Origin of the sequence: Burkholderia sp. BCC0044 (assembly GCF_902832955.1) — a bacterium.
GTDB lineage: Bacteria > Pseudomonadota > Gammaproteobacteria > Burkholderiales > Burkholderiaceae > Burkholderia.
In genome coordinates this window covers 168750-225755 of the sequence record NZ_CADFDO010000003.1, presented here as the reverse complement: position 1 = coordinate 225755, position 57006 = coordinate 168750, and the positions used below count along the sequence as shown (strand labels likewise).

Sequence of the window (57006 nt, the reverse complement as noted above, 5' to 3'; positions counted from 1 at the left end):
GGTTGCTTGCGCCAGTTCACCGAGGTTCCATCGGTTGCCGAGCAACAGCCGACGCGTATGCAGCGCATCGTGCACGTGATCCGCAACGGCTTCGCCGAGATAACGCAGCGTGCGGCCTTCGATATCGACGAAGCCGTGCCGGTAGTCGTGTGCGAGCGCGGTCCACAGTCGCGCCGCACCCGTCGACTGACGCGCGCCGCTGATCAGGCACAAGCCCGCGTCGAGCGCCCATCGATACAGCGTCGTCGCGAGGCCTTTGCGTTGAGCGGACCCGCGCAGTCGCGTATGCGGCGCGCGCAGGTAGCGATCCGCGCGGCGCGGCAGTTCGGGAAGCCGGTTGAACACCGTGTAGCCGGCGAGCTGCCGGGCCGACGGATCCTCGACGTAAAGGAAGTATTCGCCGTCCGCCTCGCGATGGCGGACGATCAGGCCCGAGCCGCCGAGCGCGACGGCCGGCAGCCCGTACAGGCGATGGCCCGGCTGGTGCAGACGCGCATGGAGCGTGTCGAGTTCATCGTCGATGTCGTGCTGGGAATGCTGTACGTCGATACGCATGGCAAAAGGCGCCCGTCTCGGGCGCATCGAGAAAGGGGGTCATCGCAACGGGGGAATGGAACGGGAAGCGGCCCCCGGGCTCGGCGAAGCGAGCCGGGGCCGCGAATCAGCTGGGGATGTGCTGGAAACCGGCGGCGATCGCGGCGAGGCCCGCGATGCAGAGTGCGAACAGGATCAGGACTTTGTGAATCACACCTCTCTCCTCATGAATACGCGGCGCCGAACGGGCGGCCGCGGAGACGGTGACGGCGGGCGGGGCCCGCGCAGCCGTCGTGCGGGACGACGGTCGGAGGTCCGGGCGGCGGGCGCACGCGGACGGTCAGCACCATACGCGACGGCCACGAGGTAGGCAATCGGACTGACGGAGAAAAGCGATGAAAAGTGGAGTATCGCGGTGTTTCGCGACAATTGGCCGCAAGCGGGTCTTGGGGGCGCGCCATGGTTCGCCGCGAAGATCCGGGATCGATCGCGTAGCGTGGCAGCAGCCCGCGTTCATGTCGGGAAATCGCATACACTTCACCGCGAACGAACCCCACAAGGATCTGACCATGGCAGCGGGCCCGTCCACGGATCGCTGAGCCGCAGCAACCTGCTTCACCCGGTTGTTGCGGCGATCTCCTCTCGTCGATGACTCAGCAGGCAGATTGCCGCCGGATTTCCCTTTTCCGAGCGGATGCTTCGTCATGCCTGATCAAACCCGAACCACGCCCGCATGGGCTTACTCGCTGCCGTCGGCCTTGCTGCTGATGGCCCCTTTCGATCTCCTCGCGTCGCTGGCGATGGACGTGTATCTGCCGGTGGTTCCGGAGATGCCGTCGGCGTTGCACACGTCGCCCGCCATGGTGCAACTGACGCTGAGCGTCTACATGGTCGTCCTCGGCCTGGGGCAGTTGGTGTTCGGCCCGCTGTCGGACCGGTTCGGACGCCGGCCGGTGCTCCTGGGCGGTGCGCTACTTTTCTCGGCGGCTTCCCTGGCGCTCGCGATGACGGGCAGCGGCGGCGTGTTCGTTGCGTTGCGCCTGCTGCAGGCGCTAGGCGCGTCCGCGGCGCTCGTGGCGACCTTTGCGACGGTGCGCGATGTCTATGCCGACCGTCCGGAAGGCAGCACCCTCTACAGCCAGTTCGGAGCGATCCTGGCGTTCGTCCCGGCGCTCGGGCCGATGCTCGGCGCGGGCATTGCGCACGGTTTCGGATGGCGCGCGATTTTCGTGACCCTCGGCGGCGCCGGGTGTGTGGCGTTCGGCCGCGCGTGGATGCACTGGTACGAAACGCGGCCGCGAGCCGCCGGCAGGCCGCGGCAATCGATCGTGTCGATCCTGCGCAGTGCGTCTTTCCTCGTCTATTCGCTCGGTTTCGGCACGGCCATGGGCGCTTTTTTCGTGTTTTTCTCGATTGCGCCGCGTGTGCTGGTCGGACAGGCCGGTTATTCCCGCACCGAATTCAGCGCAGCGTTTGCCACCGTCGCTATCGTGATGATCGTTGCCGCGCGTTTTGCGCGATGGTTCGTGTCGAACTGGGGGATACCGGGCTGTTTTGTCCGCGGCGCCTGCGTCATGATGGTCGGCGCAATCGCGCTGGCGGCATGCACGGTCTTGATGGCGCCGTCGTTCGTCGCGTTCGTGATGCCGATGTGGATCGTCGCGGTCGGCATCGTCCTGATGTCGTCAGTGACTGCAAACGGCGCGCTTCGGAATTTCGACGACGCGGCGGGGACGGCTGTAGCGCTCTATTACTGCGTTCAGAGCTTGATCGTCGGCGGCGCCGGCACGTTCGTGACGCTGGTGCTGCCCGGCGATACGCCGTGGCCGCTGGCGGCGTTTTGCTTCGTCATGCCGATGGCATGCGTCGCCGCACTCGCCGTATTGACGCGCACGCGCGAATGAACCGAGGGGTGTGCGTTCCCGGGCCGGTCGATGCATCGGCGGTCCGGCCGGGAATCGCCGCGTTAGACCGCCTGCCGCCCACCAAACGCCTGCCTGATCCGCGCGAACAACCCGTGCTGCGCGATCCATTCCGCATACGCGCGATAGTCGGGGTCGCGCATCAGATGACGCTCTTCCGTCTTCGCGCGCGTGTAGTAGATCAGGTTGACCGCGACGAGCCCCGCGCAGTGCATGAGCCCGAGCTGCCAGCCGAGCGGCTCGACGAACGGCACCGAGACCATCCAGTACGACAGGTTCTTCGTGATGTAGGCCGGATGCTTCGTGAAGCGATACGGGCCCGACGTGATGATCCCGCGATTGGTGAGGTTCGAGAACCGCAGCCCGAACGAGATCGTGCACAGCGCGTAGGTCAGCAGCAGCAGAATGATCACCGCGCCCCAGATCACGCGCAGCGTCGGCGCCGCCAGCAGCCAGTTGTCCCAGAACATCGAGCCTTCGTAGCGGATGTAGTTGTTCGAGATCAGCGACCAGAACGGCTGGTAGCAGATCAGCGCGGCCACCCAGCCGAGCGTCGTCGGCTCGACGGTGCGCACGTGGCTGTCGAGGATGCGGAACGTGCACAGGTAGCCGACGGTGCCGAACATCAGGTCCATCGTGAACGACAGGTCGTACATGAACACGAAGGTCGCGATCGTCATCGGCGCGTGCATCGCGTTCGCGAGCGACGCGCTCAGGTGATCGGCGTCCTTCGACAGGTAGACGGTCATCAGCGGCAGGAAGAACGCCTTCACGCCCCAGCCGGCCAGCATCTCGCGCACCGGCTTCCAGCTCGCGGGCCGCTCGCGGCGGAACAGGAAGCGGCCCCACAGCAGGTATGCGTCGTCGGTCTCGCGCTGGTGGCGGTCCATCCACGCGAAGTAGAACGGCGCGGCGACGATCACGTACGGCGCGAGCGAGCGCAGCAGCGACCAGAACGGCAGGTAGAACGCGCCGTGGTATTCGGGCAGCAGCCAGTAGATCGCGCCGATGCCCGCGTAGATTGACGTCAGCGCGCCGAGCCGCGTCGCGACGCGCGCGATGCCCAGGGGCCGGACGGCCTGCCGCGACAGCCCCGCGCTCGGGCGCAGGTAGACGCGCGAGATGAAGAGTTCGTGCAGCGCGATCGTGCCGATGATCGCGAGGCTCGCGATGACCGCGCGCGCGGCCGCGTCGAGGGTCGGGTGGTCGCGCGTGATCCACAGCGCGAAGAGTCCGGCCGTGATGCCGAGCAGGCCGGCGCGGAACGGCGTGGCGGAACGGGGTGGACGGTCCGGGGCAGCGACGATGCCGTCGAGCGTGGAGTTCATGATCGGATCCTCGTAGGGATGAGGGCCGGCGCCCCCGCTTGGCGGGTGACGCCGGCCGTCGGCCGGGCTGTGTATGGATGCGCGCCCGGCCATTGGCCTGTCGTTCTGATACGTGATGCGTTACCGCTTACTTCTTGGTGCCGGCGCCCAACAGACCGCCGAGCAGGTTCGTCACCGGCGACAGCAGGTTGCCGGTGCCGCCCGCGGCGGCGCCGCCCGTGCTGCCGGTCAGGCCGGTCACCACGGAGCCGCTGCCGCCCGGCGTCGTCACGGTGCCCGCTGCGCCGCCGGGGCTGACCGTGCCGGTCGCGCCCGCCGAGCCGGCCGGCGTGCCCAGCGCACCGGTGAGCGTGCCGACCGGGCCGCTCGTCAACACTCCGCCGAGCGTGCCGGACAGGTTGCCGCCCGGCGTCGTGACGGTGCCGGTGAGGCTCGCGCCGAGCGGCGTCAGCGAGTTGACGAGGTTGGTGACCGGCGCGAGCAGGGCGCCGAGGCCTGCGCCACCCGTGCCGCTGGTGCCGCCGGTCCCGCTCGTTCCGCCCGTGCCGCTGGTGCCGCCCGTGCCGCTCGAACCGATGCCGCCGAGTGCGCCCGTTACCGCCCCGAGCAGGCCGGTGATCGGCGCGAGCGGGCCGCCGCTGGTGCCGCTCGTTCCGCTGGTACCGCTGGTACCGCTGGTGCCGCCGGTACCGCTCGAACCGACGCCGCCAAGGCCGCCGGTCAGCGAGCCGAGCAGGCCCGTGATCGGCGCGAGCGGATTGGTGCCGCTGCTGGAGCTGCCGCTGCCGCTGTACAGGAGACCGCCCGCCGAGGTCACCGTGTTGCCGAGCTGGCCGACGCTGCTGCCGAGAGCGTCGCCGACCGGGTTGCCGGTCGCGCCGCCGATCTTCGAGCCGGCGAGGCCGAGGCCGCCGCCGAGCGTGCCCAGCAGGCCGCTGAGCGGCGCGCCGAGCAGCGTTACGTTGCCGAGCGTCTGCGTGACGCCCGGCGTCGTGACGCCGCCGGTCAGCGTGTTCGTGATCGGGTTGATCACCTTGCCGAGCTGCGTTTCGAGCTGCTGGACCGGCGAGCTGTTCAGCGCCGTGTTCAGCGCCGACGCGGTCGAATTGACCGCGGTGCCGACCGTGTTGACGAGACTGCCGACCAGGGTCGTCGCCGGCGCGAGCGGCGACAGCGGGCCGGTGCCGAGGCTCGTCACGGCATTGCCGAGGTTGTTGACCGCGCCGCCGGCGCCGGTCAGCAGGCCGGTGGTCGACGTGATCGTCGGCCCGAGCGGGTTCGGCGACACGCCGATCGAACCCAGGCCGGCCGCGATGCCGTTGCCGAGCGACTGCACGCCGTTGCCGAGGCTGCCGACCGCGTTGCCGACGCTGGTGGCCGTCGTCGGGTTCGTGCCGGGGATCTGCACGCCGCCGATCTGACCGCCGCCGTTCACGATCGTCGTGCCGAGCGCGGTCACGAGGTTGCCGGATTTCTGGAGGACATTGCCGAGGGGGGTGACGCCGGTGCCGGAGGTGCCGGACGTGCCCGACGTACCGGAGGTCCCCGAGGTACCGGACGTGCCGGAAGTACCCGAGGTGCCGGAAGTGCCCGAGGTGCCGGAAGTGCCCGACGTGCCGGAAGTACCCGAGGTGCCGGAAGTACCCGACGTGCCGGAAGTGCCCGAGGTGCCGGAAGTGCCGGAAGTGCCGGAAGTGCCGGAAGTACCCGAGGTACCGGAAGTGCCCGACGTACCGGAGGTACCCGACGTACCGGAAGTGCCCGACGTACCGGAAGTGCCCGACGTGCCGGAAGTACCCGAGGTGCCGGAAGTGCCCGACGTACCCGACGTGCCGGAGGTACCCGAAGTGCCGGAAGTACCCGACGTACCGGAAGTACCCGACGTACCGGAAGTACCCGAGGTACCGGAAGTGCCCGACGTACCGGAAGTACCCGACGTACCGGAAGTACCCGACGTACCGGAAGTACCCGACGTACCGGAAGTACCCGACGTACCGGAAGTACCCGACGTACCGGAAGTGCCCGACGTACCGGAAGTGCCCGACGTACCGGAAGTGCCCGACGTACCGGAAGTACCCGAGGTGCCGGAGGTACCCGACGTACCGGAGGTGCCCGAGGTACCGGAAGTGCCCGAAGTACCGGAGGAAGTGCCCGAACTACCGGAAGTGCCCGAACTACCGGAGCTCCCCGAGCTACCCGACGTCCCCGAACTACCGCTCGTCCCGGACGTGCTCGGCTTGATGGTCGGCGGGGTCGTCGGTCCATCGACCGAGCCGCAGCCGTACAGCGCGAGCAGTGACGAGACGGCCATCGTTACCGTCGTCTTCTTGAAGAGAGTGTGCATGTTGGCCTCGACATTGGAAGTGTGTCCAGGCCTTCACTGCAAATTCCGCGCCATGACAGGTTTCACGAAACGCTATCGCGATTTGTTGCGGAAATCGGGAATATCGGTGCGATTTAAACGGAGGAATGGCGGTTTCGCGCGACAGGCACGCGCGGTGCGTCGACGCCGTGGCTGCGATGTTCCCGCAAGGCGCCGTAACGCGCGACGGGATGTTACGTAGCGTTCGACGGCCCGTCACGCGAACGGCCGCGAACCGAGGGCCGCATCTTTGACGAAACGCGCCGTCCCGCTGAACATGGCGCGAAATCCCCGGCCGCCGACAGGCGCAGCGGCGGCCACGACTTCCAACCACCAGGACACCGACATGAGCGAACAGGACAGGGAAGACGGCAAGGCGCGGCGCATCGACGTGATGGGCGAGGCGTTCGTCGAGCGCGCGATGCGCGACCTCGACGGATTTTCGCGTCCGCTGCAGAACTGGCTGAACGAACATGCGTGGGGCAGCACGTGGCAGCGGGGCGGGATCGACCTGAAGACGCGCAGCCTGTGCACGTGCGCGATGCTGGCGGCGCTCGGCCGCAGCACGGAACTGAAGGGGCACATCCGCGGCGCGCTCAACAACGGCGCGAGCCTCGTCGAGATCCGCGAGGTATTGCTGCACAGCGCGCTGTACGCGGGCGCGCCGGCCGCGGTCGAGGCGTTTCGCAGCGCGCGCGAGGTGCTGTCGGATCTCGGGTTGTCGATACCCGACGACGAAGCCTGATTCCGTCGCGGCGTCGGCTGCCCGCCGCGGAGTCGGGTTTCGCTTCCCGTTGCGGTGATCTACGCGATGCGTACCGGCTGCGCGGCAACGTCGGCCGGCGCGGCGGCGACTTCGAGCAGCCAGTCGGCCGTCGCGTCGGGAATCGTGACCGGCAGCATGTGTCCGCCCTCGACGACCTTCAGCCGCACGCGCGCCGATTTCTTCGCGAGCGCGTCGCCGTGCTCGCGCCAGTTCAGGATCGGATCGGCGCGGCCGTACAGCACGTCGACCGGCAGCGCGAGTTCCGGATAGCGACGCTCCATCGCGGGCAGGTCGACGGGCGCCGACAGCAGATCCGTCGCCGTCGCGTAGAACACGTGCGGGCGCATCCCGAGCAGGCCGCCGCCCTTGACCGGGAAGTCGCGCGGCACGTCCTCCGGCGCGAACACCTGGCGCACGGCGTTGCGGCCCGTGAGGATCGTCAGCGGGATCGCGAAGGTCCACGACACGAAACGGCGCACGAGCGGCGACGGCAGCATCAGCGGCTTGAACGGCGCGGGCGGTTCGGTCTGCTCGTGCGACAGCGGCGCGATCAGCGCGAGCCGGCTCACGCGGTCCGCATGGTTGAGGCCGACCGCAAGCGCGATCGCGCCACCGAGCGAATGGCCGACCAGCACGGGCTTGTCGAGCTTCAGCGCATCGATGAACGCGGCGACCGTGCGGGCCTGCGCGAACACGTTCGCCTGCGAGGCCGCGCCGCGCAGCGAGCGGCCGGCGCCCGGGCGGTCGATCAGGATCACGCGATGCTGCTGCGCGAGCCGCGTGAGCGGCAGGTACGCGAAATTGCGCCATTGCCCCGCGAGCCCGTGGACGAACACGATCGGCGGGCCGTTGCCGTATTCGACGTAGTGGATACGATCGCCGTCGATGTCGACGAAGCGGCCTTCGGGCGGAAACGCGCGCGTCACGCGACGGGCCACGTACCCGGAAAACAGCGCGAGCGCGGCGAGCACCGCGACGACGCCGAGCAGCACGTTCTGGATCAGATGGAGCGTAGGAGTCATGTCGGCCTCAGCGGGTTTCGAGTGCGGGTTCGGCGGCCGGCGCGGTGGCGGCCGGGCTGGTCTTGGCGCGGTGTTCGAAATGCATCGCGGAATCGGCGAGCGCGCTGAACTTCAGCGACGCGAGATCGAGCACGTAGTTCTGGTGGAATTTCCACGGCTTGCGGTGCCCCTGCTTCGGCAGGATGCCGGCCGCGCGCTGGATGTAGCCCGAGCTCAGGTTGACGGCCGGCACGTCGCCGAGATCGCCTGCGCCGAGCCGCGGCACGCAGGTGTCGTACCCGTTCGCGCGCATGTGGTTGAGCAGCCGGCACACGTAGCGCGCGATCAGCTCGGCCTTCAGCGTCCACGACGCATTCGTGTAGCCGAACGACGACGCGAGGTTCGGCACGTCGCTGTACATCATCCCCTTGTACGACACCGTCTCCGGCAAATCGACCGCGCGGCCGTCGACCGTCACGCGCGCGCCGCCGAGCATCTTCACCTTCAGCCCGGTCGCGGTGACGATCACGTCCGCGTCGAGCTGCTGGCCGCTCTTCAGCTGGAGGCCGGTCGGCGTGAAGCGCTCGATCTCGTCGGTGACGATCGATGCGCGGCCCGCGCGAATCGCCTTGAACAGGTCGCCGTTCGGCACGAGGCACAGGCGCTGGTCCCACGGCATGTAGCGCGGCGTCAGGTGCTTCGCGACGTCGAAGTCGGGGCCGAGCTGCTTGCTCGCCGCACGGATGATGAATTTCTTCGTCTGGTCGGGCTTGCGGCGCGACACGTTGTACAGGTACATCGTCAGCAGCACGTTCTTCACGCGCACGAGCCGGTGCGCGAGCCGCGACGGCAGCACGCGGCGCAGCGCGTTCGCGATCTTGTCGCGCGCGGGCAGCGACACGATGTAGGTCGGCGAGCGCTGCAGCATCGTCACGTGCTGCGCGTCGGCCGCCATCGACGGCACCAGCGTGACGGCCGTCGCGCCGCTGCCGATCACGACCACGCGCCGGTTCGCGTACGACAGATCCTTCGGCCAGTGCTGCGGATGCACGAGCTTGCCCTCGAACGTGTCCATGCCGGCCCAGTCGGGCAGGTAGCCGCCATCGTAGTCGTAGTAGCCGCTGCACATGAACAGGAAGCGGCAGGTGTAGGCGAGCGTGTCGGTCGCGCCGTCCCGCGTGCGCTCGATGCGCACCGTCCAGCGCGCGCGGTTCGAATCCCAGTCGGCCGCGACGACCTTCTGGCCGTAGCGGATCGTCTTGTCGATGCCGTAGGTGCGCGCGGTGTCGCGGATGTAGTCGAGGATCGTCTGGCCGTCGGAGATCGCCTTGTCGCTGTGCCATGGCCGGAAGCTGTAGCCGAGCGTGAACATGTCGGAATCCGAACGAACACCCGGATAGCGGAACAGGTCCCAGGTGCCGCCGATCGCGTCGCGCGCCTCGACGATCGCCACGCTCGCATGCGGGCAGCGCTGCTTCAGGTGATACGCGGCGCCGATGCCGGACAGGCCGGCGCCGACGATCAGCACGTCGAGGTCGCGAAGGTCGCGATCGTCGCGGTTATCGCCACTGTCGCGGCGGGCGTCGGAGGCGGGCGGCGCGTCGCGCCGGTCGGTCGTCGTCGAGATCATGCGGGGTCCTGGGTCGGCGTGGTCGGGCGCGCGGCCGGAGCGGGCGCGCGTTCGAGATTGCGGGCGCGGGCGCGGCGCACGTGGCGCAGCATCAGCCACTGGTAACCGGCGCCGAGCAGTCGCGCGATCCGGTCGAGCCGGCGCGCGTCGGCGCCGACCAGCACGCGGCGCGCATTGCGCTCGACGCCCGCGAGGATCTGCCGCGCGGCCTCGTCGGCCGTCGTCGCGTTGATCAGGCGGTTGGCCTGACGGCGATGGGTCGCTTCGTCCTGCCCCGTCAGCGCGTGGATACTGGTGTCGACGCGGCCCGCGTCGACGATGCTCGTCGCGACGCCGCCCGGATGCACGCAGGTCGCGCTCACCGGCGCGCCGTCGAGTTCGAGTTCCATCCGCAGTGCCTCGGTGAAGCCGCGCACCGCGAACTTGGTCGCGTTGTACGCGCTTTGCGTCGGCATCGCGACGAGCCCGAACAGGCTCGACGTGTTCACCACGTGGCCGTCGCCCGACGCGCGCAGATGCGGCAGGAACGCCTGTGTGCCGTGCACGACGCCCCAGAAGTTGATGCCGACGATCCATTCGAGATCGGCGAGACGCGCGGTTTCGGCGCTGGCGGCCAGCGACACGCCCGCATTGTTGAAGATCAGGTTGATCTTGCCGTGCTCGGCGCGCACGAAATCGGCCCACGCGAACACCGCGTCGCGATCGGCGACGTCGAGCCGACGCGTGCTCACGCGCACGCCGTGCTGTGCACAGGCGGCTGCCGTGCCGGCGAGCCCGACGTCGTTGACGTCGGCGAGCGCGACCTCGCAGCCGCGCCGCGCAAGCTCGACCGCGAGGCTGCGGCCCATGCCCGAACCGGCGCCCGTGATCGCGGCGACCTTGCCGGAAAACCCCTTCATTCGTCGTCCTCCCGTTCCGCTTGCGCTGCACCGGCGGCGCATCTATTGTGGTGTTGTTCGTCACCACTTTAGTTTTCGGGTGTCCTGATGTCAAATAGCGGAATGGAGAAAGCACTCGAAACGGAAAAAAGGGGCCGGTCGTATGGCGGCGTGGCGCCCGAGGTACGGGCCGCCGAACGGCGCGACGCGTTGATTCGTGCGGCGACGCGCGTGTTCGGCACGGTGGGTTTTCGCAAGGCGACCGTGCGGTCGATCTGCCAGGAAGCGAAGCTCAACGATCGCTATTTCTATGCGGCGTTCGACAGCACCGAGGATCTGCTGCGCTGCACCTACCTGCATCACGCGCAGCAGTTGCATGACGCGGTCGCGCAGGCGGTCGCCGCGCGCGGCGGCGATCTGCGGGAGCGTGTCGACGCGGGGCTCGCCGCGTTCTTCGCGTTTCTGCGCGACCCGTGCGCGGCGCGCGTGCTGCTGCTCGAGGTGATGGGCGTGAGCGCGGATACCGACATGACGTATCAGCGCATGCTGATCGACTTCGGCAAGCTGATCATGGCGATCGGCGCGCCGGGCGAGGCCGTGACGCCTGCCGAGCGCACCGAGCAGCGGCTGATCGGGCTCGCGCTGGTGGGCGCAATGACGAACGTCGGCGCGGCGTGGCTGCTGACCGAATATCGCGATCCGGAGGCGCAGATGATCGCGAGTTGCAGGAAGGTGCTGCTGGGGACGTTGGGAACGGGCAGATAGCGGGCGTCGGAAACTGCGGCTCGGGCATGAATCCGTCGAAACAACTCACGCGTAACTTTGCGGACTTGTCACGGCGATGGCCGTGCCGTCAATGTCATGTCGAAAATGCTGCTTGGCGGCGTCGTGCGAAAGAGCGCGCGATAGGTGAATCCGACAGCGTCATCGACGGCCGAGCCATGCGCGTGAGAGTCGGATTTACTTCAAAAAATATTAAGCAACGGAAATAAATCAAAGGTTGTCTCGCTGCACGTATCTGCCGATTCCGCGGAATTCTAGTCAAAGTAGATAGACTGGTATACATTTGCCGGGCGCTGTGTGGATTCGACGGTTGACAGACATATCAGTGACATCTTCGTAAGCCAATCGCTGGAGCTAGACCTCGCTAATACGAGGTGGATGCGTTTCGCGATTGGGATTTCGCGCGTCGGTTGATGGCGATGCCGTCGCCGAAATGCGGGAATCGAACGATTGGCGAGCCAACGAACATTCAGCCGTGAACGGAATGCAATTACGTGCCATTCGGCCTTTGACCTTCTTCAACGCATCTGATTGCGCTGTAGCGCCCCGACTTCACCTATGAACGTCATCCGACTGCTAGTCCTGCTGACACTGCTTGCCGTTGCATCGCTCAGTCATGCTCAAGTCGCCTGCCCCCCGGGCTGGATTCCCTACAGCGCAAGTGACTGCGGTCCGGATAACCGACAGCAAGGGACTAACGGGGTTCAGCCTCAACGCCAAATTCGCTGGGCCTCGCGTTGGGGTGCGGTTGTATCCAGTCAAGGTGCGTTCGGCATCGTATCCGACATGCCCGATAAAGACAGCGCGATTTCTGCAGCGCAGCGGGAATGCCAGGCCCGCGGAGGTGTGAACTGTTCCGTCAACAACGTGTACGCGAATACATGTGTCGCGGTCATGGCCAACGGGCAGATCATCTGGACGGAAAATGCAGGCACGTCGGAAGAGGCTGGCAGAATGGGCATGAAGAATTGCGCTTCAAAAGGGTCGGCGAAATGTTGGGTTTACTACGCTGGATGCAGTTTGCCCCAGCGACTGGAATAACACGGAAAGCGCTAGACGCGTTACAGAGAACATGCGATTCAAAATTCTTTCAATCGCTTGCCTGGTCGGTATCAGTATCACCGCACACGCCCAAGTGGCCTGTCCGCCAGGCTGGATTCCGTATAGTGCGAGTTCCTGTGGCCCGGACCCGGACGGTCAAGGACAGGCCGCATCGCCGCCTCAACGCCAGATCAGTTGGATCTCTCGCTGGGGCGCAATCTCCACCGACGGCAAGGCGGGTGCTCTCGGCACATCCACCGATCTGGACAGCCAGCAGCAGGCGGAGCGCGCCGCGCTTTCTCAATGCAAAGCGAAAGGTGGTACGCAGTGCGAGATCGACCTCTCCTACGCGAATGGCTGCGCGGTCATGCTCGTTGGAGACAACACCCACAATTCGAACATGGGGCAGACGATCGATGACGCCACCGCCAAGGCCATGAAAGTCTGCACCGCGAATGACAAGAACTGCCGCGTCTTCTATTCGGGTTGCAGTCTGCCAAGGGCAGCCCAGTAACGTTGCTTTGTGCGAGTTGCGCTCCGCAACCCAGGCCATTGAAGTAAGGGTATGTGCGACGAGGCCGCGCAGGTCTTGTCTCGCACCGCATCCCGGCAGGAGGTCGACGCTGAGATGGCCATTGCCGACACAGAGTTGACGCTCGAACATACACGGAAAACTCGAACATGAAGCACTTCAACGCCCGCCTTCTCCTGTTGAGCGTTGCGACGTCGTTTGCATCGTCCGTTTCCGCGAGCGGTCATTTGCCGCCGGTGGATATGCCGCCGCAATCGTTCGCCAGTTTCGACGCATGCGTGGAGCATCTTCGTCAGTTGTACGCGCACGACCTGGCCGGCGCGAAACAGGGTCCTCGACAGATCGAGGGCGGCGCGACGCGCGAGGCGGTTGTCGATACCAGGGGTGTCGTAACCAACGAACGCGATGAAGCGCATTACGACGCTGAATTGGGTTGGTCGATTCGCAAGCCCGGTGGCGATGCCGTCGGCAATCGCTGGATCCAGACGAACTACAGCTTCGAGCGCTGGAGCCGGACCTGTCGGGGCGCTTCGTTGACCGGCACAATGGAAAGCGGTTTCACGTCACCGTCGGTCGAGCCGTTACGTTAGGGTGGCGCCGTGAGGGTGTGGAACGATTCCTCTTCATCGCTGCGGTTGTCATGAGGGATCGATGGTCTCGCGATCCATCGCGATAGGGAACGGGCTGACGTCATCGACCCAGGAGTGATTGTGAGAGGACGGTATGTCGACTACAACGGCCGATATTTCGTATGCCTTAGTGCGGCAGTTTTTCTGATGGTGTCGTTCGGGTCGGTGATGACGGTGGTTGACATATCGAATCTGCTCCGCCGGCCGTCGGATGAATTGACGACGATGGCATTCTATTGGGGCTATCTGTTGCTTCCCGCAGTCTTGCTTTGGGCGATGCATTCCGCCGGGATGCTCGAGAAATCCCGCTTCGCTTTCTCGTTGATCGCTCTAACCCTGCTGTGTGCCTACTTCGTCTGGAGCGCAGCCCATGAACGGAACGCGTGGGTCTGGGTCGCGTATTGGCCAGCCTGTGTGGCTTGCCTGTTGCTCGCGATGTTGGCGCATTGGGTGCGGAGACGAACCAACAAAATCTGATGCGGCGTCTCCTGACGATATCGGCGGAGCGGCTCGCCGTTATCGGCGCATGCGCTGTCGCTGTCGTCGAATACCGTAAGCGCGCAATGAACCACGTGGGTTGCTACTTCGACCGTGAGCGCTTTGTCGTAGGCGTTGCCGCCGCTTCCCCCAGCCTCCCCTTCATCGCCTCGATGAACGCCCGCACCTTCGGCGAAGGCAGCCGCGTCGACGGATACACCGCGTGGATCCCCGCCGGCGCCGTGCGCCAGCCCGGCAGCAGCCGCACGAGCCGGCCCGCCGCGACATCATCCGCGGTCGAGAAATCCGTCAGCAGCCCGAAGCCGCCGCCCGCGAGCACGATCGCGCGGCACGCGGTCGCGGTGTTCGACACGACCGGCGCGACGCAGCGCACCGACGCGCGGCCGCCGCGCGCGTCATCGAGTTCGAGCGTATGCGGGCGCGGCAGCGACGACAGCATCACGAACGGCAAGCCGGCAAGCGCATCCGGATCGCGCGGCAGCCCGTAGCGCGCGACGAACGCAGGGCTCGCGACCAGCCATTTCTCGTAGGTGCCGAGCTGCACCGCGCGATAGTTGGAATCGGCGAGCCGCCCGATGCGGATCGCGACGTCGAGGTTGTCCGCGACGAGATCGACGACGCGGTCGTTCGCGACGAGTTCGACGTCGAGCGCCGGATGCCGGTCGCGCAGCGCGACGACGGCCGGCGCGACGACCAGCGCGCCATAGTCGATCGGCACGCTCACGCGCAGCGTGCCGCGCAGCGGCCCGGCGTCGGACGACACCGCGTCGAGCGCGGCTTCGGTCGCGCGCACGATGTCGCGGCACGCGTCGTAGAACACGCGTCCGGCGTCGGTCACGCTCAGCCGCCGCGTCGTGCGCACCAGCAGGTTCGCGCCGACCTCGGATTCGAGGCGCTGCATGTGCGTGCTGACGACCGTCTTCGCGAGGCCGAGCCGCTCGGCCGCGGCCGTCAGCGAGCCGGCGTCGACCACCGCGACGAAGATCGCCAGCCGGTTCAGGTTCACGTCGCGCAGATCGGCCATCGTCGATTGTCCTATGGAAGAGGATAATGTTTCCGTGATTATCCGTCTTCTGGCGACGAACGGCGAGCGCTACGCTGGAGCCGTTCGTCGCCGATCCCCGGCGGCGCGAGATTCCGGAGTGTTTCCATGTCTGCCGCCAGCAAGCCTGCCTCGCCCATTCGCGTCTATTCGTTCCTGCTGTCCGGGCACGCGCACCGCGTCCGGTTGTTCCTGTCGCTGCTCGGTTTGCCGTCCAGGACGATCGACGTCGATCTCGCGGCCGGCGCGCAGCGCGAACCGGCGTTTCTCGCGCTCAATCCGCTCGGGCAGGTGCCGGTGATCGACGACGGCGGCACCGTGATCGCCGATTCGAACGCGATCCTCGTATATCTCGCGAAGCGCTACGGCGACGCGCACTGGCTGCCGGACGACCCGGTCGGCGCGGCCGTCGTGCAGCGCTGGCTGTCGTACGCGGCCGGCCCGATCGCGTCCGGCCCGGCAGCCGCACGGCTCGTGACCGTGTTCGGCGCGACGCTCGACCCGGAAGCGGCCAAGCGCACGGCCGCGAAAGTGCTCGACGTGATCGATCGCGAGCTGGCCGGCAAGCCGTTCGCGGCCGGCGCGCAGCCGACGATCGCGGACATCGCCGCGTACACGTACATCGCGCACGCACCGGAAGGCGGCGTGTCGCTCGAACCGTATCCGCACGTGCGCGCATGGCTGGCGCGTATCGAGGCGTTGCCGGGCTTCGTCGCGATGCCGACGACGCGCGCGGGCCTGCTCGCTGCTTGATACTCACTGCCGCCGCGCTTGTTCAGGAGAGAACGCGATGAATGCGCCAACCGCCGTCGTACCGGGCTGGGAACTCGACATCGCGCCGTTTCACGCGGGCGAGCTTGCCGTGCAGCAGCGCGCAGGCGTGACGGACGCGGCGAGCGCGGCCGGCCGGCGCGGGATCCGGCGCTTCATGCCGGACCAGCACCGGACGTTTTTCGCGCAACTGCCGTTCTTCGTGCTCGGCGGCGTCGATGCAAACGGCCAGCCGTGGGCGACGTTGCGCGCCGGTGCGCCGGGTTTCGTCACGTCGCCGGATGCCCGCACGCTGCGCATCGCGGCGCGTGCGCTGCCGGGCGATCCGCTGGCCGGCGCGTGGCAGCCGGGCGCGCCGCTCGGCGGGCTCGGGATCGAATTCGATACGCGGCGGCGCAATCGCGTGAACGGCGTCGTGCGCGCGGTCGACGGCGATGCGCTGACGATCGCGGTCGAGCAGAGCTTCGGCAATTGCGCGAAGTACATCCAGGGCCGCAAGCCGACCTTCGTCGCGCGGGACGTCGATGCATCCGTCGCGCCCGACGTGTCGGATGCGCTGAGCGACGCGGACCGCGCGCTGCTCGCGCAGGCCGATACGTTCTTCGTCGCGAGTGCGAACACGTCGGTGGAGGCGGGCGCGGCGCGCGGCGCGGACGTGTCGCATCGCGGTGGGATGCCGGGCTTCGTGCGCGTCGACGATGCGCGCACGCTGACGACGCCCGATTTCAGCGGCAACCGGTTCTTCAACACACTCGGCAACCTGCAGCACGATCCGCGCGCGGGGCTGCTGTTCGTCGATTTCGACAGCGGCGATGTGCTGTATGTCGCCGCGCACGCGGAGATCGTGTGGGACGGGCCGGTGGTTGCGTCGTTCGACGGCGCGCAGCGCGTCGTGCGCTTCCATGTGCGGGAAGTGCGGCGCGTGCGGGCCGTGCTGCCGTTCCGGTGGTCGGCGGTCGAGCGCGCGCCGCAGTTCGCGGCGATGGCGGCGGCGTCGGGCGGCGCGGCGGCAACGGCCGGACCGGCGCCATCCGCGGCCGCGCCTGCATCGGCGCCGGCGCCCGCATGGCGATCGCTGCGCATCGCGAAGATCGTCGACGAAGCCCGCGCGATCCGGTCGTTCCATTTCGAACCGGCGGATGGCGGTGCATTGCCTGCGTACGAAGCCGGTCAGCACCTGACGCTGCGCATCGCGCTGCCGGGTAGCGACGCGCCGACGATTCGCAGCTACACGCTGTCCGATGCACCGGGCGGCACGCATTACCGGATCACTGTGAAGCGAGAAGGGCGCGTATCGGCATGGCTGCACGATCACGCGCAGGCCGGCATGACGCTCGACGCGCAGATGCCGCGCGGCCGCTTCACGTTCGATCTCGCGAGCCCGCGGCCGGCCGTGCTCGTGTCGGCCGGCATCGGCATCACGCCGATGGTCGCGATGCTGCGCCGCGCGCTGGCCGACGACGCGCCGTCGCGCCGCGTCGTGTTCGTGCATGGCGCACGCGAAGTGGCCGACCGGCCGTTCGCGGCGGAACTGGCGCGCGTCGCGGCCGCCGATGCGCGCGTGTCGCTTCACTGGTTCGACAGTCATCCTCACGAAGGCTCGGCCGCGCGGGCCGGCCGCATCGACATCGGGCAACTGAAGCGGGTCCTTTCATTCGACGATTACGACTTTTACCTGTGCGGGCCGTCTGCATTCATGCGCGACCTGTACGACGGGCTGCGCGCGCTGAACGTGCCGGACGAGCGCATCCGTTTCGAGGCGTTCGGGCCGTCGACGGTCTCGCGCAGCGCGACCCGCGCGGTTGCCGCGCCCGCGGCGGCAAGCGTGCCGGTCGTGTTCCGGCGCACGGGGCGCGACGCCGCGTGGACGCCCGCCGACGGCACGCTGCTCGAATTCGCGGAAGGGCAGCGCGTGGCCGTGCCGTGCGAATGCCGCGCCGGTTCGTGCGGCACGTGCGCGACGCGCGTGTTGTCCGGCGCGGTCGACTACGAGCAGACGCCCGATGCGGCGATCGAACCCGGCTGCGCGCTGCTGTGCGTGGCGCGCCCCGCGCAAGGGGCGACGGAGCCGCTCGTGCTCGACCGCTGACGCGCGCGCGACATGCCGCCGCAGATGGCCTGCTGCGCGAAAAGCGCACGCAACTGCTGCTTTTTTCGAATGCCGTCCGGATCGACGATAGCGTCAACCGATTCGATAAAGGAGCCCATCATGAAACTGCTCGGCATGGTCCGCCTGGTCCTGTGGAGTTTCTTCGGCGTGCGCAACAGCAAGGCGCACGCGACCGATCTCGCGAACGCGAACTTCACGCTGCTGCCGTTCGTCGCGATCCTGCTTGCGCTGCTGGTCGGCGCGGTCATTTACGGCGTCGTGCATCTGGTCGTCGATCCGACCGTGACGATGCAGGGGTTCTGAGCGAACGGCCGGTGAATCGGTAGCGGGGCCGCCGTTCCCGCTCCGGTTCCGGGCCGCCTGACCGGCACATGATGATGCCGGTGTCGGCGGCCGGCCCGCACGATGCGAATCGCGGCTGCATTCCCGCTGTTGTCGCGCCGCCCGAACCGTCTGTCCCCGTTCCCGCCTTCTCCGTCCCCCGTTTCGCCCGATTCCACGGCCGTTCGCCCCGCCCGGGGTAAAATGCGCGCCACGCCGCGATGTCGCGCGCCGGGCAGGCCGCCGTTCCGATGAACGCCGGCGCGAGTGCCCGCCGCCCGCACCGGGGCGTTCGAAGCGTCCCCCGCATGACACGACCGCGCGACGCAGCCGGCCGCCCGACAGGCGCATCCGACGATCGCGTCGGCCGCTGCGTCGGTTCCCGGCGCGCCATCCGAATCCGATGCCCCATCCTGTGTTGTTCCGACCGGTCGGCTCGCTTGCATGCCGCGGGGTGCGGTTCGTCCGATGAATAGCGTGTCGACGGCACGCGTCCGTCGATGGACGCCGAGGTGCGTGCGGGCGCACGCTTCGCAGCTTCGTAACGGGTTTCGACAGGTCGAATGGCGAGTTTTCCATCCAGAACAATGACGGTGAATAGAACAACAACGGCGCCCGCACGGCGGCGGCGCGTGAAGGTCGGGCTCGGTGTCGGTCTCGGCGTCACGCTTTTCGCGGCGCAGGCGGCCGCGGCACAGGGCGACACGCCCGCACCGGGCGCCGATGCGACCGGCAACGCGACGCTGCCCGCGATCACGGTGAACGGCGAGCGCGGCCAGCCGCTGCGCGCGCGCGAAGCGTCAGTCGCGGGGCTCGACGACGCGCCGCTGCGCGATACGCCGGCGTCGGTGAACGTCATCACGCGCGCGCTGATCGACGATCAGCAGGCGAAGCGGCTGAGCGACGTCGTGCGCAACGATGCGTCGGTCGTCAACGACTATGCGCCGGTCGGTTATTTCGAAGGCTTCGCGATCCGCGGCTTTCCGGTCGATCTCGCGAGCGCGATCCGGATCGACGGGCTGACCGTGTCCGGCGAGCAGAACGTGCCGCTCGAGAACAAGGAGCGCGTCGAGATCCTGAAAGGGCTCGCGGGCATCGACAGCGGCGTCGTCGCGCCCGGCGGCGTGATCAACTTCGTGACCAAGCGCGCCGCGAACGTCGCGAGCGTGACGGGCGGCGTCGACAGCCGCGGCTCGACGTCGGCGGCCGTCGATCTCGGCCGCCGCTTCGGCCCGGGCAATCAGTTCGGGTTCCGGATCAATGCCGCGAAGGAGAACATGCACTCCTATATCGACGGCACGAACGGACGGCGCACGTTCGGCTCGATCGCCGCCGACTGGGACATCAGCCCGCGCGCGAGCCTGCAACTCAATGCCGAATTCCAGCAGTGGATCCAGCGTTCCGCGCCCGGCTACCAGTTGCTGGGCGGCACCGTCGTGCCGTCGGTGAAGACGACGTCGAAGGCGCTCGGCACGCAGCCGTGGGCGAAACCGGTGACGACCGATGCGCTGAACCTGAACGCGCGTTTCGACTACCAGTTCAACGACGACTGGAAGGCGTACATCGCCGCGGGCCGCAGCCGCACGATGATCGACGACAACAGCGCGTTCGCGTACGGCTGCTCGTATGCGGCGAGCTGCGCGGCCGGCGCGACGTCGCCGTTCTTCTTCGGCGCGAATGGCGACTACGACGTGTACGACTTTCGAAGCCCCGGCGAATACCGGCGCAACGACGATCTGCGCGCGGTCACGACCGGCAAGTTCGCGACGGGGCCGCTGCGGCACGAACTGACGCTCGGCGTGAGCGTGCAGCGCCGCGTCGTGCACATGGCGACCGCCGTGTACGACTATGTCGGCAGCGAGAACATCTACGGGCCCGACGTTGCGTTTGCACCGTCGCCGAACACGCCCGGGCCGTCGTATCCGCAACTCGATTCGTGGCAGTACGGCGTGTTCGGCCTCGACCGCATCAGCCTCGGCGAACACTGGCAGGTGCTCGCGGGCGGCAAGGAAGTGCTGCTGCGCCAGCGCAGCTGGAGCAGTCTCGACGGTGACGCGACGCACACCGACCGCTCCGTGTTCCTGCCGCAGGTCGCGCTCGTCTACAAGCCGGTGAACGCGCTGTCGCTGTATGCGTCGTACAGCAAGGCGCTGTCGCTCGGCGACCAGGCGCCCGTGCGCGCGACCAACGCGTATGCGTTCCTGCCGCCGGTCGAATCGCACCAGATCGAGGTCGGCGCGAAATACGACTGGCTCGACCGGCTGAGCCTCACGGCCGCCGTGTTCTCGATCAGCAAGCCGTTCCAGTTCGCGGACCCGGATGCGTCGGGCACCAGTTATACGTTCGTGCAGCGCGGCACGCAGCGGCATCAGGGGATCGAACTCGGCGCGGCCGGGCGCGTGACCGAGCGGCTGGGGCTGACGGCCAGCGTCGCGGCGATTCGCGCCCGCGCGGTCGATTCGGGGTCGCCCGCCTACGAAGGGCACCAGATCATCAACGTGCCCGCGCTGCGCGCGTCGCTGTATGCGGACTACGCGGTGCCGGGCGTCGCGGGCCTGAACGTGCTCGGCGGCGTGGAATACAGCGCGGCGCGCAACGCGAACGAGGAAGGCACCGCGCGCGTGCCGTCGTGGTTCGTGTTCAATCTCGGCGCGCGTTATACGACGAAGATCGGCGGCCATCGCACGGTGTTGCGCGTGTCGGTGGACAATCTGTTCAACAAGTTCTACTGGCGCGATGCAGGCGAGCAGCAGGGCGATGCGTACCTGTTCCCGGGTGCGCCGCGTACCGCGCGCGTATCGTTGACCTATGATTTCTGATCGACCGGGTTCGGCCGCGTGACGCGCGGCCCCGGCAGCCCACCAGGAGAGCACAGACGATGTCCCCACTCGAAATCGCCGGCGTGATCGTCAGCGCGCTCGCGATCTGGCTGACCGCGAAGCGGCGCATGCTGTGCTGGCCGGTCGGCCTCGCGTCGGTCGCGCTGTACGGCTGGATCTTCTTCGATGCGAAGCTGTATTCGGACATGCTGCTGCAGGGCGCGTTCGCGGTGCTGCAGGTGTACGGCTGGCAGCGCTGGCTCGCGCAGCGCGCGAGCGAGGCAGGCGGCGGTGCCGACGGCGGTGCGGCGCCAGCCGGCGACGTCGCGCCCGTGACCGGGGTGCGCCCGCTCAGGATGCTGCCCGACCTGATCGCGGCGGTCATCGGCAGCGCGTTGCTCGGCGGGATGATGGCGCGCTGGACCGATGCGGCGCTGCCGTTCGTCGATGCGTCGCTGACCGCGTTCAGCCTCGTCGCGCAATACTGGACCGCTCGGCGCTACATCGCGTCGTGGGGGCTGTGGATCGTCGTGAACGTCGTGTACGTCGGGATGTTCGCGTTCAAGGAACTGTATCTGACGGCCGGGCTCTATGCGCTGTTCATCGGACTGGCCGTCGTCGGCTGGCGCGACTGGAGCCGGACCGCCGCCGCGTTGCGGGCGGCCGCCGGCGGCCCGCTCGCATCGGGCGGCGGCGCGCGCTGATTCGCGCACGGATTCAACTACGGAGCAACGCCGTTCATGTCATTTCCCCTCGAGCCGGACGGCCCCCTGTCGCGCGACGTCGCGCCGCCGCAATTCGGCGTGGACGGCGAACAGGCCGAACGCGACTGGCCGTTGATCACGCACGACGAAGTGGCGGGCGTACTCGCGCGGATCGATGGCGCGGGCGAACCGGTGCGGCTGACGTGGCACAGCCCGCGGCAGTTCGCGGCCGCGGTGCTCGTGCGGATGGCGGACGGGCGCGGGTTGTTCGTCAAGCGACATCACGCAAGCTTGCGCGATGTCGCGGGGCTCGAGGAGGAGCATCGTTTCATCGCGCATCTGCGCGCGCGCGGGATGCCGGTGGTGGACGTGCTGGCCGATCGCGACGGTGCGACCGCGTTCGCGTCCGGTGAGTGGACGTACGAGGTGCACGTGCTCGCGCCTGGCGTCGATCCGTATCGCGGCGTGATGTCGTGGCAGCCGTTCACGCATCCTTCGCATGCGTACGCGGCCGGCCGCGCGCTGGCCGAACTGCATCGCGCGTCGGCCGGCTACGATGCGCCTGCGCGGCCCGTGCGCACGCTGCTGTCGAGTTTTCGGGTGCTGTCGTCCGCCGATCTGGCGGACGCGCTCGAACGCTGGGTCGATGCGCAGCCGCTGCTCGTGCGCGCGCTCGGCTCGCGCGACTGGCGCGGCGACGTGGCCGATGCGATCGGCCCGTATCACGCGCGTCTCGTGCCGCTGCTGCCCGCGTTGCCGCCGCTGTGGACGCACGGCGACTGGCATGCGTCGAACCTGTTGTGGACCGCTGCGGAGCCCGGTGCGCAGGTGCGGACCGTGCTCGATTTCGGCTTGTCGGACCGCACCTGCGCGGTGATGGATCTCGCGCTCGCGATCGAGCGCAATACGGTCGACTGGATGGCGCCGGCCGATGCGCGACGCGTGGAATACGGCCAGATCGACGCGCTGCTCGACGGCTATGAATCGCTCGAACCGCTGAGCGACGATGCGTACGCGGCGCTGGTCGCGCTGCTGCCGATCGTGCATACGGAGTTCGCGCTGTCGGAAGTCGCGTATTTCGGCTGCATCATCGATGCGCCGGCGATCGTCGATATCGCGTACGACGGCTATCTGATCGGGCATGCGCGCTGGTTCGGCGAACGCGACGGGCGGCAACTGATCGACTGGCTCGTGCAGCGGCGGCGGGGGAAGCAGCGCATCACCTGATTCACGCGCGGCGCGTGTCGCCTGCACGTGCCGGATCCCCGAACCTCTGCATTCTTTCGTGCGGCCATCGCGCCGCGCGCTCATCGAATCTTCCTGATCGTCAAAAACGGGACGCCGCCCCCAGGGCACCGCACGTCTGCGTACGGTTGCGCCCAACATGACGGAAATATCATCTTCGCCTCATGTTCGCACTGCGGCCGCTCCGTAGCATCGGTCGCGAACCGTTACCGCAGAACCGAACATGCTCAAGCTCAACCTCGTCGCGGCCATCGTCTTCGTGATGGCCGCGACGGCTCATGCGCAGCCATCGCCATCGCCGTCGCCGGGGCCGGCCACGGCCGCCATCGGCAGCGCGACGCCGATCGGCGCACCCCCATCCAATACGCTTCCCGAGTCGTCATTGACGCTTTCCGATGCACTCGCGGTCGCAGCCCGGAACAATCCGGCGCTGCGCGGCGCGCGCGCCGATGTCGATGCATCGGCCGGCGCGCTGATGCAGGCCGGCGCGCGCCCCAACCCCGAAGTGTCGTTCCTGCAGGAAGGCTTCAGCCGAGCCGAACGCACGTCGACCGCGCTGATCAACCAGACCATCGAACTGGGCGGCAAGCGCCGCGCGCGGCTCGATGTCGCGTCCTACGGCCGCGAGGCGGCCAACGCGTCGCTCGACGAGCAGGGTGCGGCCGTGCGCGCCGACGTGATCGCCGCGTTCTACGGGCTGCTCGCCGCGCAGCGTCAGCTTCAGGTGACCGAGGAATCGGCCGCGATCGCCGCGCGCTCGGCGGATCTCGCGGGGCGCCGCGCGCAGGCCGGCAAGGTGTCGCCGGTCGAGGCGACCAAGGCGCAGGTCGCGGCGGCCGGCGTGCAGATCGAAGTCGTGACCGCGCGCGGCCGTGTCGAGGTCGCGCGCGAGAAGCTGAACGCGGTGATGGGCGAAGCGCGCAACGATCGGCTCGCGGTGCGCGGCGACCTGGAAACCGTGCCGCCGGTCGAGCCGCTGTCCGCGCTGACCGTGCAACTCGACGACGCGCCGCTCGCGCGGGTCGCGCGCGCCGAGATGCTGCGCTCGAACGCGGCCGTGTCGCTGGAGCGCGCGCGGCGCATTCCGGACGTGACGGTCAGCGCCGGCGTGAAGCGCGTGACCACGGGCGGCGTGCCGGACAACCAGGCGGTGGTCGGCGTGTCGATCCCGATTCCGCTGTTCAACACGAACAAGGGCGCGCTGCTCGAGGCGACGCACAAGGCCGAGCGCGCGAACGCCGATCTCGATCGCGAACGCACGCGCTTGCGGCTGGAGCTGACGCAGGCGTACGCGAATTTCGAGGCGGCCGAGCAGGAAGCGCAGCGCTTGAAGTCGGACATCCTGCCCGCCGCGCGTCTCGCGCTCGATGCGATGTCGCGCGGCTACGAACTCGGGAAGTTCAGCTTCCTCGATGTGCTCGACGCACAGCGCACGCTGTTCCAGGGGCAGTCGCAATACGTGCGAGCGCTCGCCGGCGCCCATGCGGCCCGCGCCGATATCGGCCGGCTCGTCGGCACGCCGCTCGCGGCCGTCGCGCAATGAGCGCCCCTCTTACCGGAAGGATCATCATGTCACGCAGCAGAATTTTCGTTATCGCGGTGGCCGTGCTCGGCGGCGCAGGGATTGTGATCGGCGCGCTCGCCGTCACGCGGAGCGGCAGCAGCGCATCGGCGCCGACCGCCGCCGAAGCCGCGCAGCCGGCCGACGGCGCCGACGCCGGCGCGCACGGCGGTGTCGTGTTGAAGCGCGGCAAGCTGTCCGTCGAGATCGTGATGACGGAAAAGCCTGGCGACGCGCGGCTCGTCGTCTATCCGTTCGTCGACGGCAAGCCGGTGGACAAGGGCGTCACCGTGTCCGGCACGCTGGTGCGCTACGACCGCGCGCAGGAACCGTTGCGGTTCGATGCGGCCGGCCAGAAGTTCGTGTCCGCGCAGTCGATTGCGAAGCCGCACGTGTTCGATGCGACGATCGACGTGAAGGCCGGCAACGACGCCGCGTCGTTCCCGTTCGCGCGCGCCGACGGCGCGATCGCATTGACCGACGCGCAACTGGCGACGTCGAAGATCGCGCTCGCGAAGGCCGGCCCCGCGCAGATCGCGACGCCGTTCCAGCTTCCCGGCGAAATCCGGTTCAACGAGGACCGCACCGCGCACGTGGTGCCGCGCGTGGCCGGCATCGTCGAGCAGGTGGCGGTGTCGCTCGGGCAGAACGTCGCGAAGGGGCAGGTGCTCGCGGTGATCGCGAGCACCGATCTGGCCGACCGCCGCAGCGAACTGCTGACGGCCGAGCGCCGGCTGTCGGGCGCGCGTGCGACCTATGAGCGCGAACGCACGCTGTGGCAGGAACGCATCTCGGCCGAGCAGGACTACCAGCAGGCCCAGGTGCAGTTGCGCGAGGCCGAGATCGCCGTGCAGAACGCGCGACAGAAGCTCGCCGCGCTGAACGCGCCGGTCGGCGCGGGCGCGCTGAACCGTTATGAACTACGCGCGCCGTTCGCGGGCACGATCGTCGAGAAGCATGCGACGCCCGGCGAAGCGATTGCCGCCGACGCGAGCATGTTCGTGATCTCCGACCTGTCGACCGTATGGGCCGAGATGGCAGTGCCGGCGCAGCGGCTCAACGACGTGCGCGTCGGCCGCGACGCAACGGTGAGCGCGACCGCGTTCGAATCGCGCTCCAGCGGCCCGATCGCATACGTGGGTTCGCTGCTCGGCGAGCAGACGCGCACCGCGCCGGCGCGCGTCGTGCTGCCGAACCCGGATCGCGTGTGGCGCCCGGGGATGTTCGTGAACGTGTCGGTCGACGCGGGCAAGCAGGGCGTGCCGCTCGCGGTCGCGAGCGACGCGCTGCAGGACGTCGATGGCGCGCCGTCGGTGTTCGTGCGCTCGCCGAAGGGTTTCGTCGCACAGGCCGTCGAAACGGGGCGGCGCGACGAACGCGCGACCGAAGTGCTGAAGGGGCTGAAGGCCGGCCAGGAATACGCGGCATCGAACAGCTTCGTACTGAAGGCGGAGCTCGGCAAGGGGAGCGCGGAACATGAATGAGCAGCACGACGCATGCGCCGTGGCGCGACTGGCGGCCCGCTATGCGGCCCGCTTTCCGATCCGCCGGCTGACTGGCCGCGCGGCTCGTCCGGTGCGGGCGACCGTGCCCCGCTTCAAGGAATCCCGACATGTTTGAGCGCCTGATCCGCTTTGCGATTGCGCACCGCTGGCTCGTGATGCTGGCGATCGCGGCCGTGGCCGCGCTGGGCGTGTTCAGCTACCAGCGGCTGCCGATCGACGCGGTGCCCGACATCACGAACGTGCAGGTGCAGATCAACACGTCCGCGCCCGGCTACTCGCCGCTCGAGGCCGAGCAGCGCATCACCTATCCGGTCGAGACCGTGATGGCCGGGCTGCCGGGGCTCGAACAGACGCGCTCGATCTCGCGCTACGGGCTGTCGCAGGTCACCGTGATCTTCAAGGACGGCACCGACATCTACTTCGCGCGGCAGCTCGTCAACGAGCGCATCCAGGAAGCGAAGGACAAGCTGCCGGCCGGCATCGCACCCGCGATGGGACCGACGTCGACGGGCCTCGGCGAGATCTATCTGTGGACCGTCGAAGCGGACGCCAACGCACGCAAGCCCGACGGCACGCGCTATACGGCGGCCGACCTGCGCGAGCTGCAGGACTGGGTCGTGCGGCCGCAGCTGCGCAACGTGCGCGGCGTGACCGAGGTCAACTCGATCGGCGGCTACGTGAAGGAATACCGCGTCGCGCCGAATCCTGCGAAGCTGATGTCGTACGGGCTGACGCTCGCCGACGTCGTCCGGGCGCTGGAACGCAACAACGACAACGTCGGCGCCGGCTACATCGAAAAGCGCGGCGAGCAGTATCTCGTGCGCGTGCCGGGCCAGGCGCGCACCGTCGACGACATCGCGAACATCGTGCTGACCAACGTCGGCGGCGTGCCGGTGCGGATGAAGGACGTCGGCGTGGTCGACATCGGCCGCGAGCTGCGCACCGGCGCCGCGACGTCGAACGGCGAGGAAGTCGTGCTAGGCACGGTCTTCATGCTGATGGGCGAGAACAGCCGGACGGTGTCGAAGGCCGTCGCCGCGAAGATGGAGGACGTGAACCGCACACTGCCGGCCGGCGTGAAGGCGATTCCGGTGTACGACCGGACGGTGCTCGTCGAGAAGGCCGTCGCCACCGTGAAGAAGAACCTGCTCGAAGGCGCGGTGCTCGTGATCGCCGTGCTGTTCCTGTTCCTCGGCAACATCCGCGCGGCGCTGATCACCGCGCTCGTGATCCCGCTGTCGATGCTGATGACCTTCACCGGGATGGTCAACGCGAAGGTGAGCGCGAACCTGATGAGCCTCGGCGCGCTCGATTTCGGGATCATCGTCGACGGCGCGGTGGTGATCGTCGAGAACTGCGTGCGGCGGCTCGCGCATGCGCAGTCGGCGGCCGGGCGGCCGCTCACGCGCGACGAGCGCTTCGCCGAAGTATTCGGCGCGTCGCAGGAGGCGCGCCGCGCGCTGATCTTCGGGCAACTGATCATCATGGTCGTGTACCTGCCGATCTTTGCGCTGACCGGCGTCGAAGGCAAGATGTTCCACCCGATGGCCATCACCGTCGTGATGGCGCTCGCGGCCGCGATGGTGCTGACCGTCACGTTCATTCCGGCGGCCGTCGCGCTGTTCATCGGCGAGCGGGTCGAGGAGAAGGAGAACCGGTTGATGGGCTGGGCGCGGCGCGCGTACGAGCCGGTGCTCGCCGCGTTCATGACGCGCCCCGCGCGCGTGATGATCGGGGCAGGCGCGATCGTGCTCGTCACGCTCGGGCTCGCGACGCGGCTCGGCAGCGAGTTTATCCCGAGCCTGAACGAGGGCGATCTGGCCGTGTCCGCGCTGCGGATTCCCGGCACGAGCCTGTCGCAGTCGGTCGAGATGCAGAAGTCGATCGAGAAGACGCTGAAGGCGCGCTTCCCCGAGATCGAGCGCGTGTTCGCACGCACCGGCACGGCCGAGATCGCGGCCGACCCGATGCCGCCGAACCTGTCGGACGGCTACATCATGCTGAAGCCGGCCGACACGTGGCCCGACCCGAAGAAGCCGCGCGACCAGCTCGTGCGCGAGATCGAGGACGCGCTCGCCGAGCTGCCCGGCAATGCGTACGAGTTCTCGCAGCCAATCCAGCTGCGCTTCAACGAGCTGATCTCGGGCGTGCGCAGCGACGTCGCCGTGAAGATCTTCGGCGACGACATGGCCGTGCTGAACCAGACCGGCGAGCAGATCGCGGCCGCGTTGCAGAAGGTGCCGGGCGCGTCGGAGGTGAAGGTCGAGCAGACCACAGGCCTGCCGGTGCTGACCGTCAACCTCGATCGCGACAAGCTCGCGCGCTACGGCGTGAGCGTCGCCGACCTGCAGGACTCGGTGGCCGCTGCCGTCGGCGGGCAGAAGGCCGGCACGCTGTTCCAGGGTGACCGCCGCTTCGACATTGTCGTGCGGCTGCCCGACGAGCTGCGCACCGATATCGAGGCGATCAAGCGGCTGCCGATCGCGCTGCCCGCGCCCGCCGCCGGCGCCAGCGCGCCGCTCGCGGCGGCGCCGTACGTGCCGCTGGCCGAGCTTGCGACGATCGACGTGGCGCCGGGCCCGAACCAGATCAGCCGCGAGGACGGCAAGCGGCGAGTGGTCGTCAGCGCGAATGTGCGCGGCCGCGACGTCGGCTCGTTCGTCGCCGATGCGCGCGAGCAGTTGCAGCAGGACGTGCGCGTGCCGGCCGGTTACTGGGTGTCGTGGGGCGGTCAGTTCGAGCAACTGCAAAGCGCGAGCGAGCGGCTCAAGCTCGTCGTGCCGCTCGCGCTGTTCATGGTGTTCGTGCTGCTGTTCGTGATGTTCAATAACGTGAAGGACGGCTTGCTCGTGTTCACCGGCATTCCGTTCGCGCTGAGCGGCGGCGTCGTGTCGCTGTGGCTGCGCGGGATTCCGCTGTCGATCACGGCGGCGGTCGGCTTCATCGCGCTGTCCGGGGTGGCCGTGCTCAACGGCCTCGTGATGATCTCGTTCATCCGCAACCTGCGCGACGAAGGGATGCCGCTCGACGCGGCCGTGCACGACGGCGCGCTCACGCGGCTGCGGCCGGTGCTGATGACCGCGCTGGTCGCGTCGCTCGGCTTCCTGCCGATGGCGTTCGCGACCGGCACCGGCGCCGAGGTGCAGCGCCCGCTCGCGACGGTCGTGATCGGCGGTATCCTGTCGTCCACCGCGCTGACGCTGCTGGTGCTGCCGGTGCTGTACCGCGTGAGCCATGCGGTGTCGTGGCGCGCGGCGTTGCGCGGCGGTTTCGGCGCGGGCGTGCTGCGCCGGCTGGGTTTCTTCAAGGGTAATGCGTGATGCGAATTCTGATTGTCGAGGATGAACCGAAGACGGGCGCGTATCTGCGCAAGGGCCTGACCGAGGCCGGCTACGTCGTCGACTGGGTCGAGGACGGCATCACCGGCCAGCACCAGGCCGAAACGGAGGAGTACGACCTGCTCGTGCTCGACGTGATGCTGCCCGGGCAGGACGGCTGGACGCTGCTGCAGAACCTGCGGCGCAGCAAGTCGACGCCCGTGCTGTTCCTCACCGCGCGCGACGACGTCGGCGATCGGGTGAAGGGGCTCGAGCTCGGCGCGGACGACTATCTCGCGAAGCCGTTCGACTTCGTCGAGCTGACCGCGCGCATCAAGTCGATTCTGCGGCGCGGCCAGCCGCGCGATTCGAACACGCTGCGCGTGGCCGATCTCGAACTCGACCTGACGCGCCGCAAGGCCACGCGGCAGGGCGATACGATCCTGCTGACCGCGAAGGAGTTCGCGCTGCTGTGGCTGCTGATGCGCCGCGAAGGCGAGATCCTGCCGCGCGCGACGATCGCGTCGCAGGTGTGGGACATGAACTTCAACAGCGACACGAACGTCGTCGATTCGGCGATCCGCCGGTTGCGCTCGAAGATCGACGACGCGTACGAACCGAAGCTGATCCACACGGTGCGCGGGATGGGCTACGTGCTCGAGACGCGCGGCGGCGCGGCCGCATGATCGCGCGCCTGCTGCCGCGGACGCTGCGCGGCCGGCTGACCGCGCTGATCATCCTGTCGACGTCGGTGATCCTCGCGTCGAGCGGCGTCGCGCTGTACGAAGCGCTGAGCAACCGCGTCGAAACGACCGCGGCCGAACAGATGGCCGGCATCTCCGCCGCATTGGGGGCGCACCTGGCCGAGGCGCGCACGGCGGCCGACGTCGCGCGCAACCCCGATATCTGGATCGACCAGTTGCACGGTCATCCGAACATGGATCTCGCGATCTTCGATGCCACGGGCATGCGCCTCGTCGGCACGCCGGGCTTCCGTCCGTATGCGCCGCTGCTGTCGATGAGCGTCGGGCGCGTGCCGTTCGGCGTCGCGCCGCCCGGCGAGCGGCACCAGTATCTGCTGACGACCGTGCCGCTCGCCGGCGCGGGGGCGCCCGTGGTGCGCGTCGTCGTGCAGTACGACCGCAGCGCCGACGTGCTGCTGTTGCGCACGCATGCTTATACGATCGTCGTGATCCAGGTGTTCGGCGTGGTGCTCGCGGCCGCGATCGCGTACGGCATCGCCGCGCTCGGGCTGAGCCCGCTGCGGCGGTTCGCGGCGCGCGCCGAGCAGATGTCGACGAGCCGGCTCGCGCATCCGCTGCCGGAGCTCGATACGTCCGGCGAGCTGAAGGAGCTCGAGCATGCGTTCAACGGGATGCTCGCGCGGCTGAACGAATCGTTCACGCGGCTGAGCCAGTTCTCGTCGAATCTCGCGCACGACATGCGCACGCCGCTGACGAACCTGCAGGCGGCCGCGCAGGTCGTGCTGTCGCAACCGCGCAGCGCGGACGAATACCGGAGCGTGATCGAGTCGAGCATCGACGAATACCAGCGGCTGTCGCGAATGATCGAGGACATGCTGTTTCTCGCGCGTTCGGAACAGGCCGGCACGTCGATCAGCGTGCGGCGGCTGAATGCGGCGGAGGAGGCGGAGCGGGTGGCCGGCTACTACGAGCCGCTCGCGGAAGATGAGGGCGTGACCGTGAAGGTCGATGGTCACGCGTGGGTCGATGCGGATCTGACGTTGTATCAGCGCGCGTTGAGCAACCTGCTGTCGAATGCGCTGACCTATGCGCCGCGCGGCAGCGTCGTGACGATCGATTGCGTCGAGCAGGGCGGCGCGACGACGATCGCCGTGTCGGATACGGGGCCCGGCATCGCGGCGGAACATGTCGGGCGGATTTTCGAACGCTTCTATCGCGTCGATCCGTCGCGGCACAATTCGGCGTCGGGCACGGGGCTCGGCCTCGCGATCGTCCGGTCGATCATGGACAACCACGGCGGCGAGTGCGGCGTCGACAGCGAGCCGGGCCGCCGCACGACCTTCTGGCTGCGCTTTCCGCGACGGCCGGCCGAGCCGGAACGGCCGGCCGCCATCCGCACCTGACAGCGCGGGCGGGTACGCCCGCGCGTTCACCGTGACGCGGCCGCGCGCGGCGCGCTGCCGGCGGCGGTGGGGCCGCGCATCATTGCTTTGCGGTCAGGGCGTCGTGGTTGTCGGTCTGCGGCTTCTTCTCGCCGCCATGCACCGAAATCCCGTGAAGCTCCTTGTTGCGCGCGACGATTTCGCCGGTCGGCGGGTACTGCGTCTTGCTGATCGGTACGATGCCGTCGTGCTGCGCCTGCTTCAGTTCGTTGACGACCTGCGTGCGGGACTTGCCTTGCGTTTGCGTTTGGGCGAACGCGGCCTGCGTGGCCATGCCGAGCGACAGCGTGGCGGTGACGAACAGTGCTGCGAGTTTTGCGGTTTTCATCGAGTGTTCTCCTTGATCGAGGCCGCCGGGTGGCGAACCATGGACCCAGTATGCGAAAGCAGCCGTGCGTGATCGTGATCGCGAGATGAAAAATGCGTCAGATTGCGGGGCGCGAGGAGGCACCGTGCGAACTCGATCGACATGACGCAACCGTCATGTTCGCGTCATGGGTGCGATGAGCGGGAAGCGGAACATGAAGTCTGCCGTTGGCCGGTCAGGCCGGCGGCGTTCATGCCGGTCGCGACAGCAGCGTCGATAGCGGGTGGCTCCTTTCAGACTTTCATTCCGGATCGAAAATTGCATCGTCCCGCCATTCGCTTCGCCTTGATCGCAGTCCTGATCGTCCCCTTGTTCGCGGGCTGCGCATCGACACGTTCCGGCGTCACGGAAACTGCGTCCGTCGCCGCCGCGCGTAAGCCCGTGCCGGCCAACCTGACGCCAGGCGAGCAGACCGACTATGCCGGCCATCGCTGCGGCAATCCGAACCTGTATGTGAAAACGCATCCGTGCGTGTACCCGCAGCGCAATTCCTCGCGGTGATCGTCGGACACGCGTAAAAAACGGCCCGGCACTCGACGAGTCCGGGCCCAATGCGTGATCGTGCCATGCGGCATCGACCCGCTGCGTGGACGGGAACGGGCAGGGCCCGCTACCGTTCCGATCGTAGCGACGCTGCGCATCGCGAACCTGATCGAAACATGAAATTTTCGTCACGCAGCGCGCGTAGGTGGCCGCCGAGGTCAGAACCGATGGCGCAGCCCGAGATTGACGATGCCCTGCGTGCGCGTGCCGCCATAGCCATACGAGCCGATCGACGCCTGGGCCGTCTGCGTGCCGCCGTCGAGCGTGCGCTGTTCGCCGTTCGCGCGCTGCCATGCGCCGACCGCATAGAGGTCGGTGCGCTTCGACAGCACGTAGTCGGCGCCGGCCGACACCTGATGGTAGGTCGCGCTCGTATCGCCGCGGGCCTTCGTGTAGCTGTAGCCGACGCCGACGAGCAGGCTGGCCGTTGCCTGATAGTTGAAGAACCCGCGCGCGGTGTCGTACTTCTGCGTGCTGCGAAACGCCGACATCGCATCGGCCTTGTACTGCGCATTGCTGTAGTCGACGCCGATCGTGAACGGCGCGAAGGTGTAGCGCAACGCGCCGCGCGCGATGCCGATCGATTTCGCGGAGAGGTAGCCGCCGTTGACCAGCGACCCGTCGAACGTGCCGTCCGACGTGCCATTCCAGCCGGTCCGGATGCCGTTGGCGAGCGAGGAGCGGTTGGCCGCGTAGTAGTAGCCGCCCGCCGCGTCGAACGGCCCGTGGTTGTACGACAGGCCGGCCGACCAGGTTTGCCCGGCGCCGCTCCTGCCAGCCACGCCGCCGAGCGCGTACATGCCGACGAACTGGAATCCGGCCACCACCGGCGACGTGTACTTCACCGCGTTGTCGGTGCGCGACGACGTGTCGTAGTTATCGACGTCGCCGGGCGTCGCGTACACGCTGCCGAAGTGGAAATCGCCGGTGATCGGCCATGCGACATCGGCGAGCGCGTCGTACTGGCGGCCGAGCGTCAGCGTCCCCCAGCGCGCGCTGTCGAGGCCCACGAACGCCTGCCGGCCGAACATCCGGTTGCCTTGACCGAGCGCGCCGGTGTTCGGGTTGAAGCCGTTTTCCAGCGTGAAGATCGCTTTGAGCCCGCCGCCGAGATCCTCCGCGCCTTTCACGCCGAAGCGATTGCCGAGCAGGTTGCCGTTACCGAGGCCGACGAGGTTCCTGCCTTGCGCATCGGCATTCCATACAACCGTCAGCGACGTATCGAACAGGCCGTAGAGCGTGACTTCCGTTGCGTGTGCCGCAGGTGCGGTCGTCAGCAGCGCCCCTGACATCATGACAAGCCGAACTGGAGTTTTCATCGTGTATCCCTGAAGTTCAAGATGATTGTTCGTGCATCGTTCGATGCCGGCGCCGCGCTGGAGTAGCGACGGGCCGCCATATCGCGATTGCGCTGGCGATTCTGGAAAGCGTTCGGATCGTGACGGTGAGGGACAAATGAGAAAAATGTCATCGCGGTGTCATGCGCGCTGAAACATGCGGAAAATTTCATTCGGAGTGCGATGCGCGAGATTCGTGGCGATGACGAAACCGTCATGAAGCGATCACGAATCCGCACCGCCGCAGGGTCAAAGTGAAGGCTCCTGTCACCGAATTCCAGTAAGGAGCCAACCCCATGAACATTCCGCGCCGGATGATCGCCATTACCGCTGCCGCGCTGTCGATCGCCGCTTTCTCGCAGGCCGTGGCCGCGCAGCCGAAGAGCCGTCAGGAGGTGATTCAGGAGCTGGTGCGTGCACGTCACGATGGCGTGATCCCGAGCCCGAATCACGACTATCCGGCGAGCCCGGCCGTAGTCGCGCGCAATCGGGAAATTCATCGCTCGACCGTGCATCGCGGCGAGAAGACGCCGATGGTCGATGCGCATGACAACCGCTTCGCGGTGCTTTGATCGTTCATTCTCGGCCGATCGCGATGACGCTCGTCGGCCGCATGATGGAAAGGAGAGTGCGATGCTCGATATCGCTAAAGGAATCGTACTGGCGGCGTGCCTGATGTCGATGGCCGCGTTCGCGGCAGGCTGGCCGGAACGTGCGCTGTCGCACGCACCGGAGCACGACGCCGGTAGCCGCGCGAGCGAGCGGATGCGCTGCGAATGGGCGTCCGTGCCGGCAGGTACGTGGACCGCGACGTTCACGCGCGGGCAATGCGAAGTCGACAACGGCCGGCTGACGTTCGTGCCGGCCGACGCCGGTGGCGAACCGACCGTCACGGAGAAACGGATCGCACTCGGCGACGTCCGTACCGCGTCGCATCAGTCGCGCAAGCTGAAGGAACAACTGCAACTGACGACGCGCGGCGAAGTGATCGCGCTGAACGTGCTGACCGACGATGGCAGCCGCAAGTCACGCGAACATGCGATCGACCTGTGGACCGCGCTGCGCAACGAGGGTGTCACGCCGGTCAATGGCACACGTATCGTCGACACCTATCCGACGGGCGCGACCACCTGGTAGCCGTCACGCCGTCGCGCGCGGCTTACCCGGCCTTCACCGATCCCTCGATCAGGAAGAACACGATGAAGCCGATGAAGAACGAAGCCGTCGCGAACGGCGTTTCGGGCACCTCGTGCGCTTCGACCAGCAGTTCCTCGGTGACGAGGTACAACAGCGCGACGGTGCCCAGCCCCAGAAGCGCCGCATAGATATTCGCCGGCAGCCCGGCGAACGCGGCATTGCCGGCGACGGCCGCCATGCTCAGCAGCGCCGCGAGCGCGACCGGCACGACGATCGACAGCATGCGGCCGATGCCGGCCGCGGCTAGCGCCGCGCTGACCGACAGCGCGAGGAACAGCACCTCGAGCGTCAGCACGACGGTCAGGATGATGCCGCTTTCGTCGCTCGCGGAAAAGGCGATGCCGAGCACCAGGCCGTCGACGACGAGGTCGATCGCGGTGACGACGATCAGGCTCACCGGCAAGCGCGCTTCCTCGAAGCGCGTCTCGATCGCACCCGACAGCGCGCGGATCGCCAGCATCAGCGCGATCCCGAGCACGAAGCCGACGACCACCGGAAACAGCGCGTGCGCGCGGTCCTGTGGCAGCAGTTCGAGCGCGGCGGCAGCGAACACGATGCCGCCGGTGAAATGCTGGATCACGCTCGACGTTTTCGGGCCAGGCGCGCGCCACGCGGCCGCGAGCGCGCCGAAACAGGCCGCCAGCACGGGCGGTAACGTGAGCAGCGCAAGCTTCGCGGTCGGTGTCATGAGTCCTCTCGGCGGTTGGCGTGCGGCAGCGGACGCTGCGCTGCACGATCGTACGCGCCGGGCGTCGCCCCGGCATCAACCGGGGATTGAACACCTTGAAGCCGCTCCAGGGTCAAGCGGTTCGTTGCGGGCGCATCGACGAGCCGGCGCGCCCGTTCCGCTCAAAGCTGCGCGAGCGCCTGGTCGAGATCGGCGAGCAGGTCGTCGATATGCTCGATGCCGATCGACAGCCGCACCGTTTCTTCCTTCACGCCGGCCTTCGCGAGTTCGGCCGGCGACAACTGACGATGCGTGGTCGATGCCGGGTGCGTCGCGAGCGACTTCGTATCGCCGATGTTGACGAGCCGCGTGAACAGCTTCAGCGCATCCTGGAACTTCGCGCCGCCGTCGCGGCCGCCCTTCACGCCGAACGTCAGGATGCCCGGCGCGCGGCCCGACAGGTAGCGGGCGACGAGCGGATGGTCGGGGTGATCGGGCAGGCCCGCATAGTTCACCCATTCGACGTGCTCGTGGCGCGCGAGATGCTGCGCGATCTTCAGCGCGTTGTCGCTGATGCGCTCGACCCGCAGCGCGAGCGTCTCGATGCCCTGCAGGATCTGGAATGCATTGAACGGCGAGATCGCCGCGCCCATGTTGCGCAGCGGCACCACGCGGGCGCGGCCGATATACGCGGCCGGCCCGAACGCTTCGGTATAGACGACGCCGTGATAGCTGACGTCCGGCTCGTTCAGCCGCTTGAAGCGATCCGCGTGCTCGGCCCACGGGAATTTGCCCGAATCGACGATCGCGCCGCCGAGGCTCGTGCCGTGCCCGCCGAGATACTTCGTCAGCGAGTGCACGACGATGTCCGCGCCGTGCTCGAACGGGCGCAGCAGGTACGGCGACGGCACCGTGTTGTCGACGATCAGCGGGATGCCGTGGCGATGCGCGACTTCCGCGAGCGCGGCGATGTCGGTGACGTTGCCGAGCGGGTTGCCGACCGATTCCGCGAAGATCGCCTTCGTGCGCGCATCGATCAGCGGCTCGAACGACGCGGGGTCGCGCGGATCGGCGAAGCGCGTGGTGATCCCGTATTGCGGCAGCGTGTGCGCGAACAGGTTGTAGGTGCCGCCGTATAGCGAACTCGCGGACACGATGTTGTCGCCGGCTTCGGCGATCGTCTGGATCGCGTACGTGACGGCGGATTGTCCCGACGCGAGCGCGAGCGCACCGATGCCGCCCTCGAGCGCGGCGATCCGCTGCTCGAGCACGTCCGTCGTCGGGTTCATGATCCGCGTGTAGATGTTGCCCTGGACCTTCAGGTCGAACAGGTCGGCGCCGTGCTGCGTATCGTCGAATGCGTACGCAACGGTCTGGTAGATCGGGACGGCGACCGCGCGCGTGGTTGGGTCGGGACGATAACCGCCGTGCACGGCGATGGTTTCGAGACGCCAGTTCGAATGGGCCTGATCGGTCATGGGTGCTCCGTTTGTTGTTGTGAAGGTCGAGGGGGCCTGCCGTCCGGCGATTATAGGAGCACGTGTGCGGCTGTCCTTAGAACGAATGGTGGGTTGCTTATGGGGTAGTGCGAAGGACCGCCTCCCGCGCCCCGCGGCCGACCGACGCTCATGACGACAGCCGTGCAGAAGGGACGGGTTCTCGATCTCGATCGTCGGCGCCGCGTGAGGTGACGCGTCAGTGTGGGCTGTCGGCCGCATCGGCCCGACGATACAGTCGCGGCCATTGGGCCTGGAACAGGCCATTGCAGGTGCTGTGCGTCGCGAGGCCGTCGAGCACGAAGCGCCGGCCGTCGAAGACCCACGACGCGGTCGAGCCGCAATCGCCGGCGCTGCGCAACCGGACCGTGCTCGACAGCGTCGCGCTGGCGGAATCATAGGCGGCGTCGGTCAGCTCGTTCGCGAACGACGCCGGATCGAGGCCCGCGCTCGCGTTTTCGCCGAAGTTCATCGCGGCCGGCGCATACGGTGCGGTGCGGCGTACGCGATACCACAGGTCGGTGTGGTTATACAGGCTGCTGGTCTGGCACGGGATCGCGACGAGCGCCTCGTCGGACGAAATCGCGACGGCGCGCGACGCTTTCCTGCGGTCGCTCGCCGACATTTCGTCTTCGACATCGGCCGCACATTGCTTCACGTCGGCGCCGAATTTCGCGAGCACCGCGTCGACGAGCGGACGCTGTTCGGCGGCCGACAGGGCCGAGGCGGCCGGCGGCGCGGGCGTGACCGCGGGCGGCAACGCCGGCGCGGCCGGCACCGACGATGCAGGCCGGGTGCCTGGGCGCAGCAGCGCCGTGACGGTACCGACACGGCCCTGCGTGTCGTCGATCAGCAGCAGCGCGGCATTCAATCCCGACAATGGCGTACGCGCGGTGGCCGCCGCGGCCGGATCGCCGAAGCTCAGCAGTTGTGCATTACGCGCCGCGGCGAGCCACGCGGCCACCGTTGCCGGATCGTTGGTCCGGATCCGGAACGGGTGGGCTTCGTCGTCGGTCTTGTCGCCGAACGCATGCCATTGCGCGGGCATCGCATCGAACGGTCGGCCGTCGACGCGTGCCGTGCGCAAGTCGACCGGCGCCGATGCGTAGAGGTCGAGCGACGGCTGCGCGTCCGGGCCGGCATCGCGCGTCACGCGCAGGATCAGGCCGGTGCGCGCATCGTCGATATCGTCGGCGTGGCTTTCCGCGATACAGCGGTTGCCGTTGTCGCAGACGACTGACCAGCTCTTGAACTCGCGCTCGACCGGCGGCCGCGCGAGCGGGCGAGCCTTGGCAACGATCGGGGAAATGGCGAGGAGGGCGGCGATGGCGAGCGAAAGGCGGTGCGACATGACGGTTCGTATCGACTGTGTGTGGGCGGGCGGAAGACGTCGGACTGCAAGCGCATCGTCAGCAAGCGGGGCAGGTCGAAGGCTGCGGCGCATGCGGCGGCGCGCTTTGGCGAACGGCATCGAGTATACCGCCGCAATGGGCTGCGATCGTGACGACGACACGTAGTACGCAGGCACGGGCGTTGCTGGCCTGCATTGATCGGACGAGTGCGGATGCAAAAACGGCGCGATCCCCGGAGGCATCGCGCCGTTCACGTTTCATCGGCCGTCGACCACGTCGCGCAGGAACGCGTCGAGCATCGCCACGTCGCCCCACGGCCGCTTGTATTCGCGATCGTGTTCGGCATCGGCGAGCATCGTCTCGACCAGCGCGTGGATCGCCGGCCGGCGCGGCCCGTATTCGCTTTCGTTCGCGCTCATCTTCAGCGCGAGCAACGCGTCGAGCTCCGCGCGCACCGTCGGCTCGTGCACGGTGCCGTCGACGAGGTCCGCAAAGCGCATCGGCGGCATGCCGAGCCCCATGTCGATCCAGCGCACCGCGAGCAGCGGCCGCAGCACGTACAGGTACTTCTTGTAACGCACCGTATCGCCTTGCAGATAGCCGCGAAAATTCTTCTTCGCCATCGCGAGGTAGTGATGACGCCCGCGTACCGGCGAGAAGAACGCCGATGCCAGCGACCTGAGCCGCGGCGCCCAGCGCGCATCTTCGCGATACACGACCGGCGAGTCGAGCCATTCGAGCAGCGTCGGGTTCGAGCGTCGCAACAGTTGCAGCGCCTTGCGCAATTCCCAGCCGCTGACGTCGAGCTCGTCGTCGAGCGGCCGCTCGATCACGTCGCGTTGCGGTTCAACGCTCAGATACCAGTCGCGCCGGTGTGCATACACGAAGCGTACATCGTAATCGCTGTCCGGCGACGCGAATCCCCAGCCGCGGCTGCCCGATTCGCACGCGAACAGCACGCTTACCTCATGGCGGCGCTCGACTTCCGCGAGCTCCGCCATCACGCGCGCCCGCACCGCCGGGTCGATCGGATGCGCGCTGCGCACGGTCGTCATTGTCTTGTCGGTTTTCATCGTTGTCGTTTTCCTTTCGTTGTGCGCGGCCGCGGGCCATCGGCCGCACACCGTGCTATCCCTTCACGCACACCACCTGACGTAGCGTATGCACCACCTCGACGAGGCTGCGCTGGGCTGCCATCACCGCGTCGATGTCCTTGTAGGCCATCGGGATTTCGTCGACGACGCCCGCGTCCTTCCGGCATTCGACGCCTTGCGTCGCCTTCGCCTGATCGTCGGCCGTGAAGCGGCGCTTCGCTTCGGTGCGGCTCATCGTCCGGCCCGCGCCGTGGCTGCACGAGCAGAAGCTTTCCGGGTTGCCGAGCCCGCGCACGATGAAGCTCTTTGCGCCCATCGAGCCCGGAATGATCCCGAGCTGCCCCTTCTGCGCGGACACCGCGCCCTTGCGCGTGACGAGCACGTCTTCGCCGAAGTGGCGTTCGCGCTGCACGTAGTTGTGGTGGCAGTTCACCGCGTGCTCGTCGACCGAGAACGGTTGGGCGATCACGCCGCGTGCCGCGCCGATCACCGCGTCCATCATCGCCTGCCGGTTGCGTCGCGCGTAGTCCTGCGCCCAGCCGACCGCTTCGACGTAATCGTCGAAGTGCCGGCTGCCTTCGGTGAAATACGCGAGGTTGCGATCCGGCAGGTTCGCGATGTGCTGGCGCATGTCGGCCTGCGCGAGTTCGATGAACAGGCTGCCGATCGCATTGCCGACGCCGCGCGAGCCGCTGTGCAGCATGAACCACACGCGGTCTGCTTCGTCGATGCACACTTCGATGAAGTGATTGCCGGTGCCGAGCGTGCCGAGATGCGCATAGTGGTTCGTCTTTTCCAGCTTCGGATACTTGTCGACGATCCGCTGGAAGCCCGGTTGCAGCGACTTCCATGCTTCGGTCACGGCGGCCGGCGTGCGATCGCCCCATGCGCCCGGATCGCGCCGGCCCGGCGCCCGGCCGTGCGGCACCGCGCGCTCGATCGCGCTGCGCAGCCCACCAAGCGAATCCGGCAGGTCGGATGCCGTCAGCGTCGTGCGCGCGGCCATCATCCCGCAACCGATGTCGACGCCGACCGCGGCCGGGATGATCGCGCCCTTCGTCGGAATCACGCTGCCGATCGTCGAACCCTTGCCGAGGTGCACGTCCGGCATCACCGCGACGTGGCCGAAGATGAACGGCATCTGCGCGGTGTTGCGCAGTTGCGTGCGCGCTTCCTCTTCGACGGCGACGCCTTGCGTCCACATCTTCACCGGCTTGCCGTTCGCCAGCTCCATCACCTGATAATCCATGTCTGTCATTTGCGTCACCTGATTCATTTCGGGATCCGGCGCGAGTCATCTGCATCGCGCCGGATCCTGCATTACGCGCCCTTGATGCTGACGAGTCCGTTCAGCACCTGGTCGAGACCGCCGAACACCGAGATGCGGTCGATCCGTTCCGCGACGCGCTCGAGCGTTTCCAGCTCCTTGAGCCGCAGCGCGGTCGGGTTCTCTTCCATCACCTTCGCGGTGTTCAGCAGCGAACGCGTGGCCGCCGTTTCCTCGCGGCGGCGAATCACGTTCGCCTGCGCGGACTTCTCCGCTTCGACCACCTGCGCGAGGATCGTCTTCATGTCGCCCGGCAGCACGATATCCTTCACGCCGACGCTGCGCACGTCCACGCCCGACTGGTTCAGACGGGCGCGCACTTGCGCGATCACGACGTCGTCGAGCGACTGCTTGTCCTCCAGCAGCTCGTCGAGCGAGCGCGTGCCGACCGCCGAACGCAGCGCGAACTGCAGCTCGCGATACAGGTGTTCGACCGGTTTCTGCAACTGGCCGAACGCGTGCAGCACGTCCGCATAGCACCACGTCGCCGACAGGTTCAGCCGCAGCGCGACCTTGTCGCGCGTGAGGATTTCCTGCCCGCCGACTTCGATCGCCTGCAAGCGCAGATCGACGAGTTCGACCGCGACGTCGCGGTTGAAGCGCCAGAACGCCGCTACGCCCGCGGCCAGCAACCGCTCGATCTTGCCGTCGATCTTCAGTACGCCGACGTGGTACGCCGGCACCTGCGCCAGCAGCACGCCCGCGAGCCCCGCCACGCCGCGTGCACGCAACGCCGGTTGCGCGATGCGCTTCACGAGCGCGGCGGGCAGCATGCTGTCCTGCGCGAGATCGATGCGCTCCAGCCGATGCGCGGTCAGGCCGCGCCAGTACAGCCGGCGCGTGCCCGGTGCCAGGATCTCGACGAGCACGTCGTCTTCGTAGCGCAGGCCCGCTTCATCGTCGGCGAGATCCATCGCGACGAAATGCTGCGCGAGCACGTCCTGTGCGTCGTGACGCAGGTAATCGGCCAGCGCTTCGTCGGCGAGTGGCGCATCGAGACGCGCGGTCTGCACCGACAGGCGCTTGAACGGATCGAAGGCCTTGAACACGCCCGGTTCCAGCACCTTCACGAAATCGCCCTCATTCATCAGCAGCGCGCGTTCGTTCTTTTTCACTACATGTCGCATCCACATATTCTTGTCCTTTTCTTCGATGGCCGCCGGGTGACACGCATCGTGCGGATCGCGGGGCGACGCAACCGGGCGGGCGGCGCGCCGGCCCCGCGTCGAAGTGCACGGCGACGCATCCTGCATCGCGTCGTCGTGCGCCTTCGCGCGGGCCGTGCGGCCGCCCGGCCGATCGCGCGGAACCGCAACCGGCCCGACGCGCGGCGGGCCTGTCGGCCCGCACCGGCGGGTACTGCTTTCATACGAGACCGTCCTTGCGGACAGCGTTCGAGCGGGATTCGAACCCGCCACCGGCCGGCTTTCGCCGGCTGCTCCACCTGACTGAGCTTCCGAACAATGGGGCGCCCCGGGATTCGAACCCAGGCGAGGCATTCTGGCGCGCGCCCCTTTGCCTTCGTCTGTCCATGGCGGCATGCGCTGCCGCGACGAACGAGGTTCGGCGGCGGCGCACCAGCAGGGCTTTGTGAACCCTGGCTCGTGGGCCAGCGGGACATCCGGCGTCTTCTATTTAGCGAGGAGCGTGCCAGTGCGGGCGCGGGCTTTTGTGAAATTTCCCAGGCGATTGAAAGTAAAGGGAATTTTTTGTTTTCGGCGGCCGGGTAGCGAAGCTTGTTGCAGCGTGTCGCGATGAATATCCGATATAATGGGATCGCTTATTATCCCATGAGATAAACATGCGAAAGACCGTCGCAATCGGTTTTCTCGGCACCGTGCTCGACCAGGGCGGCCGCGCGCCGCGCCGTTACCGCAAATGGCGGCCGACGATTTCGCTGTGCGAGCAACCCGATCTGCCGATCGACCGGCTCGAACTGCTGCATTCGCTGGACTACACGCGTCTCGCCAACCAGGTGCGGGACAATCTCGCGCGCGTGTCCCCTCACACCGATGTGCGGCTCACGCCGGTCACGATCCACGATCCGTGGGATTTCGAGGAGGTCTATGCGACGCTGCACGATTACGCACGTGCGTATCCGTTCGACCTCGAACACGAGGATTACCTGATCCACATCACGACCGGCACGCACGTCGCGCAGATCTGCTGGTTCCTGCTGGCGGAAGCGCGCTACCTGCCCGCGCGCCTCGTGCAGACGGGGCCGCCGCAGCGAACCGACGAAGGGCCGAGCGGGCCGGGCACGATCTCGGTGATCGATCTCGATCTGTCGTGCTACAACCGGATCGCGCAGCGCTTCACGCGCGAGCGCGACGAAACGGTGTCGTTCCTGAAGGCCGGCATCGCGACGCGCAACGCGCGCTTCAATGCGCTGATCGAGCAACTCGAGCGCGTGGCCGTGCGTTCGCGCGCGCCGATGCTGCTGGTCGGGCCGACGGGTGCCGGCAAGTCGTTTCTCGCGAAGCGCGTGTACGAACTGAAGCGCGGCCGGCATCGGCTCGCGGGGCCGTTCATCGAGATCAATTGCGCGACGCTGCGCGGCGACGCGGCGATGTCGACACTGTTCGGTCACGTGAAGGGCGCGTTCACGGGTGCGCAGTCGGCGCGGGCGGGGCTGCTGCGTGCGGCGGACGGCGGGCTGCTGTTTCTCGACGAGATCGGCGAACTCGGGCTCGACGAACAGGCGATGCTGCTGAAGGCGATCGAGGAGAAGCGCTTCCTGCCGGTCGGTGCGGACGTCGAGGCGACCAGCGATTTCGAGCTGATCGCGGGCACGCACCGCGACCTGCGGCAGATGGTGGCGGCCGGGACGTTCCGCGAGGATCTGTATGCGCGGATCAACCTGTGGACTTACGAATTGCCGGGGCTCGCGGAGCGCCGCGAGGACATCGAGCCGAACCTCGAATTCGAACTCGACCGTTTTGGCCGTGAGCAGGGCGAGCAGGTGCGTTTCAACGTGGAGGCGAAGCGGCGCTATCTCGCGTTCGCGGCGTCGCCGCGCGCGACGTGGGCCGGCAACTTCCGCGAGCTGTCGGCCTCGGTCACGCGGATGGCGACGCTGGCCGATGCGGGGCGGATTACCGAGGCGCTCGCCGAGCAGGAGGTCGAGCGGCTGACGCGCACGTGGTCGTTGCCGGCTGGTGCGGGGGCGTCGGATGCGTGCGTCGACGCGGTGTTCGGCGCGCGTGCGGCGGAACTCGACCTGTTCGACCGTGCGCAGCTCGAGCGCGTGCTCGACGTGTGCCGCACGTCGGCGAGCCTGTCGGAAGCCGGGCGCACGCTGTTCGCGGTGTCGCGGCGGAGCAAGAAGCAGCCGAACGATGCGGACCGGTTGCGCAAGTATCTTGCGCGGTTCGGGCTCGATTGGGAAGGGGTGCGGCGCGCGCTCGATGTTGTGTGAGCGCGAGGGGCATGGTATGCGCGCTGCGCCTGTTACGCGCGACAGACCGCAATGATCTCCACGCTCGTCGCCTCATCGAACGGTGCATGCTCCCAATCGCCGCACCAGTCGGCCGACGCGAAACCGGCTGCCGTCACGCGCGCCTGCAATTCGGATTGCGCGATGAAACGCAGCCGGCTCGTATTCGTCAGCACCGTATCGTCGCGGCGGAAGCGGTAGTGCGTGTCGAACGTCACGACTGCGCCGTCGATCGCACGCACCGCATGATGGAGATCGACGATGCCGAGTTCATGCGACTCGACGCTGCGTGCCGACTGCGCGGGCGTCCATGCTCGCCATGGTTCGCTGCGCGGGTTACGGGTGTCGAACAGGAAACGGCCGCCGTCGGCGAGCACGCGTCGCACGCCGCGCAGCGTCGCGTCGATGTCGTCGTCGGTCAGCAGGCACTGGAATGCGTGCCCGGTCATCACGACCGCATCGAACGGCGCGCCGGGCGGCAGGCCGTCGAGCGCGCACGCGAACCAGCGTACCGCGTCGGCGTCCGGCTGGCGTTGCGCATGATCGATCATCGCCGGCGCGGGATCGATCGCGACGACGTCATGCCCGGCCGCCGCGAGCCGTCGCGCGAACGTGCCGGTGCCGCAACCGAGATCGAGGATGCGTTGCGGGGCGGCGCCGATCGCGGCGGCATAGAACGCGAAGTCGCGATCGCCCGCGTTGAACAGGTCGTACGCCGCGACGAGGCGCGGGTCGGTGTAGAGCAGCTCCGCGTCGGCGCGCGTCATGCGGCCGCGCGCGTCAGCGCTGCTGCACGGCCACGCGCAGCCCGAGCGCGATGAAGATCGAGCCGATGATCTTGCCCTGCCAGCGCGTGAGCCACGTGAGCCGCTTCACGATGCGGCCGAGCGGGCGGATCGAGCACGCGATCAGCGTCGTGTAGAGCGAGCTGAGCACGACGAAGATCAGCCCGAGCACCGCGAACTGCACGAACGTCGAGCCGCGTTCCGGATGCACGAACTGCGGCATGAACGCGAGAAAGAACAGCGCGGTTTTCGGATTCAGCACTTCGGCGGGAATCGCCTGCAGGTACGCCTTGAGCGGCGTGACGGGCGACACCTGCGGCAGCGACGGGTCGGCCGCCTTCTCCAGCAGCGCGCGCACGCCGAGATAGATCAGGTACGCGGCGCCGACCAGCTTCACGACGTTGAACGCGAGCGCCGACGTCATCAGCAGCGCGGACAGCCCGACGGCCGCGAACAGCGTATGCACGAAGTCGCCGCTCGCGACGCCGAGGCCGGTCAGGATGCCGGTCTTGCGCCCGCCCTGCACGGTGCGGCTCAGCACGAGCAGCACGGCGGGGCCGGGGATCAGGAACAGGCCCAGAACGACGGCCGTGAAGGTGGTCAGCGTGGTCAGGTCGAACATGGCGGCTCCGGCAGGTTGGCGCGGCGGCGGGGGATCGGCGCATTGTATTCGGTTCGGCGCGCGGCCGCAGACGCCCCGCGAACGGCGCGGCTGCGCCGGCGCCTTTCTGGTATAAGCACGACAGGACGCGCCGGCGTCCGGCCTTTTCCACTGCCCGTCGTTCCATGCGCGACCTTCCACCGATCACCGATCCCGCCGCGGACGCCGACGTCTATCACGTGCCGCGTCCGCTGGTCGTGTTCGGCGGCTCGGTCGTCGAGCCCGAATGGCGGCTGGAGCGGCACAGCCATCGCCAGGCGCAGTTGCTCTACACACTGAGCGGCGTCGTCTATTGCGAGATCGACGGCGGCGTGTGGAGCGCGCCGCCGCAATGCACGGTCTGGATTCCGGGCGATGTCCCGCATGCGGCGCGCGGCTCGGCCGGCGCGACCTTCTACGCGGTACTCGTCGAACCCGACGCGGCGCTCGACCTGCCCGCGCGCTGCTGCACGCTGGCCACGTCGCCGCTGTTGCGCGAGTTGCTGCTGAAGGCGGCCAGCTTCCCGAACCTGTACGACGTCGACGGGCCGCAAGGGCGGCTGGTGGCGACGCTGCTCGACGAACTCGTCGCGGCGCCGGTCGAGGATCTGTACCTGCCGATGCCGGCCGACCGTCGGTTGCGCAAGCTGATCGACCATCTGCTCGACGCTCCGGCCGACAAATCGTCGCTGCCCGAGCTCGCGCGGCATGCGGGCATCAGCGAGCGCAGCCTCACGCGGCTCGCGACGAAGGAGCTCGGGATGAGCCTCGGCGACTGGCGCCGGCGGCTGCACGTCGCGCTGTCGCTGCGGATGCTGACGACCGGCCGCCGCGTGCACCAGATCGCGATCGATCTCGGCTACGAGAGCGCGAGCAGCTTCGTCACGATGTTCCGCAAGGCGACCGGCAAGTCGCCGACGCAATTCCTGACCGACCGGCAACGCTGAACGTCCGCACTGCGCCCGCGCAGGTTTGGCCGGATTGAAAAAGCAGTTGGCCGGGATGAGAAATGACGCATGAGGTCTCGCTCCATAAAATGAGAATCGTTCTCATCTGGAGTCCGACATGCAAATCGTCACGACTGAATTCCCGTTTGTCTGGCTGCGTTACAGCGGCTCGCCCCCCACCGATCCCGCGCGCCTGCTTGCCGAACTCGACGCGCTGCTCGCGCGCCGCGAACGCTTCGTTCTTCTGACCGACGATGCGCCGTCCGGCGACGATCGCGCGGACAACGATCACGAGATGCGCAAGCAGCTCGCGAAGTGGAGCAAGGCCAACCGTTCGCTGTCGCGTGAATGGATTCCCGGGATGATCGCGATCGAGCCGAATGCGGCGCGGCGCGTGGCGCTCAATGCCTTTTCGGGCGCCTTCGAGAAGGTCTGGGGCTATCCGCTGAACGCGGCGGCGAGCCGCGACGACGCGCTGGCGCTCGCGCAGCGGCTGCTCGCCGAACCGGCGCCCGGCGTCGCGGCGGCGAACGCCTGAACCGACGGCCGCGCCGCGCGCGCGGCTTGCGTCGACATCAACATCGACATCGACACGTCGCACGGTGCGCGAGCGCGCGCCGCGGCATATCGCAACCACGCAGAGGTGTGGGGTGGACAATCCGATCCGCGCGATGCGCATCTTCACGCGCATCGTCGAAATGAACAGCTTTACGCGTGCGGCGCAGGCGCTCGGCATTTCGCGCGCCACGGCAACGCGCACCGTGCAGGAGCTCGAAGCGGCGCTCGGCATGCCGCTGCTGGTGCGCACGACGCGCGCGTTGCGGGCGACGCCCGAAGGCGATGCGTATTACCGGCGTTGCGTCAGCATCACCGCGGACGTCGACGAGCTCGAAGCGAGTATTCGCGGCGCCGCGCTGCATCCGAGCGGGCCGCTGCGCGTCGAAGTGCCGGCGTCGGTGGCGGGCGCGATCGTGTTGCCGGCGCTCGGCGCATTTCATGCACGGCATCCCGATCTCGAGCTGATGCTCGCCGTGGCCGGGCGCGCGGGCGATCGCATCGGCGAGGCGATCGACTGCAGCATCCGGCTCGGTGCGCTGCCCGATTCGTCGCTCGTCGCGCGCCGGCTCGGCTCGCTCGAGCGGGTGACGTGCGCGAGCCCCGCGTATCTCGACCGCTTCGGCGTGCCGCGCACGCCCGACGATCTGGGCGCGCATCGCGCGGTCGGCGCGTCGCAGGCTTCCGGCCAGCGTTCGGCGGAGCTCGAGTTCGTGATGGACGACGCGGTGCGCAAGGTACGGCTCGACGGCATCGTCAGCGTGGACGACGAGCAGGCGTATCTCGCCTGCGGCGTGCACGGCCTCGGGTTGATCCAGCCGACGCGCGTGGCTGCACAGCCGCTGATCGAGGCGGGCCGGTTGCGGGAAGTGCTGGCGGGCTGGCAACCCGATGCGGTGGCCGTGTCGGCCGTCTATGTGAAGCGGCCGCATGTGTCGCCCGGCGTGCGCGCGTTCGTCGACTGGATCGCCGAGCGTTTCGTGCAGGCTGGCTACGAGCAGGAAGGGCTGGCGGCGGCGGGGGCAGTGGGGTGGCGGCCGGTGCAGCCGGGTGCGGTTGCTACCGGCGATCGCTACAGCGGGCTGGTAGCGGTGGCCTGACGGCAGCAGACCGACGGAAAGACCTCGAGCGTTCGCGAGGTCGAACGCGCCGGCCATCTATCCGATCCGTATCGAACGATGTAAATATTTTGGCGATTTAGCACGAAATTAGCCGGAATATTTTCATCGGATGCCGAACGGCCAGCAGTGCAGCCGTATAGGGTGAGTCGGGGGGGGCGCGCGCATCACGCATCGGCAGCCGACACACACGGCGTATGGAACTGGCGCGCTACACCACCCTAAACCGCCCCAAGTCTTCCGCCAGGAAATCGACGAACGCGCGAATCCGCGTGGACATCTGGTGACGCTGCGCATACACCGCGTAGATGTCGGCGCTCGGCGTTTCATGATCGGGCAGCACGACGACCAGCCGCCCGTCGGCGAGATAGTCGCGCAGGTCCCATTCCGCACGCATCAGGATGCCGTGCCCGTCGAGCGCCCACTTCACCGCGATCTCGCCGTCGTTCGTCGTCAGGTTGCCGTTGATCCGCACGGCTTCCGTGTGACGGGCCGCGCCGCGCCCGCTCGTCAGGCGCCACACGCCGTAGCCTTCGTCGCCTTGCCGGATGCCGATGCAGTTGTGCCGCGTCAGGTCGTGCGGCGTGCCGGGCACCCCGTGCCGCGCGAGATACGCGGGCGCCGCGCACAGCAGCCGGCGATTCGGCGCGAGCCGCCGCGCGACGACGCGCGTGTCGGGCGGCTCGCCAAAGCGGATGCACACGTCGAACGCGTCGTCGGTGAGCGGCGGCGGCATCACCGACAGCTGCAACTGCACCGACACCTCCGGATAGCGCGCGACGAAGCGCGAGATCGCCGGGCCGACGTGGCTGCGCCCGAACCCGAGCGTCGCATTTACGCGCAGCAGGCCCTTCGGCCGCTGCTTCGCGCTGCCGAGCAACTCGCCGAGCTCGTCCATCTGGTCGAGGATCCGGCGCGCGTAGTCGAGATACACGTCGCCTTCGGGCGTCAGCATCATCCGTCGCGTCGTGCGGTTGACGAGCGTCACGCCCGCGCGCCGCTCCATCTGCGTGAGCCGTTTGCTGACGGCCGCCGCGGTCAGCCCGAGTTCGCGCGCGGCCGCGCTGAGGCTGCCCGACGCGGCCAGCGTCGAAAAGAAACCGAGATCGGCCGGCTGGACGGTATCCGCCATGACGGGATTCGTGAATTGAAGTTAAAGATGCTTTGAGTATAGCCCCGGTTTCTGTACTTCCGGTTCGGTAAAGTGCGTTCACGCTCACGATCAATCGAGGATGTCCGCATGAAGACCTACCGTATCGCAACGATTCCCGGCGACGGGATCGGCAAGGAAGTGGTGCCGGCCGGCAAGCAACTGCTGGAAGCGTTGGCCCGCGGCAGCGACCGCTTTGCGTTCGAGTTCGAGGATTTCGACTGGGGCGCCGATTACTACCGTCAGCACGGCGCGATGATGCCGGCCGACGGCCTCGACGCGCTGCGCGGCAAGGACGCAATCCTGTTCGGCTCCGCGGGCGACCCGGACGTGCCCGACCACGTGACGCTGTGGGGCCTGCGGCTGAAGATCTGCCAGGGCTTCGACCAGTACGCGAACGTGCGCCCGACGCGCATCCTGCCCGGCATCGACGCGCCGCTGAAGCGCTGCGGGCCGGACGACCTGAACTGGGTGATCGTGCGCGAGAACTCCGAAGGCGAATACGCGGGCGTCGGCGGCCGCGTGCACCAGGGCCATCCGATCGAGGCCGCGACCGACGTGTCGATCCTCACGCGCGCCGGCGTCGAACGCATCATGCGTTTCGCGTTCCGCCTCGCGCAGTCGCGGCCGCGCAAGCTGCTGACCGTGATCACGAAGAGCAACGCGCAGCGGCACGCGATGGTGATGTGGGACGAGATCGCGAAGCAGGTTGCGCAGGAGTTTCCCGACGTGACGTGGGACAAGGAGCTCGTCGACGCGGCGACCGCGCGCATGGTCAACCGTCCGGCGTCGCTCGACACGATCGTCGCGACCAACCTGCACGCGGACATCCTCAGCGATCTCGCCGCCGCGCTCGCGGGCAGCCTCGGCATCGCGCCGACCGGCAACATCGATCCCGAGCGCCGCTATCCGTCGATGTTCGAGCCGATCCACGGCTCCGCGTTCGACATCATGGGCAAGGGGCTCGCGAATCCGGTCGGCACGTTCTGGTCGGTCGTGATGCTGCTCGAGCATCTCGGCGAGACGGACGCTGCCGCGCGCGTGATGCAGGCGATCGAGGCCGTGACGGCCGACCCGTCGCTGCATACGCGCGACCTCGGCGGCAGCGCGACGACCGCGCAGGTGACGGCGGCCGTCTGCGAGCGCGTCGCGAACGCGGCGGTCGCGGCCTGACGGCGACGACGCGGCGGCGGCCGCGCATGCGCGGCCGAGCGCCGCTCGTTTGCTTCACTCAGGCATTTCCTGCCCGCGACTCGCGCATGCGACGCGAGCCGGGCGCCGGCCGGCGCTCGCGGTCCACCGACCGACGACGCACGGCCCGACCTCGAAGGAGGAGACACATGCAAGCGGATCTGGAAACCCGCGTCGCGCGGAAACTGATGTGGCGCATCATTCCGTTCGTGATGCTGCTTTACTTCGTCAGCTTTCTCGATCGCGTCAACGTCGGCTTCGCGGCGATGACGATGAACAAGGCGATCGGCCTGTCGCCGACCGCGTTCGGTTTCGGCGGCGGCCTGTTCTTCATCGGCTACTTTCTGTTCGAAGTGCCAAGCAACCTGATTCTCCATCGCGTCGGCGCACGCATCTGGATCGCGCGCGTGATGATCACGTGGGGGATCGTGTCGGCGGTGTCCGCGTTCGCGGCCGGGCCGACGAGCTTCTACGTGCTGCGCTTCCTGCTCGGCATGGCGGAAGCCGGTTTCTTCCCCGGCATCATCCTGTACCTGAGCCTGTGGTTTCCCGCGAAGCAGCGCGCGGTGGCCGCCGCGTGGTTCATGGCGGCCGCGCCGATCTCGACCGCGATCGGTTCGCCGCTGTCGGGCGCGATCATGCAGATGCCGCCGATGTTCGGGCTTGCCGACTGGCAGATGCTGTACATCGTCGAAGCGCTGCCGGCGGTGGTGCTCGGCTTCGTCGTGCTGAAGCGCCTGACCGATGCGCCGTCGCAGGCCGCGTGGCTGCGCGCCGACGAGCGCGACTGGCTGATCGCGAAGCTGAAGGCGGAAGCGGATGCGCGCCACGCGCATGCCGGGCATACGGCCGGCGCGTGGCAGGCGCTGCGCGACCCGCGCGTGCTGGCGCTCGCGCTGATCTACTTCGGCACGTCGGCGGGGCTCTATACGCTCGGCCTGTGGGCGCCGCTGATGGTCAAGCAGTTCGGCTTCACCGCGTTGCAGACGGGCCTGCTCACCGGCATTCCGAGCATCGCCGCCGTGGTCGCGATGATCGCGTGGGCGCGGCATTCGGATCGCACCGGCGAGCGCACGTGGCACGTCGTGATTCCGTGCGTGCTGGCGTGCATCGGCTTCGTGTTCGCGGGGCAGGCGAGCACCGCGCTGTTGACCGTGCTCGCGCTGGTCGTCGTCAACATCGGGATCAGCGCCGCGAAGGCGCCGCTGTGGGCGATGCCGAGCGCGTTCCTGTCGGGGGCCGGCGCGGCGGCGGGCATCGCGATGATCAACTCGATCGGCAATCTCGGCGGGTTCGTCGGGCCGTTCGCGATCGGTTGGCTCAAGCATGTGACGGGCGGGTATGCGGCCGGACTCTATGTGGTCGCCGGTACGCTCGCGGTGTCGGCGGTGGTGACGCTGATGTTGAGCCGGAAGGGGGCGCGGGAAGCGGTCGTGCCGGGCGTGCGGCATCACCCGTAAGCGCGGCGGGCGCGCAGAAAAGCCGGGCAGGTGCGTGTCGCCTCCCGCCCGGCTTCATGCGCGGTGACGCGCGATCCCCGTCAGCTGTGCGTGAGCGTCAGGGCATAGAACTTCACGACGGTGCCGGGCGTCGTCAGCGGCGTGCCGGACACGGCCGTCTGATCGTAGTCGCCTGCCTTGAAGTAGAAGCTTTCGCCATCGAAGCTCGAATCCATCGTGAAGGTCTTGGTCGTGCCGTTCGCGGTGACGGTGATCGTCGTGCCGCTCAGGCTCAGCGCATAGCTGAACTTCTTGCCGACACCGACCGTCGTGATCGGTGTGGTCGTCGACTTGCCGCCCTGGTTGGTGCTTTCGAGCAGCAGCTGCACGACGCCGCCGGACGTGAACTGCAACTCGCACAGCGGCTTGCTCGGACCGGTGCCCTGGAAGATCTGGCCGATCGTCGTGTGGTCGGGCACCTGCGTGACCGCCACCGTCGCATTCAGCCGGTTGGTGCCGGACGTCGGCCAGATCGCGTTCTCGCGCAGTTCCGTGCGCGGATGCAGCGAGCCGGACGTGGTCCAGCCCTGTGTCGGGTCCATCATCACCATCGCGCCGTCGCTGCCGTCCGTGTAGAAATACGTCGGGTTCACATAGCCGCCCGCGAGCGACGAACCGCTCACGGTGTCGACCTTGCCGGACGAGCCGGTCGGCAACTGCAGCGTGAACGGCGCGAGGTTGAAGTTCGAGCCGGGCGGGTTCGACGGACTGAGCGCCATCGCGGTGGCCTGCTGGCGCGCGGCGGCGGCCGGGCTGGCCGGGTCGTCGCCGCCGCAGGCGGAAAGGAACGCAACGGATAGAACGGCGGCGACACACGGGATGATCCGGTTCTTCATGATGTCTCTCTCTCTGATGGTCCGTGGCTGGACGCCGCGTCGTGGATAACGTTTTCTTTTTTATGCGTGAAATCGCCGGAAAGGCGGTTGGCGGCCTGTAGAAAGCACTCCAAAATACAGAAAGCAGGTATGGCTCGACAGCGACTGGAGAAACTGGGATATCAAGCGGGGAATGCTAAGATTCGTGATGCTTTCGATCGGCTTTCCGGATGGTTTTGTCGGCCGGTCGGGGAAGATGCTAGCAAGAAGCATCAGAAGAGTAAACGTTTTCCTATCGTGGATGAGGAAGCCGTTTTTCGCCGAGCAGTGGCGCGCGCAATCCGTGTGTCGGCGCCGACGCGTGCGTGCAGGCGCGGGCGTTACGCCGCCGCCGCGGCGACGTACTGCGCGATGCGCGCCGCACAGCCATCGGGCGTCGCGCCCGACGTATCCAGCACCATCTGGCTGAACGCCCGCGCCGCATACCCTTCGCGATACATCTCGGCGATCCGGTTGCGTTCCCAGTCCGTCAGCGCACGCGAGCCGCGATTCGACGCCGCGACCGCTTCGGGCGGCGCGAGCGTGACGACGAACAACCGCGCGTCACGCGCATCGCAGGCCGCACTCAGCCGTTCGAATTCCGCATCGCCGATCGGATAGGCGATGACCAGATGGCGTTCGCGCGCGGTCGCGATCTGCGTGACGAGACGCTCCAGCGCGATTGCCCATTGCACGTCGAACGGCGCGTCTTCGGGGGCATCGTGATCGTCGCCGTCGATGAAGCGCGCGTCGGGCAGCATGCGTGCGAGCGCCAGACCGATCGTCGTCTTGCCGCTGTTGATCGGGCCGTTCAGGTGAATGACGGTAAGCGTGGTCATGAGTCGACGCAGGAATCGGACGACTCGCAGCTTGCCATGAACTGGTGCGACAGTGCAGTGCCGTGGCGCGTCACGCGGCGTAATGCGAATACGGAGGGAAAGCGGAAAGGCGGGGAGCGGGGAAGCGGCAGGCTGCGTGCGTGATGATGCGCCCCGCGTGCAGCCTGCCCGGCCGTGCCGCATGCGACGATGCGGCGGCGTAGAACGAAGCGACTTACTTGTCGTCGCCCTTGATCTGCGGCAACGCCGACGTCTCGCCCGGCGTCAGCAGCCCGACTTGCGAATACACGCGCAGCTTGTCGCGCGTATCGGTGATGTCGAGGTTGCGCATCGTCAACTGGCCGATCCGGTCGCGTGGCGAGAACGTCGACGCCACCTTCTCCATCGACAGGCGCTCCGGCTGATACGTGAGGTTCGGCGACTTCGTGCTCAGGATCGAGTAGTCGTTGCCGCGGCGCAGTTCGATCTTCACTTCGCCGGTGATCGCGCGGGCGACCCAGCGCTGCGCGGTTTCGCGCAGCATGATCGCCTGCGGGTCGAACCAGCGGCCCTGGTACAGCAGGCGGCCGAGGCGGCGGCCGTTCTCGCGGTACTGCTCGATCGTGTCTTCATTGTGGATGCCGGTGACGAGACGCTCGTACGCGATGTACAGCAGCGCGAGGCCCGGGGCTTCATAGATGCCGCGGCTCTTCGCCTCGATGATCCGGTTCTCGATCTGGTCGCTCATGCCGAGGCCGTGGCGGCCGCCGATGCGGTTCGCTTCCAGCAGCAGCTCGACCTGATCCTTGAACTCGACGCCGTTCAGCGCGACCGGCTGGCCGGCTTCGAAGCGCACCGTGACTTCCTCGGCGGCGATCTTCACGTCGTCGCGCCAGAACGCGACGCCCATGATCGGGTTCACGATCTTGATGCCGCTTTCGAGGCTTTCCAGATCCTTCGCTTCGTGCGTCGCGCCGAGCAGGTTCGAATCGGTCGAATACGCCTTCTCGGCCGACATCTTGTACGCGAAGCCGGCCTGGTTCATGAATTCGGACATTTCGGCGCGGCCGCCGAGCTCGTCGATGAACGTCTGGTCGAGCCACGGCTTGTAGATCTTCAGATCCGGGTTCACGAGCAGGCCGTAGCGGTAGAAGCGCTCGATGTCGTTGCCCTTGTACGTGCTGCCGTCGCCCCAGATGTTGACGCCGTCTTCCTTCATCGCGGCGACGAGCATCGTGCCCGTCACGGCGCGGCCGATCGGCGTCGTGTTGAAGTACGTGACGCCGGCGGTCGTGATGTGGAACGCGCCGCTTTGCAGCGCCGCGATGCCTTCGGCGACGAGCTGCGCGCGGCAGTCGATCAGGCGGGCGCCGGCTGCGCCGTATTCGATCGCGCGTTTCGGGATCGCGTCGTAATCGTCTTCGTCGGGCTGGCCGAGGTTCGCCGTGTATGCGTACGGGACGGCGCCCTTCAGTTTCATCCAGTGCAGCGCGGCGCTGGTGTCCAGGCCGCCGGAGAAGGCGATACCGACCTTCTGGCCGGTCGGGAGGCTTTCGAGAATCGTGCTCATAGGAATTACCGTGGATTGAAGCCGGTGGGATCGTATTTCGCGGAATATGCGAGTATCGGCTGTCCGGGAAGTTGGGGCAAGGGTTGATTTTGGTGCGGAACCGTCGTCGCCCCTGTCGCGGCGGGCCTGACGGGCGGTTAACCGGCTGGAGAACGCGGTGCCGGACGGCGTTGCATCGCCGCCGAAACACGCGTGGGCGAGCCGGGCGCCGGCCGGATTTCCGGGGCCGGATCGGCCGTCAACCCAAGTCGCAGTGGGCAGCGCACCGCTTCGCTGTTCCGAAAGGCATATGAAAGATTTTCAGGTGAAACCGGGGCCTCAGATATTCCACGACCGTGCGGTATCGAGCAGCCGCTCGCGCAACTGATCGACTTCGCCGGCCAGCTTGGCCGTGATCGACACGTAGCCGGACAACTGCGGCGGCGGCGCGTCGTGCGGCGGGTCGACCGGCCGCCGGCGCGGCGCAAGCCGGCTCGGCGTGCCGAACTTGAGCGCGCGGCTCGCGCCGACCAGCGTGTCGCGAATGCGCCGGTTCACGCCCTTCATCTCGACGCGCATGTATTCGCGGGCCGCCACGTCGTCGGCGGCCGGCAGCGCGCTCGACAGGATCTCCAGATACCCGATGCACAGGCGCAGGCTGCGCTGGATCGCCTCGAGCTGCGTCATCGACGTCTCGCATTCCTTCGACACCGACGGCATCAGCGAGCGCAACTGCACGAGCAGCGTGCTGAGCGCGGCCATTTCCTTCAGGTGCGCGTCGTTGCTCACGTGGCGGTCGCCCGCGAGCCGCGCATGCACGGCCGCGCACGCGCGCAGCGCGTCGGCGAGCTTGTAGCGCCACGAATAGGTCGCGTAGAGCGGCAGCGCGAACGAGAACGCCAGCGCGATCGCGATGCCGACCAGCACGTTCACCGCGCGCCACAGGCCGTCGACGATCTCGTTGTCGCCGTGCCCGGCGACGATCACCATCGTGATCGCCGACAGCAGCGCGATGTAGCCGGCCTTGCCGATCGCGTGATACGCGCAGACGCCGCACCCGACGGCCATCAGCAGGTAGATCGCGAATGGCGCGTGCAGGAACGAGTACAGGAGGATCAGCCCGAGCCCCGCCAGCGCGCCGATCGACGTGCCCAGCGCCCGTTCGGCCGCCTTCTTGCGGATGTTGCCGTGGTGCTGCAGCCCGCCGACGACGATCAGCACGGTGATCGTCGACCATTCGCCATGCGGCACGTTCAGCCCCGTGGACAGCGCGATCGACACGAGAATCGCGAGCGCGACGCGCGCCGCATGGATCAGCTTCGCGTGCCGGTAGCGGCGGTACGGGTCGAGCAGCGGGCGAAGCGCGTGGCGGACAAGCGGCGGCAGTCGGGTCGGGAGCGGGGCGGTCATGACGGAGCGGGAGTGGCCGGAACGCGCACGGCGGCGTGCGCGGGCCGGCGCCGCGCCGCATGCGCAGCAGACGTAACGCTAGCCGAACGCGCGTGGGCTGTCCACGGCGGGGCCGCCGGGGCGTGGCCGGGCGGCAGGCGGCCGCATCGGATCATGCGGCACGTCGCACTACATCGCATCACGTCACGTCACGCGTCGGCCGCGCTCGACTGCGCGTCCAGCACGCGGT

The 57006-nt window shown here is 67.8% G+C and carries 49 protein-coding genes and 1 tRNA gene (2 of these 50 running past the window's edge); 26 read left to right on the top strand and 24 right to left on the bottom strand.

Annotation, left to right across the window (positions count from 1 at the left end):
- Positions 1 to 555 carry the 5' portion of a histone acetyltransferase gene (locus HWX14_RS17960; protein ID WP_175883786.1) on the bottom strand. Its footprint begins 111 nt before the window's first position, so 555 of the gene's 666 nt are visible here — the first part of the coding sequence; the start codon lies at positions 553 to 555; its stop codon lies beyond the left edge, outside the window.
- A 683-nt stretch (positions 556 to 1238) separates the two neighbouring features.
- Here HWX14_RS17960 and cml point away from each other — a divergent pair.
- On the top strand, positions 1239 to 2438 hold the full coding sequence (gene cml / locus HWX14_RS17955) for a CmlA/FloR family chloramphenicol efflux MFS transporter (protein ID WP_175883785.1): 1200 nt from the start codon (positions 1239 to 1241) through the stop codon (positions 2436 to 2438).
- Between the two features lie 62 nt (positions 2439 to 2500).
- On the opposite strand, the gene HWX14_RS17950 is transcribed toward cml, so the two are convergent.
- The gene (locus HWX14_RS17950) at positions 2501 to 3784 is read right to left on the bottom strand and encodes an isoprenylcysteine carboxylmethyltransferase family protein (RefSeq protein WP_175883784.1); all 1284 of its coding nucleotides are present in this window, start codon (positions 3782 to 3784) and stop codon (positions 2501 to 2503) included.
- A gap of 127 nt (positions 3785 to 3911) precedes the next feature.
- A complete protein-coding gene (locus HWX14_RS17945; RefSeq protein ID WP_175883783.1) occupies positions 3912 to 6128 on the bottom strand; it encodes a collagen-like triple helix repeat-containing protein in 2217 nt (738 codons plus the stop codon).
- Positions 6129 to 6492: 364 nt separating this feature from the next.
- Between HWX14_RS17945 and HWX14_RS17940 the strand changes: the two genes are divergently transcribed.
- Positions 6493 to 6891 carry a carboxymuconolactone decarboxylase family protein gene (locus HWX14_RS17940; RefSeq protein WP_175883782.1) on the top strand — a complete coding sequence of 133 codons (399 nt, stop codon included), beginning with the start codon at positions 6493 to 6495 and terminating at the stop codon, positions 6889 to 6891.
- Between the two features lie 59 nt (positions 6892 to 6950).
- Here the strand turns inward: HWX14_RS17940 and HWX14_RS17935 are convergent, their stop codons facing one another.
- Genes HWX14_RS17935 through HWX14_RS17925 form a run of 3 tightly spaced genes read right to left on the bottom strand, consistent with a single transcriptional unit; the run spans position 6951 to position 10442 of the window.
- A complete protein-coding gene (locus HWX14_RS17935; protein ID WP_175883781.1) occupies positions 6951 to 7934 on the bottom strand; it encodes an alpha/beta hydrolase in 984 nt (327 codons plus the stop codon).
- A gap of 7 nt (positions 7935 to 7941) precedes the next feature.
- Entirely contained in the window at positions 7942 to 9543 is a 1602-nt protein-coding gene (locus HWX14_RS17930; RefSeq protein WP_175883780.1) for an NAD(P)/FAD-dependent oxidoreductase, read from the bottom strand.
- A complete protein-coding gene (locus tag HWX14_RS17925) occupies positions 9540 to 10442 on the bottom strand; it encodes an SDR family NAD(P)-dependent oxidoreductase (protein WP_175883779.1) in 903 nt (300 codons plus the stop codon). The genes HWX14_RS17930 and HWX14_RS17925 overlap by 4 nt, the downstream gene beginning before the upstream one ends.
- Before the next feature lie 87 nt (positions 10443 to 10529).
- Here HWX14_RS17925 and HWX14_RS17920 point away from each other — a divergent pair, with 87 nt between their 5' ends.
- From HWX14_RS17920 to HWX14_RS17905, 3 genes are all read left to right on the top strand, one after another.
- Entirely contained in the window at positions 10530 to 11186 is a 657-nt protein-coding gene (locus HWX14_RS17920; RefSeq protein WP_175883778.1) for a TetR/AcrR family transcriptional regulator, read from the top strand.
- Between the two features lie 1090 nt (positions 11187 to 12276).
- Entirely contained in the window at positions 12277 to 12759 is a 483-nt protein-coding gene (locus HWX14_RS17910; protein WP_175883777.1) for a DUF4189 domain-containing protein, read from the top strand.
- Positions 12760 to 12926: 167 nt separating this feature from the next.
- Positions 12927 to 13367 carry a hypothetical protein gene (locus tag HWX14_RS17905; protein WP_175883776.1) on the top strand — a complete coding sequence of 147 codons (441 nt, stop codon included), beginning with the start codon at positions 12927 to 12929 and terminating at the stop codon, positions 13365 to 13367.
- 619 nt (positions 13368 to 13986) lie between these two features.
- Here HWX14_RS17905 and HWX14_RS17900 read toward each other — a convergent pair.
- Entirely contained in the window at positions 13987 to 14928 is a 942-nt protein-coding gene (locus tag HWX14_RS17900) for a LysR family transcriptional regulator (protein ID WP_175883775.1), read from the bottom strand.
- A gap of 126 nt (positions 14929 to 15054) precedes the next feature.
- Between HWX14_RS17900 and HWX14_RS17895 the strand changes: the two genes are divergently transcribed.
- From HWX14_RS17895 to HWX14_RS17840, 12 genes are all read left to right on the top strand, one after another.
- Positions 15055 to 15699: a glutathione S-transferase gene (locus tag HWX14_RS17895; RefSeq protein WP_175883774.1), complete on the top strand. Its 645-nt coding sequence runs from the start codon at positions 15055 to 15057 to the stop codon at positions 15697 to 15699.
- Between the two features lie 37 nt (positions 15700 to 15736).
- Entirely contained in the window at positions 15737 to 17806 is a 2070-nt protein-coding gene (locus HWX14_RS17890; protein WP_175883773.1) for a pyridoxamine 5'-phosphate oxidase family protein, read from the top strand.
- Positions 17807 to 17926: 120 nt separating this feature from the next.
- Positions 17927 to 18130, top strand: a complete 204-nt coding sequence (locus tag HWX14_RS17885) for a DUF2970 domain-containing protein (RefSeq protein ID WP_006486164.1) — start codon at positions 17927 to 17929, stop codon at positions 18128 to 18130.
- Between the two features lie 605 nt (positions 18131 to 18735).
- Entirely contained in the window at positions 18736 to 20967 is a 2232-nt protein-coding gene (locus tag HWX14_RS17880; RefSeq protein ID WP_175883772.1) for a TonB-dependent siderophore receptor, read from the top strand.
- Between the two features lie 59 nt (positions 20968 to 21026).
- Positions 21027 to 21671, top strand: coding sequence for a nicotinamide riboside transporter PnuC (gene pnuC / locus HWX14_RS17875; RefSeq protein ID WP_175883771.1), 645 nt, complete (start codon positions 21027 to 21029; stop codon positions 21669 to 21671).
- 36 nt (positions 21672 to 21707) lie between these two features.
- Positions 21708 to 22898: a phosphotransferase gene (locus HWX14_RS17870; protein WP_175883770.1), complete on the top strand. Its 1191-nt coding sequence runs from the start codon at positions 21708 to 21710 to the stop codon at positions 22896 to 22898.
- Between the two features lie 241 nt (positions 22899 to 23139).
- Positions 23140 to 24459: a TolC family protein gene (locus tag HWX14_RS17865; protein ID WP_175883769.1), complete on the top strand. Its 1320-nt coding sequence runs from the start codon at positions 23140 to 23142 to the stop codon at positions 24457 to 24459.
- 26 nt (positions 24460 to 24485) lie between these two features.
- Positions 24486 to 25961 carry an efflux RND transporter periplasmic adaptor subunit gene (locus HWX14_RS17860; RefSeq protein WP_175883768.1) on the top strand — a complete coding sequence of 492 codons (1476 nt, stop codon included), beginning with the start codon at positions 24486 to 24488 and terminating at the stop codon, positions 25959 to 25961.
- A complete protein-coding gene (locus HWX14_RS17855) occupies positions 25954 to 26097 on the top strand; it encodes a hypothetical protein (RefSeq protein ID WP_175883767.1) in 144 nt (47 codons plus the stop codon). Before HWX14_RS17860 ends, HWX14_RS17855 begins: the two co-directional genes overlap by 8 nt.
- The gene (locus HWX14_RS17850; protein ID WP_175883766.1) at positions 26090 to 29302 is read left to right on the top strand and encodes a CusA/CzcA family heavy metal efflux RND transporter; all 3213 of its coding nucleotides are present in this window, start codon (positions 26090 to 26092) and stop codon (positions 29300 to 29302) included. The genes HWX14_RS17855 and HWX14_RS17850 overlap by 8 nt, the downstream gene beginning before the upstream one ends.
- The gene (irlR, locus tag HWX14_RS17845; protein ID WP_034205392.1) at positions 29302 to 29985 is read left to right on the top strand and encodes a heavy metal response regulator transcription factor IrlR; all 684 of its coding nucleotides are present in this window, start codon (positions 29302 to 29304) and stop codon (positions 29983 to 29985) included. Before HWX14_RS17850 ends, irlR begins: the two co-directional genes overlap by 1 nt.
- Positions 29982 to 31406: a heavy metal sensor histidine kinase gene (locus tag HWX14_RS17840; RefSeq protein ID WP_175883765.1), complete on the top strand. Its 1425-nt coding sequence runs from the start codon at positions 29982 to 29984 to the stop codon at positions 31404 to 31406. Before irlR ends, HWX14_RS17840 begins: the two co-directional genes overlap by 4 nt.
- 79 nt (positions 31407 to 31485) lie before the next feature.
- Here HWX14_RS17840 and HWX14_RS17835 read toward each other — a convergent pair whose 3' ends face one another.
- Positions 31486 to 31773 (bottom strand): DUF4148 domain-containing protein, encoded by a 288-nt coding sequence (locus HWX14_RS17835; RefSeq protein WP_175883764.1) that lies wholly within the window; start codon positions 31771 to 31773, stop codon positions 31486 to 31488.
- A gap of 231 nt (positions 31774 to 32004) precedes the next feature.
- On the opposite strand from HWX14_RS17835, the gene HWX14_RS17830 reads away from it, so the two are divergent.
- Entirely contained in the window at positions 32005 to 32313 is a 309-nt protein-coding gene (locus HWX14_RS17830) for a hypothetical protein (protein ID WP_175883763.1), read from the top strand.
- A 200-nt stretch (positions 32314 to 32513) separates the two neighbouring features.
- Here HWX14_RS17830 and HWX14_RS17825 read toward each other — a convergent pair whose 3' ends face one another.
- On the bottom strand, positions 32514 to 33674 hold the full coding sequence (locus tag HWX14_RS17825; protein ID WP_175883762.1) for a porin: 1161 nt from the start codon (positions 33672 to 33674) through the stop codon (positions 32514 to 32516).
- Positions 33675 to 33988: 314 nt separating this feature from the next.
- Here HWX14_RS17825 and HWX14_RS17820 point away from each other — a divergent pair, with 314 nt between their 5' ends.
- Together HWX14_RS17820 and HWX14_RS17815 are read left to right on the top strand one after the other, a co-directional pair.
- Entirely contained in the window at positions 33989 to 34264 is a 276-nt protein-coding gene (locus HWX14_RS17820) for a DUF4148 domain-containing protein (RefSeq protein WP_175883761.1), read from the top strand.
- A 61-nt stretch (positions 34265 to 34325) separates the two neighbouring features.
- Positions 34326 to 34829 (top strand): hypothetical protein, encoded by a 504-nt coding sequence (locus HWX14_RS17815; protein ID WP_175883760.1) that lies wholly within the window; start codon positions 34326 to 34328, stop codon positions 34827 to 34829.
- Between the two features lie 22 nt (positions 34830 to 34851).
- Here the strand turns inward: HWX14_RS17815 and HWX14_RS17810 are convergent, their stop codons facing one another.
- The 7 genes from HWX14_RS17810 to HWX14_RS17780 all read right to left on the bottom strand — a co-directional run bounded on the left by HWX14_RS17810 (position 34852) and on the right by HWX14_RS17780 (position 42288).
- A complete protein-coding gene (locus tag HWX14_RS17810; protein ID WP_175883759.1) occupies positions 34852 to 35577 on the bottom strand; it encodes a hypothetical protein in 726 nt (241 codons plus the stop codon).
- A gap of 161 nt (positions 35578 to 35738) precedes the next feature.
- The gene (locus tag HWX14_RS17805) at positions 35739 to 37034 is read right to left on the bottom strand and encodes an aminotransferase class I/II-fold pyridoxal phosphate-dependent enzyme (protein WP_050014496.1); all 1296 of its coding nucleotides are present in this window, start codon (positions 37032 to 37034) and stop codon (positions 35739 to 35741) included.
- 217 nt (positions 37035 to 37251) lie between these two features.
- Entirely contained in the window at positions 37252 to 38403 is a 1152-nt protein-coding gene (locus HWX14_RS17800; RefSeq protein WP_244130258.1) for a DUF1176 domain-containing protein, read from the bottom strand.
- A 258-nt stretch (positions 38404 to 38661) separates the two neighbouring features.
- The gene (locus HWX14_RS17795; protein ID WP_175883757.1) at positions 38662 to 39477 is read right to left on the bottom strand and encodes a nucleotidyltransferase domain-containing protein; all 816 of its coding nucleotides are present in this window, start codon (positions 39475 to 39477) and stop codon (positions 38662 to 38664) included.
- 55 nt (positions 39478 to 39532) lie between these two features.
- Positions 39533 to 40756 carry an RtcB family protein gene (locus HWX14_RS17790; RefSeq protein ID WP_279611817.1) on the bottom strand — a complete coding sequence of 408 codons (1224 nt, stop codon included), beginning with the start codon at positions 40754 to 40756 and terminating at the stop codon, positions 39533 to 39535.
- A gap of 62 nt (positions 40757 to 40818) precedes the next feature.
- Positions 40819 to 41958 (bottom strand): slipin family protein, encoded by a 1140-nt coding sequence (locus HWX14_RS17785; RefSeq protein ID WP_175883756.1) that lies wholly within the window; start codon positions 41956 to 41958, stop codon positions 40819 to 40821.
- Positions 41959 to 42215: 257 nt separating this feature from the next.
- Positions 42216 to 42288: transfer RNA gene (locus tag HWX14_RS17780), tRNA-Phe, on the bottom strand.
- 338 nt (positions 42289 to 42626) lie between these two features.
- On the opposite strand from HWX14_RS17780, the gene rtcR reads away from it, so the two are divergent.
- The gene (rtcR, locus tag HWX14_RS17775; RefSeq protein WP_175883755.1) at positions 42627 to 44243 is read left to right on the top strand and encodes an RNA repair transcriptional activator RtcR; all 1617 of its coding nucleotides are present in this window, start codon (positions 42627 to 42629) and stop codon (positions 44241 to 44243) included.
- A gap of 32 nt (positions 44244 to 44275) precedes the next feature.
- On the opposite strand, the gene HWX14_RS17770 is transcribed toward rtcR, so the two are convergent.
- Together HWX14_RS17770 and HWX14_RS17765 are read right to left on the bottom strand one after the other, a co-directional pair.
- Positions 44276 to 45028 (bottom strand): class I SAM-dependent methyltransferase, encoded by a 753-nt coding sequence (locus HWX14_RS17770; protein WP_175883754.1) that lies wholly within the window; start codon positions 45026 to 45028, stop codon positions 44276 to 44278.
- 13 nt (positions 45029 to 45041) lie between these two features.
- Positions 45042 to 45668, bottom strand: coding sequence for a LysE family translocator (locus HWX14_RS17765; protein ID WP_126367491.1), 627 nt, complete (start codon positions 45666 to 45668; stop codon positions 45042 to 45044).
- A gap of 164 nt (positions 45669 to 45832) precedes the next feature.
- On the opposite strand from HWX14_RS17765, the gene HWX14_RS17760 reads away from it, so the two are divergent.
- The 3 genes from HWX14_RS17760 (at position 45833) to HWX14_RS17750 (ending at position 48288) form a co-directional block, all read left to right on the top strand.
- Positions 45833 to 46633 (top strand): helix-turn-helix transcriptional regulator, encoded by an 801-nt coding sequence (locus HWX14_RS17760; RefSeq protein WP_175883753.1) that lies wholly within the window; start codon positions 45833 to 45835, stop codon positions 46631 to 46633.
- A 118-nt stretch (positions 46634 to 46751) separates the two neighbouring features.
- On the top strand, positions 46752 to 47171 hold the full coding sequence (locus tag HWX14_RS17755) for an ATP--cob(I)alamin adenosyltransferase (RefSeq protein ID WP_175883752.1): 420 nt from the start codon (positions 46752 to 46754) through the stop codon (positions 47169 to 47171).
- A gap of 112 nt (positions 47172 to 47283) precedes the next feature.
- Positions 47284 to 48288, top strand: coding sequence for a LysR family transcriptional regulator (locus HWX14_RS17750; protein ID WP_175883751.1), 1005 nt, complete (start codon positions 47284 to 47286; stop codon positions 48286 to 48288).
- A gap of 229 nt (positions 48289 to 48517) precedes the next feature.
- On the opposite strand, the gene HWX14_RS17745 is transcribed toward HWX14_RS17750, so the two are convergent.
- Positions 48518 to 49438, bottom strand: coding sequence for a LysR substrate-binding domain-containing protein (locus HWX14_RS17745; protein ID WP_175883750.1), 921 nt, complete (start codon positions 49436 to 49438; stop codon positions 48518 to 48520).
- A gap of 108 nt (positions 49439 to 49546) precedes the next feature.
- Between HWX14_RS17745 and HWX14_RS17740 the strand changes: the two genes are divergently transcribed.
- Together HWX14_RS17740 and HWX14_RS17735 are read left to right on the top strand one after the other, a co-directional pair.
- Positions 49547 to 50629: a tartrate dehydrogenase gene (locus HWX14_RS17740; RefSeq protein ID WP_175883749.1), complete on the top strand. Its 1083-nt coding sequence runs from the start codon at positions 49547 to 49549 to the stop codon at positions 50627 to 50629.
- Positions 50630 to 50796: 167 nt separating this feature from the next.
- Positions 50797 to 52107 carry an MFS transporter gene (locus HWX14_RS17735; RefSeq protein ID WP_175883748.1) on the top strand — a complete coding sequence of 437 codons (1311 nt, stop codon included), beginning with the start codon at positions 50797 to 50799 and terminating at the stop codon, positions 52105 to 52107.
- A gap of 80 nt (positions 52108 to 52187) precedes the next feature.
- Here HWX14_RS17735 and HWX14_RS17730 read toward each other — a convergent pair whose 3' ends face one another.
- From HWX14_RS17730 to HWX14_RS17710, 5 genes are all read right to left on the bottom strand, one after another.
- Positions 52188 to 52982, bottom strand: a complete 795-nt coding sequence (locus HWX14_RS17730) for a polysaccharide lyase family 7 protein (protein ID WP_175883747.1) — start codon at positions 52980 to 52982, stop codon at positions 52188 to 52190.
- A gap of 359 nt (positions 52983 to 53341) precedes the next feature.
- The gene (locus tag HWX14_RS17725) at positions 53342 to 53839 is read right to left on the bottom strand and encodes a shikimate kinase (RefSeq protein ID WP_175883746.1); all 498 of its coding nucleotides are present in this window, start codon (positions 53837 to 53839) and stop codon (positions 53342 to 53344) included.
- Between the two features lie 214 nt (positions 53840 to 54053).
- The gene (gene argG, locus HWX14_RS17720) at positions 54054 to 55388 is read right to left on the bottom strand and encodes an argininosuccinate synthase (RefSeq protein ID WP_175883745.1); all 1335 of its coding nucleotides are present in this window, start codon (positions 55386 to 55388) and stop codon (positions 54054 to 54056) included.
- 318 nt (positions 55389 to 55706) lie between these two features.
- Positions 55707 to 56777 carry an FUSC family protein gene (locus tag HWX14_RS17715; protein WP_175883744.1) on the bottom strand — a complete coding sequence of 357 codons (1071 nt, stop codon included), beginning with the start codon at positions 56775 to 56777 and terminating at the stop codon, positions 55707 to 55709.
- A 188-nt stretch (positions 56778 to 56965) separates the two neighbouring features.
- Positions 56966 to 57006: the end of a sensor domain-containing diguanylate cyclase gene (locus HWX14_RS17710; protein ID WP_175883743.1), read on the bottom strand. 1492 nt of this gene lie beyond the right edge of the window; the window shows 41 of its 1533 coding nt (coding positions 1493–1533); the start codon falls outside the window, past its right edge; the stop codon is at positions 56966 to 56968.

Coding starts and splice junctions, on each gene's coding strand:
- cml (WP_175883785.1), top strand. CDS start 1,239: ATGCCTGATCAAACCCGAACCACGCCCGCATGGGCTTACTCGCTGCCG.
- HWX14_RS17950 (WP_175883784.1), bottom strand. CDS start 3,784: ATGAACTCCACGCTCGACGGCATCGTCGCTGCCCCGGACCGTCCACCC.
- HWX14_RS17810 (WP_175883759.1), bottom strand. CDS start 35,577: ATGACACCGACCGCGAAGCTTGCGCTGCTCACGTTACCGCCCGTGCTG.
- HWX14_RS17765 (WP_126367491.1), bottom strand. CDS start 45,668: ATGTTCGACCTGACCACGCTGACCACCTTCACGGCCGTCGTTCTGGGC.
- HWX14_RS17890 (WP_175883773.1), top strand. CDS start 15,737: ATGAATGCGCCAACCGCCGTCGTACCGGGCTGGGAACTCGACATCGCG.
- HWX14_RS17815 (WP_175883760.1), top strand. CDS start 34,326: ATGCTCGATATCGCTAAAGGAATCGTACTGGCGGCGTGCCTGATGTCG.
- HWX14_RS17835 (WP_175883764.1), bottom strand. CDS start 31,773: ATGAAAACCGCAAAACTCGCAGCACTGTTCGTCACCGCCACGCTGTCG.
- HWX14_RS17935 (WP_175883781.1), bottom strand. CDS start 7,934: ATGACTCCTACGCTCCATCTGATCCAGAACGTGCTGCTCGGCGTCGTC.
- HWX14_RS17740 (WP_175883749.1), top strand. CDS start 49,547: ATGAAGACCTACCGTATCGCAACGATTCCCGGCGACGGGATCGGCAAG.
- HWX14_RS17820 (WP_175883761.1), top strand. CDS start 33,989: ATGAACATTCCGCGCCGGATGATCGCCATTACCGCTGCCGCGCTGTCG.
- HWX14_RS17805 (WP_050014496.1), bottom strand. CDS start 37,034: ATGACCGATCAGGCCCATTCGAACTGGCGTCTCGAAACCATCGCCGTG.
- HWX14_RS17905 (WP_175883776.1), top strand. CDS start 12,927: ATGAAGCACTTCAACGCCCGCCTTCTCCTGTTGAGCGTTGCGACGTCG.
- HWX14_RS17900 (WP_175883775.1), bottom strand. CDS start 14,928: ATGGCCGATCTGCGCGACGTGAACCTGAACCGGCTGGCGATCTTCGTC.
- HWX14_RS17860 (WP_175883768.1), top strand. CDS start 24,486: ATGTCACGCAGCAGAATTTTCGTTATCGCGGTGGCCGTGCTCGGCGGC.
- HWX14_RS17725 (WP_175883746.1), bottom strand. CDS start 53,839: ATGACCACGCTTACCGTCATTCACCTGAACGGCCCGATCAACAGCGGC.
- HWX14_RS17830 (WP_175883763.1), top strand. CDS start 32,005: ATGCCGGTCGCGACAGCAGCGTCGATAGCGGGTGGCTCCTTTCAGACT.
- HWX14_RS17840 (WP_175883765.1), top strand. CDS start 29,982: ATGATCGCGCGCCTGCTGCCGCGGACGCTGCGCGGCCGGCTGACCGCG.
- HWX14_RS17785 (WP_175883756.1), bottom strand. CDS start 41,958: ATGTGGATGCGACATGTAGTGAAAAAGAACGAACGCGCGCTGCTGATG.
- HWX14_RS17800 (WP_244130258.1), bottom strand. CDS start 38,403: ATGTCGCACCGCCTTTCGCTCGCCATCGCCGCCCTCCTCGCCATTTCC.
- HWX14_RS17715 (WP_175883744.1), bottom strand. CDS start 56,777: ATGACCGCCCCGCTCCCGACCCGACTGCCGCCGCTTGTCCGCCACGCG.
- HWX14_RS17850 (WP_175883766.1), top strand. CDS start 26,090: ATGTTTGAGCGCCTGATCCGCTTTGCGATTGCGCACCGCTGGCTCGTG.
- argG (WP_175883745.1), bottom strand. CDS start 55,388: ATGAGCACGATTCTCGAAAGCCTCCCGACCGGCCAGAAGGTCGGTATC.
- HWX14_RS17760 (WP_175883753.1), top strand. CDS start 45,833: ATGCGCGACCTTCCACCGATCACCGATCCCGCCGCGGACGCCGACGTC.
- HWX14_RS17825 (WP_175883762.1), bottom strand. CDS start 33,674: ATGAAAACTCCAGTTCGGCTTGTCATGATGTCAGGGGCGCTGCTGACG.
- HWX14_RS17910 (WP_175883777.1), top strand. CDS start 12,277: ATGCGATTCAAAATTCTTTCAATCGCTTGCCTGGTCGGTATCAGTATC.
- HWX14_RS17790 (WP_279611817.1), bottom strand. CDS start 40,756: ATGACAGACATGGATTATCAGGTGATGGAGCTGGCGAACGGCAAGCCG.
- HWX14_RS17880 (WP_175883772.1), top strand. CDS start 18,736: ATGACGGTGAATAGAACAACAACGGCGCCCGCACGGCGGCGGCGCGTG.
- HWX14_RS17865 (WP_175883769.1), top strand. CDS start 23,140: ATGCTCAAGCTCAACCTCGTCGCGGCCATCGTCTTCGTGATGGCCGCG.
- rtcR (WP_175883755.1), top strand. CDS start 42,627: ATGCGAAAGACCGTCGCAATCGGTTTTCTCGGCACCGTGCTCGACCAG.
- HWX14_RS17945 (WP_175883783.1), bottom strand. CDS start 6,128: ATGCACACTCTCTTCAAGAAGACGACGGTAACGATGGCCGTCTCGTCA.
- HWX14_RS17735 (WP_175883748.1), top strand. CDS start 50,797: ATGCAAGCGGATCTGGAAACCCGCGTCGCGCGGAAACTGATGTGGCGC.
- HWX14_RS17730 (WP_175883747.1), bottom strand. CDS start 52,982: ATGAAGAACCGGATCATCCCGTGTGTCGCCGCCGTTCTATCCGTTGCG.
- HWX14_RS17855 (WP_175883767.1), top strand. CDS start 25,954: ATGAATGAGCAGCACGACGCATGCGCCGTGGCGCGACTGGCGGCCCGC.
- HWX14_RS17795 (WP_175883757.1), bottom strand. CDS start 39,477: ATGAAAACCGACAAGACAATGACGACCGTGCGCAGCGCGCATCCGATC.
- HWX14_RS17770 (WP_175883754.1), bottom strand. CDS start 45,028: ATGACGCGCGCCGACGCGGAGCTGCTCTACACCGACCCGCGCCTCGTC.
- HWX14_RS17755 (WP_175883752.1), top strand. CDS start 46,752: ATGCAAATCGTCACGACTGAATTCCCGTTTGTCTGGCTGCGTTACAGC.
- HWX14_RS17885 (WP_006486164.1), top strand. CDS start 17,927: ATGAAACTGCTCGGCATGGTCCGCCTGGTCCTGTGGAGTTTCTTCGGC.
- HWX14_RS17870 (WP_175883770.1), top strand. CDS start 21,708: ATGTCATTTCCCCTCGAGCCGGACGGCCCCCTGTCGCGCGACGTCGCG.
- HWX14_RS17745 (WP_175883750.1), bottom strand. CDS start 49,438: ATGGCGGATACCGTCCAGCCGGCCGATCTCGGTTTCTTTTCGACGCTG.
- HWX14_RS17920 (WP_175883778.1), top strand. CDS start 10,530: ATGTCAAATAGCGGAATGGAGAAAGCACTCGAAACGGAAAAAAGGGGC.
- HWX14_RS17925 (WP_175883779.1), bottom strand. CDS start 10,442: ATGAAGGGGTTTTCCGGCAAGGTCGCCGCGATCACGGGCGCCGGTTCG.
- HWX14_RS17940 (WP_175883782.1), top strand. CDS start 6,493: ATGAGCGAACAGGACAGGGAAGACGGCAAGGCGCGGCGCATCGACGTG.
- irlR (WP_034205392.1), top strand. CDS start 29,302: ATGCGAATTCTGATTGTCGAGGATGAACCGAAGACGGGCGCGTATCTG.
- HWX14_RS17930 (WP_175883780.1), bottom strand. CDS start 9,543: ATGATCTCGACGACGACCGACCGGCGCGACGCGCCGCCCGCCTCCGAC.
- pnuC (WP_175883771.1), top strand. CDS start 21,027: ATGTCCCCACTCGAAATCGCCGGCGTGATCGTCAGCGCGCTCGCGATC.
- HWX14_RS17895 (WP_175883774.1), top strand. CDS start 15,055: ATGTCTGCCGCCAGCAAGCCTGCCTCGCCCATTCGCGTCTATTCGTTC.